The sequence below is a fragment of the Saccharibacillus qingshengii genome, assembly GCF_013185195.1.
Classification (GTDB): domain Bacteria; phylum Bacillota; class Bacilli; order Paenibacillales; family Paenibacillaceae; genus Saccharibacillus; species Saccharibacillus qingshengii.
In genome coordinates, this window is the sequence record NZ_JAAZWC010000007.1 from 115,344 (window position 1) to 173,014 (window position 57,671).

The window sequence follows — 57,671 nt, forward strand, 5'->3', positions numbered from 1 at the left end:
GTGCGGATAGACGCCGCTCAGCACTTTCATCAATGTCGACTTGCCCGCTCCGTTCTCTCCGCACAGCGAATGAATCTCGCCCTGCCGCACCCGGATGTTCACATCGTCCAGCGCTTTGACACCGGGAAACGTCTTGACGATCCCGCGCATTTCCAAGATGTACTCCGACATGGTTCAGCCCTCCTGTTCTGCTGCTTCGTTCGATTCGGCCGGTCTTGGCTTCCTGTTTTATTTCAGACCGATTTCTTCTTGGGTGTAATAGTCCTGGTCCACGATCTCCTGCCGTACGTTATTTTTGTCGACCGATACGGGGTCCAGCAGATAAGCCGGAACGACTTTGATGCCGTTGTCGTACGACTTCGTATCGTTCACTTCGGCTTCTTCGCCCTGGAGCACGCTTTCCACCATATTGACCGTCTGCTGCGCAAGCTTGCGGGTATCTTTGAACACGGTCTGCGTCTGCTCGCCGGCCACGATCGATTTGATCGAAGCCAGCTCGGCGTCCTGCCCGGTAATCACGGGAAGAGGCTTCGCGGACGAGCCGTAGCCGATCCCTTTGAGCGACGACAAAATCCCGATGCTGATGCCGTCGTACGGTGACAATACCGCGTCCAGATGTTCGTCGGAGTAATAGGCGCTGAGCAGATTGTCCATTCGCGACTGGGCCAGCGAGCCGTCCCAGCGCAGCGTTGCGATCTGGGCCATGGTCGTCTGTTTGCTGCGGACAACCAGCTTGCCGGAATCGATGTACGGTTGAAGAATCGACATCGCGCCGTCATAGAAGAAGTAGGCGTTGTTGTCGTCCGGAGACCCGGCGAACAGTTCGATATTGAAAGGGCCTTTGCCTTCCTTCAGACCGAGAGCCTGTTCGATGTAAGAAGCTTGAAGCACGCCTACCTTAAAGTTGTCGAAGGTCGAGTAATAGCTGATATGAGGCGTGTTGCGGATCAAACGGTCGTAGGCGATGACCCGGATTCCCTGGTCGTGCGCTTTGCCGATGACATCGGTCAGCGTGTTGCCGTCCACCGCCGCGATCACGATCACATCCACGCCTTTGGTAATCATGTTCTCGATCTGCGAAATCTGGTTCTCGACCACGTCTTCCGCATACTGCAAATCGGTCTTGTAGCCCTGCTGCTCGAACAGCCGCCGCATATTGCTTCCGTCCCCGACCCAGCGTTCCGACGATTTGGTCGGCATCGACAAGCCGATATACCCTTTCTCCGCACTTCCCGCACTGCGTTCCGCCAGGTTGCAGCCGCCGAGGACCGCCGTCAGCATCAGCACGAGCAGAAGTACCGCTATTCTTCTCATCACCGGTTTCCCTCCCGCATTCCGTTATAGATAGCGCTTCCATTTATTCGGCGCCGTCTTGTCGTTTACGTGTTCCAGCATAGCATCGCTTTTTTGGGGGGTCTTTATACGAAAGCGAACGTTTTTTATAAAAATTTAACTTTTCTGCGCCGAAACGACAAAAAAGACGTTCCGCAAAAGCGGAACGTCCAGAAGCAAAAAGTAATCTAGAATTTCAGTACGCCGATCGAGTACAAGAAGATCAGGATGATCAACAGCGGGCAGACGTAGCGGAGCAGGAACATCCAAGTGCGGTAGACACCGCCCGTGAGTCCCGCTTCCACACCCGCGCGTTTCCAGGCGTAGCCCGTGAACAGCGTGATAATCAGACCGCCGATCGGCATCAGGATATACGAGGTCGAGAAGTCGAACAGGTCGAAGATCGTTTTGCCGAAAATGACGACGTTGCTGAGCGGTCCGTTGGCGCCTTCGACGGACAATGCCGACGGTACGCCAAGCAGGAACGCCAGAGTCGCCATGATAACCGCTGTTTTTTTGCGGCTCCATTTCCACTGCTCCATCGCGTAGGCGACCGGAACTTCGAGGATAGAGACGGCGGAAGTCAGTGCGGCGATCGCCAGCAGCAGGAAGAACAAACCGCCGAACAGGAAGCCAAGCGGCATCTGCGCGAACGCGGCCGGCAGCGCGATGAATGCCAGGCCGACGCCGCTGGACGGCTCCATGCCGTAGGCGAATACCGTCGGGAAAATAACCAGACCGGCGATGAACGCGTACAGCAGGTCGCCTGCGCCGATCGCAAGCGTAGCTTTGCCGAGCGACTGGTCTTTACGCACGTAGGAACCGTATGTCAGCATGCAGCCCATACCGAGCGAGAGCGAGAAGAACGAGTGGCCCAGCGCGATCAGCACCGATTCTTCGTTCAGCTTCGAGAAGTCCGGCTTCAGGAAGAATTCCGCGCCCTCCATAGCGCCCGGCAGCGTCAACGCGCGGACCATCATGATCAGCAGGAGAATCAGGAAGCCGGGAATCAGGATCTTGTTGAACTTCTCGATTCCGCCCGAGATCCCTCTCGCAATGACGAAACCGGTAATCGCCATGACCACCGCACTCCAGAAGATCGGCATATAGCCGCCCGCAAAGCCGAGGAACGCTGCCGCATAATCCATATTGACATCCGACAGTGCGCCGGCGAACGACTGGATCATGTAATGCAGCGTCCAACCCGCCACGACGCTGTAGTACGACATGATCAGGAAAGCGGTGATGATCGAGATCAGGCCGAACCATTTCCAATGCTTCTTGTTCGTCAGATTGAACAGCGACGAGGAAGCGTTGCCGCGTCCTCCGCGTCCGATGGTCATTTCCGCCAGCAGAATCGGCAGGCCTACGACGACCAGACAGAGGATAAACAGCAGGAAGAAAGCCGCTCCTCCGTTCTCGCCCGTAATATAAGGAAATTTCCACATGTTGCCCAAGCCGACCGAGCTTCCGATCGCCGCAAGGATAAATCCGTTTTTGGAAAAGCCTGCCGTGCCCTCTCCGGGTCTTTCGACGGTCTTACCGGTTTTTTTATCCAACCCGCTCATTCCTCTACCTCTTTCCGAGTTTAATTCGTTTCCGCTGTACTGCGGTTTTGCATTTTCCTATGTTAGCGAATCCATATCGGGTTGTCCATCTTTTTGTCTGAGATCTTTGAATTTCAATGTCAAAATGAAAAATAGTTCACCTGTCGTCCTTCATTCCGCATCGATAATTTGTATTCCCTATACAATTTGTCGGTTTTGATAATCGCGGCCTGCGCATATCCCATACAGCGGTCGATCCGGTTGACCCGCCGCTCTTCGTCATATATGATAACGATTATCATTATCGAAAAGAGGTTTTGCTTGATGTCGTTTATCCGTAAGTCTGCTCTCCATAAATCCGCTTCGCTGCTGCTCTTGGGCAGCGCCCTGCTTGCCGCGGGCTGCAGCTCTTCCGGCGGAAGCACTCCCGCCGCGGGAAATGCGCCTGCCGCGCAACCCGAGACGCGCAGCGTGAAGCATCTCAACGGCGAGAGCGCGATCCCGGCCGAACCGAAGCGCATCGCTTCGCTCGATTACCGGCTGACTGATTTCCTGCTCGCACTCGGGATCAAGCCTTACGCCACGGGCCTATATCCCGGGAATGTCGCTCCTCCTTATCTGGACGAAGCCGCAATCGGCGAAGCCAAGCCGCTCGGCGACGAAGTCAACGTCGAAGCCGTACTGGAGGCCGCTCCCGATGTCATTTTGGGACGCAAAGCGCAGGCCGATCTATACGATCAGCTCCGGGCCATCGCGCCGACGATCATCGCCGATTCGCCTTCGGCCGACTGGAAGCGGGAACTTTGCGCTTACGGCGCCATGTTCGGGCGCGAAGCGCAGGCCGACGAATGGCTGAGCGCTTACGATGCCCAGACCGCCCGGGCGAAAAAAGCGATCGCGGCCGTCGTTCCGGCAGGTTCGACTTTCCTCTATGTGCGGATTCTGCCCAAAGAAGTTCGCGTGCACGGTCCGAAGCAGGCGCTGTCCGACGTTCTGTACGCCGATCTCGGCCTGACACCGGCCAAAGGCGTGGAGAAGCTGGACGACGTCATGCCGATCTCGCTGGAAGTGCTCCCGGACTATGAAGCGGATTACATCTTCGTGGAAGTCGGCGCTCCGAGTGCGGACGGCGACACCGATGCCCAGAGCAACCGGAGCCGGATCGAACAGACATCCATCTGGAAAAACCTCAAAGCGGTTCGGGCCGGCCATGTCTACGAAATGCCGCAGTGGGTTATCAGCGAAGCGCCTTTGATTAAGCAAAAATCCGTCGAAGAAGTGCAGCGGGCTTTGACCAGACATTAACGGCAGCGCAAAAAGGAGCGGAAGAAAGATCCGCTCCTTAGTCTGTCGAGAAAGTCCTATTCGTTTTAGAAGCTCGTCGGCTGCGGGAGAAATTCGTTCCGGTCGCGTGTTGAAATCGGGAAAAAGGATTGGATTTTAGCGGAATTTTCCCGATTTCAAAGGCGAACACTATCGTTCCTACACTGAATTTCTCCCTCCGCCTCCTCGCTTCACTTGGATTCAGACTTTCTCGACACGTTGAAGGAGCGGAAGAAAGATCCGCTCCTTTTTGCCGTTGTTCGGAAGAACGAAGCCTCAGCTTGTCGGCAGATCCGGGGAAGGTTCTCCCTGACCCGCGCCGCCAAGTCCCGCCCGCTCGCGCGAGCTTTCCCGGCCCGATCCGACCGGATTCAAACTCCCGGCGCGGCCCATCCCCGTCGGGGGCATATTCACGTAGATCGATTCGTAGGCGCCATTTTCGACCATATAGGTCTCATGGTAAATGCCGACAGCTTCTCCCGAACGCGCTTTGCGGTTGAAGTTTTTCCAGGCGGTGAGGTGATTGGCTTTGCCGCGGGCATAATGTTCCAGTTGGTCGTAGGAGCGCCAATACTGGACAATCGATACCCCGCGGCCCGTCATGAAGAAAGACGCGTCGAGAAAACCCAATTCTTTGTTGGTGTACAATTCCTGAAGCATGGGTCCCATGGAACGCAGTACGGGCAGCCACTTATGCACGGCGTACCATTTATTGATACGCGCTCCGATGATGAATACGACAAAGGGTCCTTCGATCTGGGCCATCTGTCTGCCCGGGATTACTTTCGCCATGCTGTTACGCCTCCTCAGCCTTTTTCCAAACGATTCAGGTGCAGTTCATAAAATCCGCGGATATCGGTCGAAGCGTACAAGCGTGCCGTCAGAAAGGCTCCATAGAACACAGTCCACAGCAGTTTGACTGCATCGTCGACCGACAAAACAGGGTCCAGCGTACCCTCGCTCCGCGCTTCGAGCATGCAGCGCCGAAACAGCTCCGCCAGATCGGGCGATACGGCAGCCGCGGCTTCCTTCCCGGGGAACAGCAGATGGATCTCCGCTTCGCTGAGCTCGGGCATCCACGGGTGCATATCCTTCTCGGCCAAAAAAGCGATCAGGCTGGGCATAACGCCCGGTACGTCTTCGCTCCACTCCACCACGCTCTCCAGCAGATGGCGCACAGCCTCGAATCCGCGCTTGTCTTTTTCGTCGATCTCCAACAAGCGTTCGGTCAACCAGACCCGCATAAAATAAACCAACAGCGCTTCCTTGTGCGGAAAACATTTAAAAAAAGTGACTTTGGACGTTTCCGACTCGCGGCAGATTTCGTCGACCATAATCTCGCTGAACTTGCGGGTGCGCATCAGAGTCAATCCGCTCTCGTACAGCTTGATCCGCGTTCGGGCCTTCTTGATTTCGCGCAGTGAAAAATGAACTTCCGGCAAACGGCTCCTCCTCTGCTTCTTTCGAATGGATTAACTTATGTAAATAAATTAACTCAAGTAAACTTAAATGGCAAGAAGTTTTTTGCTTTCTCCGCTGCGCTTCGGTTACCCGCACCCGTGTTCTTGCCTGAATGCTACAGGACGTCTAGAATAGGGAGAGTTTAGAAAAATGACTTCCCCCGAAAGAGAGGCCCCGCCCATGCCCAAAAGAACACTGGCCATCAGCGATATCCACGGCGAACGGCATCTGCTCGATCGTCTGCTGGAGCACATCGGCTACGATCCCGTTTGCGATCAGTTGGTGCTTCTCGGCGACTATGTCGATCGCGGTGCCGAATCGATGCAGACGCTCGAACGCGTCATGGAACTTTGCGCAGAAGGTGCGATCGCGCTGAAAGGCAACCATGAGGATCTGATGCTGCGTGCGCTGGATGGCGGAGGCGAAGAAGACTGGAAGCGCTGGATCGTGCGCAACGGCGGCACCGCCACTCTGGAAAGCTATGGATTTACCGATAAAGCGCTCCGGGTCGAACTGGGTGAAAACTATCGCCGCCCCGAACTGAAATCCGAGATATTGGAGCGCCATCTGGCTTTTGTCCGCGATCTGGATCTGTATTACGAGACGGATTCGTTTATCTTTGTCCATGCGGGCGTTCCTCCGGGTCTGACGGCAGCCGAAGCCGATCCGTCCGACCTGATCTGGATTCGCGAGGAGTTCCATCGGGGATACGACGGAGACAAGACGGTCATATTCGGCCATACGCCCACAAGCGGCCTGCACGGCGATCCCGATAATCACAATGTGTATTACGGAGCGAACCGCATCGTCGGCATCGATGGAGGAGCCGTCTTCGGCGGACAGCTTAATGCCATTGCGATCGAGAGCGGGGAGACGTTTTACGTCAAAAATGATAAATCGTCCTAGCATCTGCCTTTGATCGTTTTTATACGCTTCAAAAAAAAGAACCCTTCGCGGGTTCTTTTTGGATAGCTTATTCGGCAAAACGATACGTCATGTGCTCGAAGCTTAGAATTCCCTCGGCTGCATGGGCTGAACGTCCGGCGGATTGATCGGCTCGATCTCCGGCGGACTGACGGGCCGCACATCCGGCGGATCGATCGGCTGAATCTCCGGCTGCTGACCGGGCTGTACGCCCGGCGGTTCCTCGGGCTCGATCTCGGGCCGGTTGGGTCGCACGCCGGGCATATCGTCGGGATCGAATTCGGGCGGTGAACCCGGCCGTACGCCCGGGGGATCGTTCGGCACGATCTCCGGATCGGACTCGGGCTGTACGCCCGGTGGTTCCTGCGGCGTCGTTTCGGGCGGCTGCCCCGGAGCGACGCCGGGCGGTTGTTGAGGCGAGATCTCCGGATCGGAAGTGGGCTGCGTGCCGGGCGGATCTTCCGGTCTTTGCGTCTCGGATTCCGGAGCGTCGGACACGCGAACGATATAGTAGTCATGGTTTTGGCCAATATCCTGTCTCATCGTCAATCGTCTCCTTATGGATCGAAATGGCGTTTCGGCGATCGTCGGATCCTTACAGAAGTTATTACCCACTCCCGCAGCCTTTCTCACCTTTCCCGGCTTGGGTTAAGGGATCTGACGGCTGCGGAATTCTTGTACTGCTTCATAGAGATCGGATTGCGCGTAATTGACATCGTCCCATGTACGGGCTTTGTCCAATTGGCTGGCGGCTTCGTTGACCGCACGGCGCAGGGTGCCGACAGCCGAAGCCGGATATTGGCCCGAACCGCTGCTACGGGGAGAATCCAGCAGAAGCCGTGCGTCGTGCAGCTCGGTTACCAGACGGATTCCGTGCAGCAAAGCGGCGTAAGAATTGCTCATTTTTTGGTACACGTAAGCCAATTCCGCTTCGCTGCGAGCCGAATCGAGCTGGCCTCGAAGGGTCTCGATCCGCTTCTCGAATGCTTCGCGCAGATTGGAATAATCTTCATCGATGTCTTTGACCCGTTCGATCTCGGAATTCGCGTAATCTCTGGCACGCACATACAGCGATTCGTAATTGTTCCAGTAAGCTTGCATGTCCAATCCCACGTGAATCGACAGATATTCCTGGTAAGCCTGTACGTAATCCGCCGGCTTCAAGCCGACTGTAGGCAGCCTTTGTTCCAGTGCGTTCAGCTTGGCAAGCGCCGAATCGATCGCTTCCTGCGGATATTTGCTGGTTGGATTGTAGGCGGGATCCAACGTGTAATTGATCAGCCTGGATATCTCCAGTTTGATATACGCCCCATGCTGCATGTAATCGAGGAACTGCTTGTCCGCGGCCGCTTTGACTTTCTTGCGGATCGCGGCGACTTCGGAAACCGAGGAGGAAGGATCTTCGGACACTATAACGGCCTGCTCCGCGAGATCCAGTCCTTTTCGCCGCGCCGTTTCGTCGATTGAGCCGCTGAACTGCTCCAAACCCAGATTCAAAGCCAGCGCTTCCTGCAGAAGAGCCAGTTTCGCTTCGCTCTGGATCCCGTTGTCCGCGGCCGCCGCCTGCTGCTGCTCGAAGGCTGGATTCTCCGCGGCAAATGCCGGCACTGCCGTGCCGAGCATGACTCCCGCAAGCACGGAAGCCAATATACGGCGAGTCCGTTTTGATTCCCCAATGTTCAAAAAGCTGACCTCCTCTTATCCGGATATAAAACTTCGGAAAAGTACGTTCCTTTTATGAATGAACCATAAAATCCCATTCTCAATTTATAAAAAAGCCCCCTTTTCCGAATCTCGGAAAAAAGAGCTTTTTGTTTGCTTTACCGTTTGCTTTACCGCTTTTTTGCGTTACCACTCGTTCCATAATCCCGGTCCGCCGATCTTGGCGATCGACTTCTTCTGCGTACGGCCATGGTTAAAGCTCATCGTGCGCAGCTCATAACCGGGCGCGTCCAGCGGCAGCAGCTTTTTCCATTTCGATACCGGATGGGTGGGCTTGCCGGGACTTGCCATGTCGACAAGGACCAGGTCTTTGTGCAGCAGATTCAGGCATTGTCCCAACATAAGCGAAGGCGAATCGGAGACGCTGGAAGAAGATTCCGGATGTCTATTCATGAAGTTTGCTCCTTATTTCAAAATTCCGCGAGCCCGCACTTCTCTCAACCAACCCGGGAACTCGTTCAGCAGGCGATCGTACAATTCTTCGTCGCTCACCCGGTCCAGGTCGTCCAGCGCGAAGAAATCGGCATTGTCGACGATACGCCCGCGCAGGTCGTCCAACTGTTCGAGTACGCCGAAATTGGCTCTGCCGAGACCGACAAACTGCCAGAAAATCGGCTTGTCCGCATGCTTGATCAGCAGCTTGGAAATTTTCTTGGTCTCATAGATTCCGCCATCGCTGAAGAAAATAATATAGGTCGGCGTCTTGTCGTCCGGCTCTTCTTGCGTGTACTTGCGGACGATGTCTTCCATAACGACGGGCTCATTGTTGCCGAAGCCCAGCTTGCTCTTCATGCTTGGCCCCGGATAGGTCTTCTGCACGTAATTCTCATACTGGTGCTCGGTCACGCTCGGCGCACGCATCATCTTGCTGGCAAAAAACCATACGTCCATGATGCCGTCGTCGTCCATTTGGGCCGAGACCGCGAGAATCCGTTCGAATGCGCGCTGGACCGTGCCTTTTTTGTACAGCTGCGTCATGGAACCCGAAGCGTCGAAGATGACGGCTACGCGGGCTTTTTCATGCGCGATATTTTTCTTCTCCAGCGAAATGCCGACTTTGCGTTTGAGCAGATCGATCTTGCCGAGCGGACGCGGCGGCTGGGCGGATTCCGGGGCGGCAGGCTGCGCGGGAGCGGCCGCCGTTGAGCCCGATGCCTTACTCGAATCCGCGGCAGGCGTGTTCGCGGGCGGCTGAGGTACATTCGGCGGCACCGGCGTTTCTTCGTCTTCGATCTCGACGCCATACGCTTCGGCCAGCGGTTTGAGCCCGCCGTTGAAGCCGCGGCCGACAGCCCGCAGCTTCAATCCCGACGCATGCCGGTACAGTTCCATGAAGACGAGCGAACGCTCCTGCGTCGCTTCCGTGATCTCGTACAGAATCTCGCCGCTGCCCGTTTCCGCCACGATCCGGCAGCCCGTCACGTCGGCAAACGTCCCGGTCCCGTCAAGCGTCGCGGAGAATACGCATTTGGCGATCAGGCCGGGGTCCAGCTCGTTCGTGCGGATGACGAACGCGACCTTGCTGCTTCCTGTCCGTTCATAACGCACATGTCCCGCCGGACTTGTATCCTGGTTATAGAAGATAAAATAATCGTCCGACGGCACTCTGCCGTTCTCTCCGACCATGAAGCAGCTGACGTCGAGATCGGCCGGTGCGGCGTCCCATTCGATCCGTACGCGAAGTTCGTCCGTTTGCCCGATCGGCGCGTTTGCGCCTGTCGTCAGAATCGTTTGCGGTGTTCCCATTGAATCCCCTCCCGAAAATAGTCTATCCCGTTATTCGCCAATTTGGCTCTTTTGTATGCGCATATGCCGAATTATACCATTGGGCAGCCGTCATTGCGAAAAAGCCCCGGCGTTTGCCGAAGCCGCCGACCGGTTAATGAACGAGCAGGAGCGCTTGCATACGAAACTTTCAACATAGCGCGCAGAAAGAAACGAGAGGAGAAATAAGCATGTGGAGCGCATTGTTATGGGGCGGCATTTCCGCGTCGGCCGTCGTGCTCGGCGCGTTGGCGGCGTTATTTTTGCGGATCAAAAAACGGTATATCGGCTGGATTATGGCTTTTGGCGTCGGCACGCTGATCGGCGCGGCCGCGTTCGAACTGCTCGGCGACGCCCTGGAGGACGGCGGGGTGCTTGCGACGGGGATCGGATTCACGGCGGGCGCGCTCGTCTATACGGTGTTTGACCTGATCGTCTCCCGGCGCGGCGGCTCGAACCGCAAACGTTCGGGCAAAGACGATTCCGGTTCAAAAGCGGCCGGCGGCGAAGCCGATCAGAGCGGACTCGGCATCTTCGCCGGTACCGTGATGGACGCCATTCCGGAATCGATTATGCTCGGCGCCAGTCTGATCGCAGGCAACGGTATCAGCGTTGTGCTGGTCGTCTCGATCTTCGTCAGCAATATCCCGGAAGGCTTGTCGAGTACCGTGGGCCTGCAAAAAAACGGCTATTCGCGCAAAAAAATATTTCTCATGTGGGGTTCGGTCCTGCTGGTCTCGGCACTGGCCGCCATGGGCGGCTATCTGTTCTTCGAGCAGCTCTCCGGTGAAATGAAAGCCGCGATCGGCGCGTTCGCCGGCGGCGGCATCATCGCCATGCTGTGCTCGACCATGATGCCGGAAGCTTTCGAAGAAGGCGGTCCGGCCGTCGGTTTTATCGCCTCGATGGGCCTGCTGACCGCGATCCTGCTTGATACGTTCTCGTAACCTGTCGGATGAGAGCGGTTCCCTTGAATCCTTCCCCCATTTAAGCGGGGAAGCTCGGCCCGTTAACGGATCGTTTATCCGTGACGGGCTTTTTTCTATTTGCGGGATCGATTTCCGTTTACACCGCTTGCGAACGATGCTATATTATCTTCATGATCTGGATTCCAGATCTATCTATTTCCAGAATGATCTAAGTCCAGATCAATAGAAATCCGGATTGATCCGACTCCAACAAGGGGGAGATTGTGTTGACGGACAAACCCATGACGCCAAACGGCTCGCTGATTATCGATGCCAACCAGAACAAGCTGCTGCAAAACGCTCTGCGCATCAAGATCATGCACGCGCTGTCGCGCGAGCCGATGACCTCGAAGCAGGTCGCCGATCGGCTGCGCAAAACGCCGGGCAATGTTCACTATCATATTCAACGGCTGTACGAAGGAGGCCTGCTCGAATTGGCGGATACGCGCAGCGTCTCGGGAATCGTGGAGAAGTATTATTCCGCTCCGGCGTCGCAGTTTCATTTTCCCGGATCGGCCGAAGGCGAAGCCTGGCAGCAAGACGACGACGCCTGGACCGGGGCCGGCCCTTTCTCGGAATACCATGCGACGCGGCTCGATCTGTCGGACGAAGAAGCCGCACGGTTCTCCGATGAACTCAAAGCGCTGCTGGAAAAGTGGGAGCTGCACACCGAAGGCGGGCGGGAATACGGCGTCAGTATTCGGATCGGACGGATCGACGAGAGAGGGGACGCCTGAGCATGCTGACCGATCTCGACAAAAACACCGCGGAAAACGAAGACTCCAACGCTTCCCGGCTGGCCCTGTTCCTGTCTCCGATTCGCAAATCCAAAGCTTTTACCTATCTGTGGCTCGGTCAATGGATCGCCATGCTCGGCAGTTCCGTGTCCGTCCTCATTCTGCCGCTCGTCGTCTATTCGCTGACCGATTCGTCGACGTCGCTGGGACTTGCCATGACCTGCTACATGCTGCCGAACATTATCGCGCTGCCTTTTGCCGGATGGATCGTGGACAAGACGGATCGGCTGCGGCTGGTCATGCTGAGCAACGCGGCGCGGCTGTGTATCATGCTGCTCGCGGCGATCTCGATTTTTAACGGCAGCCTGACGCTGGAGCGGCTGTATATCGGGCTCGTTTGCTACGGTATCATGGAAGGCGTGTTCAGCCCCGCTTACTCCGCCCTGCGCGCCGAAGTGTTCACGCCGGATATTCGCAACGCCGCCAACGCCCTGAGCCAGATCAGCATCCAGGGCGTTCGGCTGCTCGGCCCCGCGCTCGGCGGCATGCTGGTTACCGCGGCGTCGCCGGGAGCCGGATTCGCGCTCGATTCGGTTACGTATCTGATCTCGCTGCTGTGCTTCCTGATGCTCAGACGGGTGCTGGCGCAGCAAAAAGGCCGCCCCGTCAGCGGATGGCCCGCCCGATCGGTCAAGAACGGCGGTCACGCCGGCACGCCGGCTGCAAAAGAACCCGCGGCGCTTCGCACGGGCGAACCTGCCGACGCCGGCGTGTCCGCGCACGGAAATGCGACAGCCGGAGAAAGCCTATCGGCTGACGCGGTGGTCCCTCTACGCGAAGGTCTATTGCCCGAAGCGGCTGCGGCTGCGGCGCAGCCCGCGTCCGTGCTCTCCGGCTTCGGCGCGGAGTTTATGGAAGGCGTTCATGTGCTGCGCAAACTGCCGTGGCTGTGGATTACGATTCTTGCTTTTTCGCTGCTGAATATTTGTTATACCGGCATTGTGGCCGTGCTTGTACCCTGGCTGTTCAAAGTCCATCACGGACTGCCGCCTTCCCTATACGGGATCGCGATGGCCGGCACCGCCGTGGGCGCGATTCTCGCCGCCGTGCTGTTCGGGTCCAAACGGGACTGGAAACGCCGCGGACTGGTCGCCTACGGCGGTGCGCTGCTGGGCGGTGTCGCCCTGCTGCTGCTCTCCGTTATCACATGGGTACCGGGACTCGTCATGGCGATGGTCCTCGAAGGCTTCGGCATGATGATGTTTATGATTATCTGGGAGATCAGCCTGCAGGAACTCGTTCCCGCCGAAAGCTTCGGACGCGTCGCCAGTCTCGATATGCTCGGTTCATTCGCGCTTCTTCCCGTCGGTTACTTGGTGGTCGGGCATCTGGCCGATACGATCGGAGGCATTCCGACCATCGCGATCTTCGCCTCCGTCGGTATCGTGATTCTGCTGACCGCCCTCTGCTCGCCGCATATCCGTCGGTTTAATTGATTTTTGCAGAGTGAACGGCGGGGGCGGGCAGCGAAAAAAGAACCCTCCTGCACCGCCTGCCCGTTTATGTGCCGTATGCTGATATTTACACGCGAATCAAAAAGTGATCATAAGGATCACTTGAGTAGGCGTTGGTCTGTCCGATGGCGTGCAGTACTGTTGAAGCTCCTTCCACACCTACCAACCTAAACCTGTACCTATCCACCTAAACCTGCAAACTCAAAAAACGTTCCGACCGGCATTGCCGGCAGGAACGTTTTTTGATTGGTTTGTACAAGCTTCATACACCCATCTTTGCTTCGCACCGATCGGCCGCGGTCCGCTTCGCTGCCCGACGCTTCGCCCAAGCGGCGAAGCCCGGCGATCCCAACCTGCTTCTTCGCAATCTCTACGGGTCAGACTTCTTTCCCGTCGAATACCAGCAGCTGCGCCGCCGTGAGAATCGCTCCCCAACCGAGCAGAATGCCGGCCCCAAGACCCAACTGCACATAAGCGATCTGCGAGCCGATGATCGTCTTGTACAGCGTCATGTAATCCGCGGCCAGCAGCGGAGCGGCCGCGGGGAACAGCAGTCCGGCGCCGATCATGACGGCGATCAGGGCGACGCCCAGCATGAAACCGGATGTGGCGCTGCGGGCAAGCGTCGAAGCCAGCGCCGCCAAGGCCGTCATCACCGCCGCCGGCAGCAGCGTCAGCGCATAAGCGCCCAGAATCCCCGGCAGATTCAGCTCGCCGATTCCGGCGCCCGACAAGACTGCCGCCGCCAGTGACAGAACCAGCAGAATCCCCAGCATTCCGGCCTGGTAGAGAACGATCGCCCCGATCTTGCCGACCGCAAGCGCCATGCGGCTGACCGGCCGGGTGAGCGGGATCTTCAATTCGCCGCGCTCCCGTTCTCCGGCGAACAGGTCGGCCGCCAACATGCACGCGGCCAGAGGAAGCAGGATATACGCAGCCAGCGACAGCAGCGTGAACGGCAGATTCTCGGCAGAGAAGCGCACGATGCCGCCTTCCATCCGGTTCAGCAGCAGCAAGGCCAGCGGAGCCAGCGCGATCAGCACCGGCAGCGCGCGATATTTGAACTGGGCAAGGATCTTGCGCAGTTCGACTTCGATCGAACGGCCGATCATGGCGCTTGGCGCAGGCCCTTTTGCTCCGGTACGGGCGGCTGCCGATCCGGCAGAAGAAAGCTCCGGCAGTCCCGTTTTACCCGAAAGTATCCCTTCACGGTTCGAAATCGAATTTTCCGCCCGCCCGGCTTCCGCTTCTTTTATCCGCGTACTCATATCACATTCCTCCCGTTCGCCTGGGTCATGCTCAGATAATATCGCTCCAGGCCGCCGTAACGTCCCAGCACTTCGGATACCGAAGCTCGGTCGACCAGCACCCCTTCCTGCAGCACGGCCACATGGGTGCAGAGCTGCTCCATCTCATGCGCCAGATGACTGGACAATACGGCGGCGCAGCCGCGTTCGCGTTCCTGCAGCAGCAGTTCGCGGAACATCGCGGTACCTTCGATGTCCATGCCGTTCGTCGGCTCGTCGAGCACGAGCAGATCGGGCTTCGGCAGCAGGGCGCAGGCCAGTGCCAGGCGCTGCTTCATGCCGACGGAGAACCGCCGGACTTTCTCCCGGCGGTACGGCAGCAGACCGACCCGGTCCAGCAGCGAGTCGACCGTGTCCGTATCGAAACCGGGATAGAAGCGGCCGGTCAGCTGCAGATTCTGCCGGGCCGTCAGGTACGGATACAGGCCGGGCGTTTCGATCATGCAGCCGGTCCGTTCCAGAATGGCGGGCAGCTGCTGCGCAGGATCCATCCCCAGCAGGGCGATCTCGCCCGAATCGGGCTGCAGCAGTCCGGTCATGGCTTTCATGGCTGTTGTTTTGCCGCTTCCGTTGGGGCCGAGCAGACCGAGCACCTGCCCCGCTTCGACTTCGAACGACAGCCGGTCCACGCCGCGGCGGTTGGCATACTTCTTCGTCAGATTCTCGATACGAACGACGGTCATGTTCATTCCTCCTTATTCGGAACGGTCCGGACCGAAAGGTCCGTGACCGAAGCGGCCGTGCTCGGCGCCTTCAGGCAGCTCAAGCGGTTCGACCTTCTTTCCTGTCACATCGATATCCTGCGGTACGGTACTGCCGATCTTGTCGAACGTGCTGTCGATCGTCGCCTGCAGCTGGACTTTTTGACCGTTCTCGTCCAGACCCGATACGCCGAGCGTCGCTTTCATCGTCGCAATCGCGCCGTCTTTGAGCACTGCGTCCAGACGCACGCTCTCCACCCGGCCGTCCGAAGTGATCGGGAAGAGCGATGCCGGGTCGAAACCGGCCCATTCCGACTGCCACTTCGTTTCTTCGCCGAGAGCTTTCTGGCCGTGCTGCGCGCTCACTTCCAGCATCGCGTTCATTGCCAGGTTCGCGAGTTCCGGAATTTGCGCGTCCGTCAGATTGAGCGTGACGGTATCGCCGCTTTCCGTGAAGCTTTTCTTGATATCGCCCAGCACCAGATCGCTCGCCGCTTCCATCAGCCGCTCCGCGCTTGGCGAAGATTCGAACGAAGGATTTTCCGAATGCCCAGGCTCCGCGTCGAGCGAGTAATACTGATCGCCTTTGCGCAGGATCACTTTTCCGTCTTCGGTGGATTGTTCGACTTCAAGCGTGCTGCCGCCGATCTTGAACTGCCCCAACGAGTAGCTTTCTTCTCCCGCCGACTGTACCTGCAGCTGCCCGCTTGCCGTTACGGCTCCGTTTTGACGAATCTCGATCTTGGAGGTCATTGTCGAATTGTCGTTCTCCGCCGTCTTGAGCGCCGCGTCCCTGAAGGTATTGTAGGCATTGCCGTTGGCATATGCCGCTGCTCCGAGACTTGCCGTCAAGACCATGCCCGCCGCCATGACACCGATCGTTTTGTTGCGCATACTTTTTTTCATGTTCATCTCTCCCCGTGTTCGATTTGGATGCCGTGTGGATCGCCTTGCAGGTGGTTCTTTGTCGCACCCTTATCGTAACGCGAAGAAATAAACGGCTTCCGCGAACTTTCTAAACAAAACTTAAACGGTTCTTAAATAGTTATCGCCATAAAAAAAGCCCGGCAGGGCTGTGGGCCTCCGGGCTCTTGCTGCGTATCGAAAAGCGGTTTGATGCGTGGATACGGCGGCTTATTTTATCGGTCTCTTGCAAAAGGAACTACGCCTTGAAGCGGTAGCCCGCCCCCCAGACCGTCTGGATCACTTTGGGATCGCCCGGATTGTCTTCGATCTTTTCCCGCAGGCGATTGATATGGACGGCCACCGTCGCGCTGTCGCCGATCGCGTCGTAACCCCAGATTTTCTCGTACAGCGTCTCTTTGCTCAGCACCATGTCGGCGTGTTCGAGCATGAACAGCAGCAGCTCGTACTCTTTGTTTTTGAGCGTCAGTTCTTCGCCCCGTACATAAACGCGCCGCGACTGCGGACGAATGGCGATCTGGCCTACCTTGAGTTCGCCGTCGGCAGGCCTGTCGCTGCGGCTGCGCAGACGTTCGTACTGGGCGAGATTGGACTTGACGCGCGCCACCAGCTCCCCCGGCGAGAAAGGCTTCACGATATAATCGTCCGCCCCGAGGCCAAGCCCCCGGATCTTGTCGATATCTTCCTGCCGCGCCGTCACCATCAGAATCGGAATATCGACCGTCTCGCGCAGCTTGCGGCAGACCGCGAATCCGTCCGCCCCCGGCAGCATCACATCCAGCAGAATCAGATGAAACTCCCCGCTGCTCCCGCGCCCGATCCCGTCCGTGCCGTTATCGACGATCTCCACACCGAATCCGTCAATCTCCAGATAATCCCGCTCGATCTCCGCGATCGCGCTGTCGTCTTCGACGATCAGGATCTTTTTGCCGTTGTTCATCTGTCGTTACGCCTCCTTCGCTTGAGTGACCGGCAGTTCGATAACGATTCGCAGCCCGCCGCCGTCCGCATGTTCCGCTTTGATCGTGCCGTGCATAAACGTAATCGCTTTTTCCGAGATCGCAAGGCCCAGCCCGCTGCCCCGGTTCGGACTGCTGCGGGAAGCGTCGCTGCGGTAGAAGACGTCGAACAGCTTCGGCAGCGCTTCGTCCGTCACGCCCGGCCCGTCGTCGGATACCGTGATCGCAAGCGTGCTGCCGGCCCGGTACATCTCGACGGACACGGTCACTTCGGGACGTTCTTTGTACTTTAGGCTGTTCTCCACGATGTTCGACAGCACGCGGCGGAACTGCACGGGATCGACATGAATAAGCAGTCCTTCCTCCATCGCACCGAGCGCCACCTTCAGACCCTGATGGGCATATTCGTCATCCGCCGCACGGAAGAAACTTTGCAGCTCTTCGCGCGGATCGAGGTCTTCGGGATAATTCGGATAATCGCCCAGGTCCATTTTGGAAAAAAGGAACAGCCGCGACACCATGTGATCGATATCGCCCGCTTTGGTCTTGATCATGCCCGTGTAGCGGCGCCGCGCTTCTTCCGTTGCCGCGACCCCGTCGAGCAGCCCTTCGGCGTACGCCTTGATCGAAGTGAGCGGCGAGCGCAGATCGTGCGAGATGCCGGCGAGCAGTTCTTTGCGGTTCATCTCCTGCTTCTGCACGGCCCAGACCGACTCTTTGAGCCGGCCGGCCATCTCGTTGAATGCTTCGCACACCGGCCGGAATTCGTCTTTGCGTGTGTAGTTGATCCGATAGTCCAGATTGCCGTCGCGGATCTCGTTGACCCCGCCGGCCAGAATCTCGAGCGGCTGACGGATCTTCTGGAACACGAACCGGGTCAGGAAGCGGCTGGTCAAGACGACAACGGCGATCATGCCCAGCAGAATCGCTATAGGGAACCAGATACCGCCGCTTCCGCCGGGATGACCGGGTGGAGTCGGCTCTGCCGCTTTGCGTGTGCTGTACAGCTCGATCCGGTAGCTTCCCTCGGCGCCGTCCGCCTCCGATACATACAGCTCGCGTCCTTCCGTGCCGACCAGCCCGGTCCCGCCAAGCGTATCCAGCGCTTTCGTCAACTGCGGATCGGCAAAAGGCTCGCCCCCCAGCGAATACGTCAGCGTGCCGGTTCCGAGCTCCGCGGATGCGCCGGATGTCTCGTAAATGCGCAGCGCCATATGGTTGTTCGTCAGCATGCGATCGACCCGGCTGACCATGAAGTCCAGCTTCTGGACGTTGGTGTCGGGATTCTCCAGCAGCTCGCGGGAAGCTTCCATGACGGAGTCCCGCGCCCCGTAATAGTCTTCGCTGTTGTCGAACTGAAAATCGAACTCCTGCCACAGCAGCAGGACAAGCAGTGCCGACAGCATGAGCGCCAGTACGATCGGAATCACGATCATGAGAATATTGGATATAAAAAGCCTGCGTTTAATCGTCATGGCTGGATCTCCCGTCCGGTTGGATATGGCTTGGTTGATGTTTCTTCCTATGATAGCACGGCGCGTTAACCCTCGGTTAAACGGAAGATTAACAAAGGTTAAACCGGAAAGGGCCTGCGGAAAAAGCCTGACCACCGGTTCGGCGAATGCATGAGAGCAAACGGCAGAACCGGTAGGAAAAGGACCGCCACTCCTCAAGCGTGCGGCGTAGCCGTCTCCTGTGCTATACTTCTCGCAGCGATATACGATCGAGCGACGAAGAACGTCCTCCCGGCCCAAACGGCGGAGAGGACGTTTTTTTCGTCGAATGCTATTTTTGGAGGAGGAATTTAATTGTCGCAGCGTAAAAAGACTACAACTCCCGAACAACCGTCCGTTCTCCGTCCGGCAAATGCGCCCGCTTCGCTTGAATTCGAACACGCCCACTCGATTTTTGTGCGACGGCATCTGGATGCGCGCTCGGGCGAACGCCGCGGCCGGCTGGAACGGGGACACCAATATGCGGAGAAACTGTTCCTCGAACAGGTCTGGTGGCCGCTGATCGGCAGCTTCGACGGTCTGCATCCGGAGTACGAGATTCACGACTGGAACCGCCGCTCGCAGTTTCTCGACTTCGCTTTTCTGCCGGAAGGCGGCGGGCGGATCGGCATTGAGTGCGACGGTTTCCAGAGCCATATCAAAGACATGGACCGCGAGAAGTTCAGCTATGCGCTGAACCGCGATACGTTCCTCACCGGAATGGGCTGGAAAATGCTGCACTTCGCTTTCGACGATATCCAGCGCCGCCCCGACGTCTGCCGGATGCTGCTGCAGTTGAGTGTGGGGCCTTTGCTGTTTGACAGCCGCCGAATCAAGCAAACCCTCACGCCGGAGGAGAAAGAAGTGCTGCGCTTGGCCTGGCGTCTGGGGCGTGCGATTCGCCCCAAAGACCTCAAGGACCTATACGGCTTCGGCCATCGAAAAGCAAATGTGCTCCTGAAGAGTCTGGTCGACCGGCAGCTGCTGCGTTCCGTTTCCGAAGGAACGTATGCATGCCGGTACGAAACAGTCGGCCGTTTTCCGGAGCAGCTGCTTTGAGCGTTTGCCTGTGAGTTGACTGGTTGGCATCCCGAGAACACTCCCTTACGAGACAAAAGCTTGAGTAAAGTGTTCAAAATGATCACTTTTCGCCCTCTTTTTTCAATTTGCGATAAGAATGTGATCAAAATGACCACTTTTTAATGCTAATTATCAGAAAACAGCCGTAATAAGCAAAAAATGTTGTTGTCATGATCACATTTTTCTCCCAACTGCTTTTTTACGGAGAAAATGTGTTCAAAACAACAACATTTTTATTCGGAACGTGCGGTATCCTCTGTTGAAAAGCTATCCCGGCCTTAGCCGAACCGCCAACCCAAAAGACTGGAGGCTAGGCAAGGCCCGGGAATCAGGCTTCCCTAGGCTCCGTCCGCTCGCCTTCGCCGCGCGGATGCCTGCGTCCCAGCAGGCGCCAACCGGTCAGCAGGGCCCCGACGACGCAGATGCAGGCCGAGACGGTAAACACCACATGCATGCCGTCCAGGAAAATATCCGGGCGGTCCGGAATCAGCCCGGTGACGCGGTAACCCGCCCGGCCGCTCATGACGCCGAACAGCGTGGTGGTCGCGACGGCGATCCCCGTTACCATGCCCAGGTTGCGGATCAGCGAGTTGACGCTGCCAGCGATGCCAAGCTGCGGACGCGGTACGGTGGACATGACGAGCGAGTTGTTCGGCGACTGGAACAGTCCTCCGCCCAGGCCGAGCAGCGCGATGCAGCCGCCGACCACGGCAAGCGAACTGCCTTCATGCAGCGAAGCCAGGCCCGCCTGCGCGCCGACCATGAGCAGGAGACCGATAAAGGTCAGCCATTCCGAACCGAAACGGTCCGACATCGCTCCGCTCAGCGGAGCGACCACGACCATGACGAGTGGATAGATCATCATCGTCCAGCCCGCGCTGCTCGGCGACAAGCCGAGGATCGACTGCAGGTAGAACGGCGCGATAATGTTGTAGCAGAACATACTGACGAAGACGAGGAAGCCGCACAAAATACTGAGCGAGAAGTTCGGATTGCGGAACAGTCCCAGATTCAGCATCGGCTCATCGATCCGAGATTCCCTCCACAGGAACAGCGCGAACGCCGCCGAAGCGACAGCAAAAAGTCCGAGGATCCTCCAATCTCCATAGCCGATCTCCTGCCCGAGCAGAATCGCGGCGACCAGCGATACGACAAAACCCGCGAACAGCAGACTGCCCCCGCCGTCGACCGAACGTTTGACCGTGCGAAGGTCCGAAGGCAGCAGCTTGGCGCCGAGCAGGATCGCGATAAGCCCAAGCGGCACATTGATCCAGAAGATCGACTCCCAGCCGAGCGACGATACCATTAGTCCGCCGATCCCGGGACCGGCGATGCTGCCAAGCGAAACGAATGTTCCGACCAAGCCAAGCGCTTTGCCGCGTTCGTTCGAAGGGAAAATATCGGTGACGATGCCCTGGCTGTTGGCCATGGTCATCGAAGCGCCGATTGCCTGAACGATACGCGCGGCGATCAGCGTGGCGAGCGAGCCGCTCAGTCCGCACAGCAGCGAACCGACCACGAACACGATCGTACCGATGCGGAAAATACGGATTTTGCCAAAAATATCGCCCAGGCGCCCGAACAGCAGGATGAACGAACAGATCGCCATCAGGTAGATGCTGGATACCCACTGCGCGTGTCCAAGCTGAAGACCCAGGCTGCTCGAGATCGAAGGCAGCGCCACGTTGACGATACTGCCGTCGAGCGTCGCCATAAAGGTGAACAAATTGAGTATGATCAGGATCCGCCAGCGGCGCTGCTGCACCTGCGGATCATCCTGATACGAAGAAAAAGCCGGCTTCATGCCTCCACCCCTTTTTACGCTGCATATTCAGCTTTTTAACCGGCTGCGCGCGTATCCAACCGCTTGAAGCCGCAGCGGATATTCCGCGCCACCGATGTCTCGGCCGAATTCGCGTATTCAAAAAGGCCTGAAGCGTCCGCTCTCGCGAATCGTTCCGGCCTTCCGCTATCCTCGCATACCGCCGATTGGCCTCAAACCGTTCGAAGCAGCCGGCGTTTCCAACAAATCTCCTATGCCGTTCCCGTACAGCACGAGGCCGGGCGCGCTGGTTATCTGCGCGGTCCGAGCGGGATGCCTGCACGAATCGCGACAGCACGCATTCCGGCGATCGCGGCGGCGATCACAACCGCAATCCAGATGTAGAGGAACACCGGCCCGATCCCCTGCGATTCCAGAACCCGTCCGCCGAACCCGATCAGCACGAACGAGAAGGCGACGGCCGCCGCAAAAGCCAGCAGCATCGCCGTTTTCTGGCCGGGTGTGGAACGCCGCAGCATATTCGTGATCGAATGCCGATGGCGAAGAGCCAGCAGCAGCACATAAACTAGCAGCAGCGGCGTGGTATAGGCATTGCCGAGAATAAACAAACTTACGGCCATCAAGGCCAGTAACATCCAGGTGATCGTCTGAAAATAACGGTCAAATACACGCAAAGAAAACCCCCCTTTCATCGATAAGACGATCCGATTCCGGTTCCTTCACTTGTACCCGGACGTTGGCATGAGGCTGCGGCGGAAGCTATTCGCGAACCGGACGCAGACGGCTCTCCGGCATTCCGGCCTGCGGATCGCAATCCGCTTCGTAGTCCACGCCGTCGGTTTCGAAACCGAACAGCTGGAAGAACTCTTGACGGTATCCGGCCAGATCGCTCAGTTCGTCGATGTTGTCCGACGAGATTCGCTCCCAGATCTCCGCCACTTCCCGCTGTACGTCTTCCCGCATTTCCCAATCGTCGATCCGGATCCGGCCCTGCTCGTCGACCGGCACTTCGCCGCCGCCGTAGAGCCGATCCGCGAACAACCGATAGGTCTGCTCGATACAGCCTTCATGCAGTCCTTTTTCCTTCATAATCTTGTACAGGACAGACACGTACAAAGGCACGACCGGAATCGCCGAACTCGACTGCGTCACCAGCGCTTTGCTGACGGATACGAACGAACGGCCGCCGCCGGATGCCAACTGCCCGCCGATCCGCAGCGCGGTATCTTCCAGATGGTCTTTGGCCCGTCCGATCGAACCTTCCCGGTAGATCGGCTGCGTCAGATCGGGGCCGATATACGAATAGGCGATCGTCGTCGCGCCTTCGGCCAATACGCCGCCAGCCTGCAGGGCGTCGATCCACAGCTGCCAGTCTTCGCCGCCCATGACTTCCACGGTCGCCGCCACTTCTTCTTCCGTTGCCGGATCAAGCGTTACTTCGCTCACTTCGCCGGTATGGAAATTGACCGTCTTGTTCGTATACGAATCGCCAATCGGCTTAAGCACGGAATTAACCGCTTCGCCCGTCTTCGGATTGACCCGGCGCGCGGAAGCGACGCTGTAGACGACCAGATCGACCTGGCCGAGTTCTTCGCGAATCACTTCGACCGTCTTGGCTTTGGTCTCGTCCGAGAAAGCGTCGCCCGTAACGCTGAACGAACGAAGCCCCGCTTCGGCGGCTTTGCGCTCGAACGCAGCCGAATTGTACCAGCCCGCGGATGCGGTGCGGGTCTCGCTGCTCTTGCTTGGGCGGTATACACCGACCGTCGCCGCTCCGGCTCCGAAAGCGGCCGCAATACGGGCCGACAGGCCGTAGCCGGTCGAGGCGCCGATGACCAGCACTTTCTTCGGTCCTTCCAGGCGCGGTTTGGCCGCGATATAGTCGATCTGCTGCTGAACCTGCGCGGCGCAGCCGTCCGGATGGGCGGTGGTGCAGATAAATCCGCGCGTTCTCGGTTTGATGATCATGGTTGTTGTCCCTCGCTTTTTCAGTTCTTGGAGACGGTTCGTTAGTCCTGCTTGAACCGTCTATCTCTGTTAGTGTAACAATTTTTTCGCATTTAGGCACTTTTCGTGTTCGTTATGCCCTTGCGTCGATTGGAATCAAACAGCAAAAAGCGAAGCTTCATAGAGAAGCTTCGCTCCAGGTTGTCGAGAAAGTCCTATTCGTAGGAGAAGCGGGTCGGCTGCGGGAGAAATTCGTTCCGGTCGCGTGTTGAAATCGAGAAAAAGATTAAATTTCAGCAGAATTTTCTCGATTTCAAAGGCGAACACTATCGTTCCTTCACTGAATTTCTCCCTCCGCCTCCTCACTTTGTTTGGAATACGACTTTCTCGACACGTTGAAGCGAAGCTTCATAGAGAAGCTTCGCTTAAATAGTGGGCCGTCCGCGCGGCCGTTATCCATCCCGTTCAGCGTGCCCCCACGGCTGCCGCCAAAACGTTCGGGATCAGGCCGTCCGCGGAGTTTGCGGTTGGCGCGGCGTTTTCGGTTCGAACGTACCCGGCAGCGAACCGCCTGCCGGCTGACGAACGGGCAGAACCGAAGCGGCGGCTTCTACCGATTCGTTCACGAACCGGAATTGGCCCGAGAGTTCTTCCAGACGCTGCGAACTCTCGCCCGTCCGGCGGGCCTGAACGGCCACTTCGTCGGAAGCTTCAAGCACATCCGAAGCCTGCGCGAAGATCATCTGCGTTCCTTCGGCCGCCTGGCTGTTCGCTGCCGCAATCTCGCTGACCGCTTTGGTCAAATTTTGCACGGAAGCACTGAGCTGTTCGCTTGTGGCGCTGAATTCGGCGACCATGTTCTCGATGTACAGCGCATCCTGGAGATAAGAGTCGGCATTGGCCTGCATCATCTGGTAATCGGCCGCAATTTCCGTCGTCATCAGGTTCAACAGGCGGCCCGAGTGGCGCTGCAGATTATCGACGGAACCCATTACTTTCTCGGTTACCCCATGAATTTGTTCGACCGACTTCTTCGAAGCATCGGCCAGCTTGCGGATCTCGTCGGCCACGACCGCAAAGCCTTTGCCCGCTTCTCCGGCCCGGGCCGCTTCGATCGAAGCGTTCAGCGCCAGCAGATTGGTCTGCTGCGCAATCTGGAGGATGGAATCGGCCAACGTGCGAATCATGTTGACGGAATGCGATTCGGCGAGCGCCGTATCCAGTTCCTGCTTGACTTCCGCATAGATTTTGCTCGTATTTTCTACGGCCTGGGTCAGATTCTCCTGAATTTCCATGGCGCGCGCACTGACCTGACCGGCTTCTTCCGCGCCTTCTTCGGCACGTTTGGCAATCGATCCGACGGCCCGGCCGAACTCCTGGGTCGAAGCGTCGATCTCTTCAGCCGACGCGGCCGTCTGCTGCATCCCCGCCGACATCGTCTCCGTAGTAGCCGTCACCTGGCGCAGACCGTTTTCCATCCCGATAAACTTGCTCTCCGCGATTTGGGTCGCTGCCTGGAGCTCATCCGCTTCCTGCGATACCGCCGAGAGCATCCGGACAGACGAAGCTTGCATCCGATCGACCGCACGGGTCAGGATACCGGTTTCGTCGCTGCGTTTCAGATGTTTGTCGTCCATGCGTTCGGTAAAATCGCCATCCGCCATCCGATTCAGCTGCGACGCCGCCGCTTGAATTGGACGCACAATCCCTTTTAAAATGAAGAACAGCAGAATGAACGAGACGGCAAAGCCGACAATCGAGATCACAAACGGTCCGGCATGCCTGACATTCGCCCGTTGGACGAAATCGCTCATAAGCACAACGTTCAACAACGCAGGTAGAAGCATACCCAGTACGGCTGCGGCCAATACACGCGTAAACAGACTTCCGGACAGCTTTTTCAGACCATTCTTCATCGTTTTGCACCTCTTTTGTGAGTTTGGGAGTAAAAAGGACTTTCGGCCTAGTCTTGCTGAAATAAAGGTCTTTAGGTCTGGTTCTTACTATCTAACAGTTATTATATACAAGTTAGCGAACATTGAAACCCCTTGGACCAAATTTTTTGAAATTTTATTTAATGCAATTGAATGGCCAGATTCCTCTATCTTTATAAAAAGAAAGGACAACACAATGGAACTGCGTATCACGCAACAAAAATTCCAAGAGTGGATGGACGAATGGTCTTCCCTTATCTCTACATTGTCGGCTTATGAAACGGGAACAGGCGGCAGCGGAATAGTGACAAACTTGATTAATGATCCTGAAGAACTTATTCAAAATGCGGAGCTTCAGCTCGGCATCCTACTTCCCCGAGATCTGAAAGATCTAGTACCCTTTCAACTCTTAATCCGAGGTTTACGTTTTCCTGAAACGCACACGCTTTAGGTGCGATTCAGGGGAGCGTAACCTTACCTTTAGTGTTGACAAGGTACTAGCCCGTTTCGGTGCTTCCCAGGCAGACGTCTGCTGGAGCCTTCCGTCCACGGCTTTTGTGCCATTCGATATGTTCGAAGGCGATCTGGGTTGGAATCTGTCGGAGCTTGAGTTCCCGCTGTTCTTCGATGCAGACGGCGAAGAAACGGAGCAGCGTCGCTATCTGGCTTTTCATATGGCCGGCAACGGCGACCTGCTGCTGTTCGACCTGGAATCTTCCGGCTCGTCGGCCGTTGTATCCTGGTCGCACGAAGAAGATGAATTCCGGCTGCTCGCTCCAACGCTTCCGGAATTTATCGAACGGATTACCCGGCTCGGGCTGATCGGCGCCTGCGCCGATGCCTACGAACCTTTTCTCAGACCGGACGGATTGGAGCCCGATGGAGCCCACGGACGCAGATGGCGGGCCTGGCTGAGCGACTACGCGGAATTGAAATGGGAAAAGGTTCGGGACGATCTGCCGGCCGCGCTCGCTTTTGTCGAGATGCATGCTTCCGATGTGCAGTCTATGGCAGGATCCGGATCTCTTCTTACGGATCTTCATAACTCGGACCAGATCATTCGGGAATGGCTGCTTCGCAGCCGGGAGCCGCAGCCGGACAGCCATCATCGCAGAAGGCTGCTGCTGATCGGCGCTATGCTGCGCAGTGCAGCCGCGGATTGGGTGCGCTCGATTTGGACCGCGGCCAGAAAAAAGATCAATGATGCTGAACGTCCGTTGGACGCCAGCCAACCGAATGTCCTGCCCCCGGGCCTCGACGATCAGGTGCTTCACCGACTGGCGGCACTGTGTCTGCCGGAGAGCGAAGGTCTGCCGCTCGTACTGCGCGATCTCGAGGCGAAGGCGGCAGCTTCGGAGCGGCGCATGCAGCCGCCGACCTATTCGCTGACGCCGTTCCGCAGCCGCCGGGTCATCCGGTGGATGGAACCTCATGTCGCGTTTCCATTCAGCGGCTGGGATGAGCTTCTCGCCGCCTCCCGGCCGCAGGCGGAAGACCTGATCCGCTGGCTGCAGGGCGCCGACGCGCAGCGTATGGCGGCCATCTCCGCGATCAGCCGCCTGCCCGAAGGGGAACTGCCGGCTCTGCTCGCCAGGCCGAACAGCGAACCGGAGCGCGCGGAGCTGCTCCGGCTGCTGAACACCCTGCACGCCGGCGCCGTGCTGCGCAAAGAAAAAGCGGCGATCCTCGAAGCGATCGCCGCGGTTTCAAACACCTGATCTTCAGCCGCTGAAAAGGGCCGCCACAACGGCGGCCCTCAGGCTGTCGAGAAAGTCCTATTCGTTTAGTAAGCTCGTCGGCTGCGGGAGAAATTCGTTCCGGTCGCGTGTTGAAATCGGGAAAAAGGATTGGATTTTAGCGGAATTTTCCCGATTTCAAAGGCGAACACTATCGTTCCTTCACTGAATTTCTCCCTCCGCCTCTTCGCTTCTCTCGGAATCATACTTTCTCGACACGTTGAGGGCCGCCACAACGGCGGCCCTTTTTTACACCTTGAACCGTGAGACCAGCGTCTGCAGTTCTTCGGCCAGGCGATTCAGCGAAGAGGCGCCGTGCAGCATTTCTTCGCTCGCGGCAAGCTGCTCTTCGGTGGCCGCCGCGATCTCCTGCGTGCCTCCGGAAATTTCGCTGGTGCCTTCGCTGACCCGCTGCATCGAATGCGAGACTTCCGCGAAGCCCGCGTGGATCCGCTCGGTCGAAGCCGCCATCGCGCCGGTGCGGCCCGAGACTTCTCCGATTGACTCGAGAATGCCCACGAACTGGCTGGCGCCGTGCCGCGTAGCGTCTGCGCCTTCGTGAACTTTGCGTTTCACTTCATGCATCATATCCATCGCCGCGTGCGTTTCCCGCTGAATACTGACGATCAGCTCGCGGATTTCGCGGGTCGACCCTCCGGATTGATCGGCCAGTTTCTTGACTTCTCCGGCGACGACGGCAAATCCCCGTCCCGATTCGCCGGCCCGTGCCGCTTCGATCGAAGCATTGAGGGACAGCAGATGGGTTTGCGCCGAGATCTCGTCGATCATCGAAGCGATCGAATCGATCTGCGACGCATGAACGGCCAACTGCCGGATCCGTTCGTCCGCGTCGCCGACAGCGGAATCGATTTCCGTCATTTGGTCGGCGATCCGGATCACGGCACGTTCGCCTTCATCCGCCTGGCGGCTCATTTCCTGCGAGAAAGAAGCGACTGCGGCTGTCGAAGACGCAATTTCCGTAATCTGTTCCAGCGCATCGTGCGCCGATGCCGTACTGCGACCGGTGATCTGTGCCTGTTCGCCCGAACGCTCGGCAATCTGCTGCATGGCTGCCGCAACCTGGTGCGAAGTCGATTTGGACTGCTCCGCGCTGGCGGAGAACTGCTCGGAAGCCGCGCCCAGCTGTTCGGATGCATCCCCCACCCGCTGCATCATATCGCGCAGCGAGCCGACAAAACGGTTAAAGCTGCCGGCCAGTTCGCCGAATTCGTCTTTCTGCCGAAGTTCGATCGTACGGGTCAGATCGGCATCCCCTTCGGCGATTCCGCTCATCTGACGGTTAAGCAGGGTGAGAGGTTTCATGATGGAACGCAGCAGCCAGAAACCGAGCGCCAGGCCGATAATCGCCGAAGCGATAACGCTGTAGAACAGAATGTTTTGACTGACATCCGCTTCGCGGCGGTTCTTGTCTTCAAGCGCCGCAACTTCGGCATCCAGGCGTTCGACGAAGGTATTGACGGCGGGATCGACCTGTTCTTTGCGCAGGGTGCGCTCTTCGCCGAAATGCAGCTCTTGGGCCTGCTCGATCTGCCCCTGTTCGACAAACTGGACAACCTGCTGGTTGAGTACGATCAGCTCGCTCAGCTCACTGCCGATTTTTTGCAGCGACTCAAGGTCCTGCCCGGCCAATTTTTTCGATTCATCCGCCAACAGCTTTTCCAATTCGGCCGTCTTTTCCTGGATGCCTTCGGCAAATTCCGTGTCGCCTGTCAGCAGGTAGCCGCGTTCGTCGTTGGCAAATCCGGTCATTCGATATTGAAGCTGCTTTAGGAACTTTTGCATTTCCAGCTTCTCTTCGAGAAAACCGCTGTTCGTCATCCCTTTTTCGATTGAAACCAGAGACAGTACACCGCTTCCGACCAGTACCGCGACCAGCAGCAGGATAATGGAGAATAATTTCGTTCGGACTTTCATATGACATCCCACTTTCCGGTTGATTTTGGATATTCGTTTTAAAAATGGCACGTCCTTCTCGATCTACCGTTTTATTATCGGCAGAAAAATGCGTTTTTTGATACTTTTTGTCGAAAAAAGTCGTAGATTTGACGCTTTTTTTGGAAAGTGATAGTTTGGTAGACATATCAGGGCGGTATAGTATGTTTTATCATTCGATAAGATCCGGGAGGAACCCAAGCCATGACTTTACAAACCCAAGAAACGTGGATCCGGCAGCTCGAGAACGAATACGAACAGATCGTGCAGTGGCGCCGCCATATGCATGCCCATCCGGAGCTTTCTTTCCAGGAAACGCAGACGGCCCAATTTATCGCGGATACGCTTGAAAGCTTCGGCTACCGGGTGCGTACCGGCGTAGGCGGCAACGGCATCCTGGCGGATCTTGCAGGAGCGAATCCAGGACCTTCGATCGCTTTCCGCGCGGACTTCGACGCCCTTCCGATCGAAGAAGAAAACGACGTCCCCTACAAATCGAATAACCCCGGCGTGATGCATGCCTGCGGACACGACGGACATACCTCGACACTGCTCGGAGTCGCCAAAGTGCTGGCCGGACGCCGGAGCGAACTCCATGGAAGCCTGCGCTTTATTTTCCAGCATGCCGAAGAAAAACTGCCGGGGGGCGCCATCGCCATGATCGAAGACGGAGCGCTCGAAGGCATCGATGAAGTCTACGGGGCACATCTGGCAAGCTATATGCCGCTCGGCAAACTGTCCGTTTCTTCCGGACCGTCGATGGCGGCAGTCGATTCGTTCGACATTACGGTGCAGGGTAAAGGCGGTCACGGTGCCAAGCCGCACCAGACGGTCGATGCGATCGTCGTCGGCAGCCAGCTCGTCACCTCGCTTCAGCATATCGTCGCCCGGCATATCAATCCGCTGCATCCCGCGGTCGTCACTGTAGGCGTGTTCCGGGCCGGTTCGGCATTCAACGTGATCGCCGACAAAGCCAAGATCGAAGGCACCGTGCGCAGCTTCGATCCCGAAGTGCGCAGGCAGCTCGAACGCGATATCCGCGATATGGTGCACGGCATCACGCTGGCCGAACATGCCACTTACGAGCTGGATTACGTCAACGGCTATCCGGCGCTCGTCAATCCGCCGGAGCAGGCGGAGCAGGTGCGCGATATCTTCGTACGGACATTCGGCGAAGAAGCGCTGTATGGCCTCGACGCTTCGATGGGTGCGGAAGACTTCGCCTATTATCTCCAGCATCGCCCGGGCCATTTCTTCAACGTCGGTTCGCAGAACGACAGCGAAGACACCGCGTTCCCGCATCATCACCCCCGCTTCGATATCGACGAGCGCGCTCTGCTGGTCGCGGGTCAAGCGTTTCTTGCCATCGCGGCGGACAAGCTGCTGGGCAAGTCATAATTCCCCACGCCTTCGCAGCATCCGTACCGATTCCTGCGCGGAGAGCGCGAAGCAAATACGCCGATCAAAAAGAGAGCAGGAGAACCGCCATGTCACCGGCGGCTTCCCTGCTCTCTTTTTCGGCTGCGGTTTAGACGCCGGTACGGCGCAGAATGTCCTGCACAAACGCCGACTTCCCTTCCACATAAGCGTCGATATCCGTTCGGTGCGCCTGGGCCAGCTTGCGCTTGATCCGGGCGTATTCGTCCCGCGCTTCGTCATGTCCCCGCAGGTAATCGCGCAGCGCGATATGTTCCAGGTATCCCCGGCCCTCCGGCGGACAGACATACAGATGATAGTTCATGAAGCCGAAATCCCGCGTCGGACGAAAAGCTTCCCTTCCTGCGATGCCCAGATTCCCTTGATGTTCGAACCCCTGGGCTGCCAGACGTTCGATCGCTTCCGGCAGCCTGTCGGCACTTGTCAGGACGGCATCCAGGTCGAGGATCGGTTTGGCCGCCAATCCTTCGACCGAAGTGCTGCCCACATGCTCGATGCCGATCAGCAGATCCCCCATCCATTGCTTTACCGCCGCGGCAATTCTGGCAAACTCCTGCGGCCAGGCCGGATCGTACGAAGCGACTTGTATGAAGGGTGTACGTTCAGCCATGTCGGTTCCTCCCCAACTTTTTTGGTGTTCGGCTATTTTTTTCTTTTCCTCTATAGTAACCTATATTTTAGCAGGATCGAAAACGCTTTAATCTTTTTCATTTTACGACACCGGAGGAAGTATCGCATGGCAAGAACGTTTTTCCCGAAGCTCCGCGGCAACAGTCGGGGCTGTCTGGCTTTCGAGCCTTTTTTCCTGATTCCGTACAGTATGGTAGCCACCTATGCGACGCTCTACATGTACGAGCTGGGCGTGACCGAGACGAACATCGGCTGGATTACGACGCTCGGACTGCTGGTTCAGGTGATGGCGGCGTTTATGAGCGGGTATCTGACCGACAGACTGGGCCGCAAACGCGCGATTCTGATCTTCGACGTGCTCAGTTGGAGCGTGGCGATGCTGATCTTCGCTTTTTCGCAGAATGTCTGGTTCTTCGTGATCGCGACCTTCATCAACGGCCTGCAGCGGGTGCCGCATGTCGCTTTCTACTGTCTGATCGTGGAAGATACGCCGCCCAAAGACCGCACTTACGTGTTCACGCTGCTGCAGATCATCGGGGTCGTAGGCGGTCTGTTCGCTCCGCTCGGCGGTCTGCTGGTCAAGCATTACGGATTGGTCGACGGTACGCGGATCATGTACGTGATGTGTTCCGTGCTGATGACGTTCCAGTTTATCGGACGCCATCTGACGACGAAGGAAACGGAAATGGGCTATCGCAAGATGAAAGAAACGAAAGAACTCGGACTCAAGGCCAGTCTGATCGACTACAGCAGCGCGATCCGCGATCTGTTCGCCAGCCGCAGCCTGATGCTGATCTTCGTCGTCTACATTCTGTTCAACTTCCAGATGACGCTCAAGACCACCTATTTGTCGCTGTATCTGGCCGACTATCTGCATGTGGACAGCGGATTGATCTCGCTCGTTCCGGCCGTGTCTTCGATCATCATGCTGCTTGCGCTCTGGTTTATCATGCCGAAGATCCGGGCGGAAAAAGAAACCCTCTCGATGATGGCCGGTTTCGCACTGTCCGTCCTGTCGAATGTAATGCTCGTGCTGTGGCCGACCTCAAGCCTGCTCTGGATCGGCCTCAGTACCGTACTTGCCGCCGTCGGCTTGATGATCAGCTCGCCGTATCTCGAAGCGGCCGTCCAGAATGCGATCGACGACGAGAAGCGCGCCAAAGTCTTCTCCATGCTGTCGGTCGTTATTCTGCTCTTGACCTCGCCGGCCGGCATCGTCGGCGGCTGGGCCTATACGCTTGACCCCCGCATTCCGATCTGGATCATTACGGCATCGTTTGCGGCGGCATTCGTATTCCTGATGATTTATCTGAACCGCACCCGAAAAAGCGGTTTGGCGCTCTAAACGCAAAAGGAGGAGACCCCGGGGTCTCCTCCTTTTTTTATTCATAACGCAGAGCGTCGATCGGATTCAACCGCGCCGCTTTGTTCGCCGGATAGTAGCCGAAGAAAATACCGATAAACATCGAGAACATCACCGTACCCAGGATCACGTAAACCGGCAGTTCAAACGGCGCGCCTACAAGAGCGGAACCGGCAAATCCCAATCCCAGTCCGAGCACGATTCCGATCAGCCCGCCCATAACCGAGAGCATGACCGCTTCCGCCACGAACTGCAGCCGAATATGCGAATCCTGCGCGCCCAGCGCTTTGCGGACCCCGATCTCGTGCGTTCGCTCCGTTACGGATACCAGCATAATGTTCATGACGCCGATTCCTCCGACCAGCAGCGCAATGCCCGCAATGGCGGCAATCGCAAGCGACAGGCTGTTCATGACCGAATTGGTGGATTCCAGCTCGCTCTTCATATTATAGGCGTAGCCTTCCCATTCTTTGTTGTTCGCATACAGCTCGCCCAGATAGGCACTCAGCTTCTCCGTAAAAAGAGTAAGGTCGGTGCCTGCACGGGGAATCACGGTAAGCGACATGAAATTTTTGTAGGGCATATCCTTTTTGGCACGGCTGACCGGGATATAAGCGCCGGTCTCAAGCTCGGAACCCGGGGCCGTGACGCCCTGCACACCGGACTGCACATACTGATACACGCCGATGACCGTGAATTCTTTGATCGCTTTCTCGGTATAGATGACGATACGGCTGCCGATCGCCGAATCGATCGAGCCGTATATCGCTTCGGCGGTCCGATCCGAGACGACAACGACGCTGCGTGCCGCTTCGATATCCGCCTCGCGGATATACCGCCCCCGGACCAGATTGACTTTGTTCGCTTGGGCGTAACCGAAGTTGACTCCGGTCAACGATACGCTGCTGGTTTTGCGGCCCAGGCGAGCTTTGCCGCGTCCCGCTTCGTCGGACAAGGAAAGCGTCTCGATCTCGGGAAACTTCTGCATCAGCGTCTCGATCTGCGCCGTGGAAAGCCTATCGGAATCTTTGGGTACTTTGACCGAATTCGGATCGTAAGAAGCCGCTCCGTCCGAGCGCGCCTGAATACCCAGCGTTACATTATTGATGCCCAATTCGGCGAATTGGCTGGTGACCGAAGCCGTCAGGGCATTGCCGACCGAAATGATGGCAATCACCGAAGAAATCCCGATAATGATCCCCAGCATAGTGAGAAAAGAACGCATTTTGTTGGCACGCAGACTTTCCAGCGAAAGCAGCAGGTTCTCAACCATCGGCGGAACCTCCCGCACGGCTGCCGGCTTCGTCGGAGACGATCCGTCCATCCTTGATCGTAATGACGCGCGGGCACAGTTCCGCCAGTTCGGCGGAGTGCGTAATAAAGACGATGGTCTTCTTCTCTTCCCGGTGGATTCTCAGAAAAATGTCCATGACCCGATGGCCGGTCTTCGAATCCAAGGCTCCCGTAGGTTCGTCCGCCAGCAGAATATCGGGGTCGTTCGCCAGTGCGCGGGCAATCGCAACCCGCTGCTTCTGGCCGCCGGACAGCTCGTTGGGATAATGGTTCATCCGCTCGCCCATGTCCATCATATCCAGCAGTTTCTTGGCCCGGAGACTGCGCGGCGATTTTTTGATTCCGGCGTATACCATCGGCAGTTCCACATTTTTCAGGGCGCTGCTGCGCGGAATCAGATTGAACGATTGAAAAATAAAACCGATTTTGTGATTGCGAACCGAAGCGAGCTGACTGCGGTTCAGATGCTGGATCGGAGTCCCGTCCAGTTCGTATTCCCCGCCGCTCGGCTGGTCGAGCGCTCCGATGATATTCATCAAGGTCGACTTACCGGAACCGGACTGGCCGACGATGGCAACAAATTCTCCCGCCTTAATGCTCAGATCGATCCCGCCCAGCACCGTAATTTCATTGGGCGTACCCGTGAAATAACGTTTGGTCAGATTGCGCATCTCAATCATCGAACATCACGCCCCCCTGCGATCCGGGCGAAACCGCCGTCGGCGGGGCCGCTTCGCTGGCGTCTGCGACCACCGCCATTCCCGGCGACAGCGCGGGCGATTGAATCTCTGTCAGGATATCGTTCTGCAGTCCGGTCCGGACAGGGATTTCCTGCAGCGTATCGCCGGCTGCCACATAGACGCTCTCCTCGCCGCCTTCTGTCTTCACCGCTTCCAGAGGGACCGTAAATACCTCTTTCCTGCTGTCCACGACAATATTGATCCGGGCGTTCATCCCGATCCGGATTCGGGGATCGGCTTCAAGGATCTCAAGGTTGGCCGCGAATTGTACCGTCGTATTGGCCGGCGCTTCTTCCGTACTGTTCTTGACCGCGGAAGCTCCGACGTCTATCACGCGGGCTTTGAATTCTTGTTCGCCGGTTCCTTCCGTCTTGATCAGGGCCTGCTGGCCGGCTTTGAGGGAACCGATATCCGACTCGCCGATCGAAGCCGAGATCTGGAGGCGGGATGTATCTTCGATCGTAAACATCAATCCGGCTGCAAATTGATCCACGGCCGCATGCTGGAAAGTGACCGTACCGGCGATCGGAGCTTTGATTACGGTATCTTGCAGCTGTTTTTGCAGCTTATCCAGCGCAACCTGCTGCAGTTCGATCCCGAGCTTTGCCGCTTCGTCCGTTTTGGAGCCGGCAATCTGAAGATTCAATTCCGCGGCGGCGTACCCGTTCTCGGCCCGTTTGAGAGCGGCGGCGGCCGAAGCGAAGGCATCGCTTTGATTCTTGAGCGAACTTTCGTAGCCGATCTCCGATTTCGCGAGCGTCTCCCGGGCGGCGGCCAGCGTATCTTTGGCTCCGTTTGCGACGCTTGCGTACGTTTGCTTGGCTTTGTCCCGCACATCCTGCGCGGCGATCAAGGCGTCCTTGGTTGTGCCAACCGCAGCTTTATAAGCTTGTTTGGCTTTATCCAGCGTATCCCCGGCCGCCGTGAACGATTCCTGCGTGCCGCCAAGGGCATTCTCGTAAGCCTGTTTGCTTTTTTCCAGCGTATCCCCGGCATTGACCCGCGCTTCCCGGGCCGTCTCGAGCGCCTGTTCATAGGCTTGTCCGGCTTTCTCCCAGGCGTCTTTGGCGTTGATGGCGGCTTCCGCCGTGCCTTTGACGGCCGTATCGTAGCCCAGGCGAGCGCGTTCGACGGCAAGCCGGGCCTGCTCAAGCGATTCCGCCGAACCCTCCACAGACTGCTGGTAGTCGAGATTGGCCTGTTTGACCGCATCTTGGGCCGCCTTGACCGTCTCGGCCTGTGTCTGGTTCGCCGCCGATACGCCCGCCTGCTTCTCGCTTAAGGCCGAGACCGCTTGATCCACCCGGTCTTGGAGAGCCGGATCGCCGTCGGGATTCTCCGCGGTCCGGCTTGCTTCATACCGCGCCAGGGCGGAGCGGTAATCCCGCTCTGCGTTCTGCACGTCGACCAAAGCCTGGTTCACCCGGGAACCCGATCCGTTTTGCGTCTGATTCAGCGTTTCGACCGCGCTGTTGTAGCGGCTTAACGCCGCCTGTTCGCTTAACGGCTTGCCTGCTTGCAGCTGTGCGTACTTTTGGGACGCGGCATCCAGTTCCAATTTTGCCGTTTGAACCGCCGGCGTCTGCTGGGGCTGCGCCTGGATCTCGCTGTACAGACGTTCCGCCACCGCAAACTCTTTTTGCGCCGCGCGTACGGCCGCCGTCGAATCTCCCTGGGCGGTCAGTTGGTCGTACGTCCGCTGGGCGATCTCCATTTCTTTGCGGGCGGACAGAATCCCGTTTCCGGATAAGCCTTCGGTTTGATTTTTCAACAGATCGTACTGGCGCTGCGCCATATCCAATTCCTTCTGCGCGGAGACGACCGCCTGATCCGCCCCCTGATCCACTTTGGCTTTGAGCGTATCGTACTGGCGCTGCGCAATGTCCAGATCCTGCTTCGCCGACAGAACGGCGGTGCCAGACTTCCCGTCCAGCTGCTGCTGACCGAGCTGCAGCTGTCTGCGCGCGGTCTCAAGGTCGGCCAGAGCCGACAATACGGCGGGACCCGGCTTTTGCTCGGCCTGCGCTTTGGTGTCCCGGTAGAGCAGACGCGCCGTTTCCACTTCAATCCCGGCCGTTTTCAGGCTTCCTTCGGCTTCGGCAATCGCATTTTTTTGATCTTTGCCGGTGCCGCTTCGCATCTCTTTGGCGTTTGCCAGATTCAGTTCGGCCGATTTGATATCCTGGACCAGTTCGTCGGAGGCCAGCGCCGCCAGTTTTTGCCCGGCTTTGACCACATCGCCTTCCGCGACCTTGACTTCCGTCAGTTTTAACGAAGAAGGCGCGTAGACATTCCGGCTGTTTTGGCTTCGGACGACGCCCGAGACCAACAGCGGACGGACAATTTCTCCTTTCGCCAGCGATACCGTCTGCATCGTCTGCACAGACCCTTCTTCGGAACCCTTATCGTTCAACAGGAAGGCCCATCCCCCCCATACACCCAAACCGATGGCAAGCAGCAGAACGATGATCCATTTTCGTGCGCCTTTTTTTCTAAGCAGATTCATTTCGATGCTGTCCCTTCTTGTTCATGATCGAATCCATACCTTTCCGAAATTACTTGAATATTCTTAAGAACCGCTTAGCTCAATTCTTAAAAATTCTTAAGCGGACGCCGAAAAGGCAGGTTGAGGAGGAACGGGAGTGAGTCCTGCGCTATAAAAAAGCCCGGATTTCATGTAACATAAGTTGTAGAATTGTCAAAAGAAAACAGCTCTGCTGATGGAGGAAGTCCGGTGAACGATTCCAAAACCATTTTGATCGCCGACGACAACAGCGAAATCCGCGAGATTGTCCGGGTTCTGCTGGAAAGCGAAAATTACGAGGTGCTTGAAGCGGTAGACGGCGAAGATGCGGTAAACCAGGTGGATGAGCATATCGATCTGATTATCCTCGACATCATGATGCCCAAGAAGTCCGGTTTCAAAGCCTGCATAGAGATCCGGCAAAAAACGAGCGCTCCTATTTTGTTTTTGACGGCCAAAACGCAGGATTCGGATAAATACATGGCTTTCTCCGCAGGGAGCGACGATTATTTGTCCAAGCCTTTCTCCTATACGGAACTGGTGTACCGGGTGAAAGCCCTGCTCAGACGCTATTACGTGTATCAGGGCAAAGAAAAAACGGAAGAACCCGCGGAGCGGATCCATATTCAAGACTTGACGATCAATCCGGAGTCCCGCGAAGTCTTTATCCGGGAACAAGAAATTCAGCTGACCGAGATCGAATACCAGCTGCTTCTCTTGATGGCCCGGAATCGAAGAAAGATTTTCTCGGCGCAGAATCTGTACGAAAGCGTCTGGGAAGAACCTTACTTTTACAGCTGCACCAATACCGTCATGGTTCATATCCGCAATTTGAGAAAAAAGACGGAAGCCGACCCGCAGACGCCCAAGCTGATCCAAACCGTCTGGGGAAAGGGGTACCGGATTGAATAAATTCTCGTTTGGCCTGAAGCTGAAAGTCCAGCTGATTGCCGCCTTGCTATTGGCCACCGTGATGTCCGTGCTGTTCTATGCAGCGACCCAGTATGCCGGAGACGAGCTGCTCAACCGGTATTTCACCGAATCTTCGTTCGAGAGCAGCCAGAACCGGAAAACGGCTGCCCAGCTGTCGGCCTATGTCGCGGAAAATCACTTGAGGATTCAGGACGCGGAGCGGATCTCCGAGTGGGTCGACGACAAGAAATATGTCCGGGTGTACATCTACCGCGCCCAGAACCTTATCTACTCTTCCGACGGTTACGATCCGGGAGAGGACGGGCGGTTCGCCGCTCCGCTTATGCCGGAGGACTCCCTTTTCGATGTTTCTTTTTTGGACGGAGAAACGCGGGTGTTTGTGGAATCGTTTTTCGAATACCGGTACTACAATATCGTGACTTTTTCTTGTTTGGCTCTTTCGTTCGCTTTGTTCCTGCTGTTCATGGTGCTGGTGATCCACCGCAAAACTTCCTATATCGAAGTACTCGAGAACGAGATCCAAATTCTTGAAGGCGGCAATTTGGAGTATCCCATTACGATCAGAGGCCAGGACGAATTGTCTTCCCTCGCTCGAAGCGTCAATGAAATGCGGAAATCTTTTATCGAACGGCTCGCCAACGAAGAAGAAGCCAAAAACGCCAACAACGAGCTGGTAACCGCGATGTCGCACGACCTGCGCACCCCGCTTACGGCGCTAATCGGCTATCTGGATATTCTCAAACACCGCAAATACAAAACCGAAGAACAGTTCACCCGATACCTTGCCAACAGCAAGGATAACGCTTATCAGATCAAGCATCTGTCCGATCAGTTATTCGAATATTTTACTTTTGCCCATCATCCGAACGAACTTCCCGAACGGCAAACGTATAACGGGATCCAGCTGATCGATCAGTCGATCGGGATTCATTCCCCTCTGCTGGTGAACGAAGGATTTCAAATCGTGTTCACCCCCTGCCCGATTCCGTTTGCGCTGAATATTCATGTCCTGTCTATTCAGAGAGTATTCGGCAATTTGTTCACCAATATTATCAAATACGCCGACAAGTCCGAACCGGTCAAGATTCAATGCTCGCTGCGCGAGGAAAAACTGCAGATCGAGATCGAAAATGCGATTGATCCCGATGCCGATACCACCTGCAGTACCGGGATCGGCATCAAAGTTTGCGAGAAAATCATTCAAAACCACGGAGGAAGCTTCGAAGTCGCCCGTACGGAGCGAACGTACCGGGTACGCTTTTCTCTCGACGCTCTCTTGGAAGACTGACCTTTACGCTACATAAGGACTGGAGGATTCCCTGTGCACCCGATTCTCGATCATCCCTGGAACCTGAACGAAGCAGAAGCCGTCCGGCTGCAGCTCGAACTGGCGTCCCAAGTCTCTCTGCGCGATCCCGATCCGTTCAACGTGCGTTATGCCGCAGGCGTCGATGTCGCTTACGACAAAGACGATGACCGGCTGGCTGCGGCGGTAGTCGTGCTGGACGCCGATACGCTGGAAGTTGTCGAGACGGCTTCGGCTTCCGGTTCTCCCGCTTTTCCTTATATCCCCGGCTTGTTCTCGTTCCGGGAACTGCCTCCCGTACTGGAGGCATTCGCGCGCCTACAGCGGCGGCCCGATCTGATCGTCTGCGACGGTCAGGGCATCGCGCATCCCCGGCGATTCGGACTGGCCAGCCATCTGGGTCTGCTGCTTGGCACGCCGTCAATCGGCTGCGGCAAAACCCGGCTGGTCGGCGAATACGAGGAACCGCAGGCCGAGCGCACTTCCGCTTCGCCGCTGCTGGACGGCGGCGAGCTTGTCGGTTATGCTCTGCGTACGCAGACCGGCGTCAAACCGGTATTCGTCTCGCCCGGCCATCTCCTCTCGCCGGAGACGGCCTGCCAATGGATCTTGAAGCTTGCCCCGCGTTACCGTCTGCCGGAGACGACCCGGCAGGCGGATCAGCTTGTACGCAGAGAATTGGCGGCCGATCCGGCCGCCGCCCACCCAACCCTGCCGGCCAAAGGAGCGACGAAATGACCTTTATCGACCCCGGTTACAAGAAACGCACAGCCCTCTACAAAAAGCTCTATGCCTACAATAACGGCACGTACGACCCCAAGCTTGGCACGACTCATTTTGACGAGTCCGTGTTGTCCGCCGAAGAAAAAGCGTTCATGCAGGAGATCGGCTGGAAAGCCAACGAGATGATCGTATTGGAACACAACGAGATGATCGCGCGAATCACCGAGTTGGGCCAGGACGAACGGTTGTCGGACGCGCGTCTGACCGGCGAATTTGTCGCCGCCGTCGGCGGCAGCTATCGGCGCGGAGCGAACGGACCGGTCGCGCTGCGTTTCGCCAGGCTGATTCCGCCGCACGACTACCGACCGGCGCGCAGGATTCTCTCCTGCGGCGTCTGCGGCCATGGCGAACATTCGCTGAACCGGTCCATCGCGCTGTCGCGGATCCGCGAATCGCTCTGGCTCGGCTACCGCTGGCATTCGCCCGAAGGGGTCTATGCCGACTTGAGCGAGCGCGTCGAACTGCCGCAGGTCGATCCGACCGAGGAAGATGCAGCCGCGCTTAAGCGTCTGCTCGAAGCGCTGTCGCGCGCCGAGCCGGACGAAACGCCGGGCAAACTGGAGAAACGGCTCAGTGCGGAAAAGGTACTGCGCGGCAACGGCGGCACGCGGCGCAGCCTGCTCGACGTCCTATCGGAACTCGGCGTAATCCCGAATATGGGGCTGCGGATCGAGCCGGAGCACTGGATCGACTACGAAGATATGGTCGAAGCCGGCATGGAACTCGACACGACGCAGGGCCGCTCCGATCTGGAGATGCCTTGGGCCGGTTGGCGCGGGCATCTCGGCGTGGATTGGGACCGGGCGAGAGTCTGTTTCGGCGAGTATCTGTGAAAATTTATGCACGCAAAAAACCTGCCGCGACTTCGATCGCCGGCAGGCTTTTTCCGTTGTGTATAGAGGGGAAAAGGTTACGATTTCTTGAATTTGAATATCGACCAGACGATCAGCAGCACCAGCACGCCGATACATACTCCGATGCTGAGGCGGTTCTGCGGGTCGAACAGGAATCCGGCCGCGATAACGGCAAGAATGACCGCTGTCGCTCCCGTGATATACGGGTAACCCCAGATACGGAATGTCGGCGCTTTGGGATAGCTCGGACGCAGCTTGAGCTGGGCCAGACAGATCGAACCCCAGACGACCAGCACGACAAAGCCCGGCACGGCCAGCAGGAACGAGAACAGGCTGTTGCCCATGAAGAAAGCCGCAAGCGCGCCCAGGACCAGCACCGCCGCACACAAACGCAGGCTGCCGACCGGAACCCCCTGAGGCGTCGTCGTTCCGAGACTTTTAGGCGCTTCGCCGGCTGCCGCCATCGAATGCAGCATCCGCGTCGCTCCGTAGATACTGGAATTCGCCGCAGACAGCACCGCCGTTACCAGAATAAAGTTGATGATATGCGCGGCGCCGCTCAAGCCTGTCGCTTCCAGCACCTGTACGAACGGACTGTTCTGCCCCGCCAGCTGGTTCCACGGAATCAATCCGCAAATGACCAGGATCGGCAGCGTATAGAACAGCACGACGCGCACGATAAAGCTCTTGACCACACGCGGCATGACTTTCTCCGCGTCTTTGGCTTCGGTCAATGTCAGACCGATCAGTTCGGAACCGCCGTACGAGAACATGACGACCAGCAGGGCGGAGAACACCGACAGCCAGCCGTTCGGCAGAAACCCTCCGTGCGCCGTATAATTCGTCAATCCCGGAGCTTCGTCGCTTGCACCCGGAATCAGACCGAACAGCAGCCCCGCACCGAGGATGACAAACACCACGATCATGGCGATCTTGATCCCCGCCAACCAGAATTCCGTTTCCCCGAACGTCTCGACGCTCATCCGGTTGATGCCGAGAATCACTGCGGCGCTGGCGAGACTGAGCACCCACAGCGGCACGCCGGGCATCCAGTACTGCAAAAACGAGCCGGCTGCCGTCACTTCGATCACGCAGACGGTCAGCATCAGGAACGCGTACAGCCAGCCTACGATAAATGCCGGCCGGGGACCGAATGCCTGCCGGACAAAATCTTTCATATTGCGGTTCGGGTAGACGCTCGCAAGTTCCGCGATCGCGCCCATGACGACCAGCAGCAGCAGGCCGCCGAACAGATACGTCAAGACAACGCCCGGCCCCGCCAGGCCAATCGTCTCGGCGCTTCCTTTGAAGATTCCCGTTCCGATGACGCCGCCCATCGCCATAAAGCTGATATGCCGGGGCAGCAGTTTTTTCTGAAGCTTGTCGCCTTCCGGCTTGTTGACAGATTCCACGTGATGTTCCTCCGATTCTCTGATGCAGTGATGCAGACCCGCGTTCGCGAGACGCACACTCTATCCTACAATAAAAAACGCGAATCCGCATCGGATCGCGCAAAAAATCACCGAACGGACGCAAACCGTCCGTCGGTGAAGGATTCTCTTCCCGAACAAACCATCAGTCGATATCGTAAATGAACCCTGTCCCTTTTTCTCGTCTGGTGTGAGCTGCATAAAGGCCGCTATTTTACTATGTACCTCCGAGTACTCAGCGCTGCAGGCGTTCTTCCACTTCCTGCCGCCAGAACGTCCCCTGCGCGAACGCCGCCGGATCGATCCGGCCGAATTCCCGCACGACCCATTTCAGCGTGTCCGGAGGGATCTCGTTTTCCAGAAAAGCGTCCGGTCCGTTCTCGCGAATCGTTCGCTGCACCAGCTCCGCGTAGACCAGCAGAAATTCCGCGAACTGCGGCACCGACGAGTTGATGAACCATTCGGTGCCGCCTTGTTCCATCCGGATACAGACCACCTGCGAGCTGCCGGCCTTGAGGCAGACCGGATCGCCGTATCCCGTCGTTCCGAGCAGCCAGTAGGCCGAATATTCTTTCGGCATGCCGAAAGCCGTCTTCAGGTCGGACAATGTGCCTTCACCGGAACGGAATTCCAGATACGGAGCAGAGTCGCCGGGCAGTCCGGCCTCGATCAGGAATCGCCGGGCTTCTTCGGTCAGCGGTACCGCTTCCAGCGCCTCGGCATCGAACCGCAGCAGCGGCCCGTCGAGTTCCGTATTCCAAACCGCGTTAAATTGTTCCGGTTCCATCGTCACGTCCGCCACCTCCATCCTTCCGCTTTCCGTCACTCTCTAATGCCGCGTACAGACGCGATTTCCGCCAATCTCTTCCCCGCGCATCAGCACTTCTGTGAAGAGATCCACTTTTTCCGTGTACAGTTCCGGCTGCGCCCGTTTGATCTCCAGCACCGTATTCGCCGCCCGGCGCACGATCCTGGCGGGAATGCCGCGCAGCGCCGTACCATAATATTCGATATACGGAGCATCGGGCCGATCCGAATCGAGCAGCATCCGGTGCAGCCGGATCGCCCAGCCTTCGGCGCGGGGGAACAGACCCGGGATCCCCAGCGCCAGATAATGCATACTTTCTTCGATCCCGCATCGTTCCGAAATATAAAAAATCGTCTCGAGCAGATCCCCCGCCGCGCTCGGTTCGATCACGTCGTCTTCCAGCATCCGGCACAAATCCGCAATCACATCCGCCGAAGCTTTCTCGCACAGTTCGTTCAATATATCCGTAAACCGTTCCAGATCGTCGTCGTTTCCGTTCAGATCCCGCATCCGGTACAGCTCTTCAAGCAATTTTCGGTCCGGCAAGTCGATCGCCTCCGCTTCTGTCTGAATTTCTCCGCGCATGTATAACATACCCCATCCGGCGGCAAGCAAAAACCGTGCCTGGTGGCACGGCTTGTTTCAAATCGGGTCCGGCGAACGAAACGCACACCGGGCTGCGGCTTTCGACGATCGACGGATAAGCGGATGTTCAGTCGGCAAGCGTCGAGATCGAAGCGTAGACAAGCGGTCCGAACGTCTCGGATTCCGTACCCGAAGGCATGTGGATTTCGACTTGGTACCCTTTGTTTTGCGTTTCCCAAAGTCCGAATTGGCCGGTGCCGTTATCGCCTTCCGCCGACATGAACAAGCGCGAAGCCGACAAGGCGGCCGGGATATTCGCTCCTTTGAGCTCGGCGGCTTTGCCGTAGTCTTTGAGCGCGGTCTGTCCTTCTTTACGCAGGCCCGCCAGTCCGTAGCCCTTGGCGAGCGGCGTGATCGTCGCGTAGTAATCCGGGTTGTCCGCCATCGTCAGCAGATTCTTCTCGGCATCGAACTTCAGGCCTTTCATCGCGTAAAAAGCGTACCCGTACCCTTCCTGCAGGCTGCCCGTTACGGAATCCGTCGAAGAAGCTCCGGCCACTTCGAACGATTCGGTTTTGGGACGGTCCGCTCCCGCGCCTTTTTTGCCCTGTTTGGCTTTGTCGGCCGGTTTGATGTCCGCAGCCGCCGCTCCGGCATCGCTTGACGCGCCGCCTTTGGAATCGGTGTTCTTGGAGTCGGCAGAGCCGGGAGCTGCCGCTTCCGGCTTCTTGTCGTCCGCGGAATCGCCTGCAGCCGTTTTGCCGTCGGCTGCCGTGTCAGCGGACGCTTTGTCGCCCGAAGCCGCTTCTTCCTTCGTGTCCGCAGCAGCGGTCTTGTCGCCTTCCTTGTCGTCTGCCGCCGCTTCGTCGGCCGGCGCTGTCGCCGGTTCCTCGATACCTTCTTGGCCCGAAGTCGCGGCCGTTCCGGCCGGTTCGGTCTGAGCGGCGGGTTCGGATTCGCTGCCGCAGGCCGCCAGAGCACCGCTCAGCAGCAGTACACCGAGCAGGCTCGCCGCACGAGTGTAAGTTTTCATGCTTCATGCACCTCCTGTTGAAAATAGACGCGGACTTCTGCCGAAAAGTTCCAACAAAAAATCCCCTGCGTCGCACTTTCTCCAATTAACCCTTACATGGCGGCGTGACTCAGAAAGCAGGCAAAACGACGGCTCTCCATATAGGCACAGCACGGACGGAGCGCCTTTTCCCGCATTAATCCGCATTAACCCGCATTAAAAAGACGCGTTTTCCGGATGGGAAAACGCGTCAGAATCTGTATGAAGTCGGTTTTGGCGGAAGACGGCTGCGATCCGCAAAGTCCGAAAGTCTTGAGGAATCCGCCGATGCCCGGAAGGCTGCCCGCCTGTTTGCGTACCTACTCCCCGATTTCGATCTCCACTTCGTGCGGCCGGTAGACTGCCGTAACCGCGCCCGAAGCGTCCACCGCGAACAGCACGGAACGTTCGCTCTCGAGCATGAAATCGTACACTTTGCCGCTCGCGCGGTCACGCACCTTGATCTCGGTGTCCCAGGCGTATTCGGATACGAATACGTACAGGCTGCCGGCCGCAAAGTTCAGCTTGCGGCCGTACACGCCGGCGAGTTCCCCGCCGGCCAGCCAGTCCAGGTCGTCGACGACGCCGGCCTGCTTCGCGGCGTAGCGGTACAGTTCGGCGATCGGCTCGTCGCCCGATCCGAGCTCGAGCGGCAGCGGGCTCCAGATCAAGCGCCCTTTGCCGTTCGGCACGTCGAGTACCGCGTCCGCCCGGCCTTCGGCGTCGGCCGGCACTTCCTTGAGCGTCTCCGCGATGCGGCGTCCGCCGAACGAGACCGGCAGGCGTCTGCCGTCAAGCTCCAGCATCTCTTCTCGCCGCACGTTCGACAGCGTGCGGATGCCGAGCAGTTTGTCCGCGCGGTCGGACTCGTGCCAGTAGGCGTCGAGTCCGGCCGGGCCGGTAATGACAAGCGTCGCCTGCGTCGACTTGGCGATGCGCAGCAGCTTCTTCATCGAATCCTCGTCCATGTTGTGCGGACTCGGCAGCAGGATCAGCTTGGCCGGATGGGACTTGAGGCTGTCGAGCCGGTATTCGGACACGGCCCGGAAAGGCAGCTTGAGTCCGTACGTCAGCACCCGCGTCAGCCGGTTCGTGCTCTCGACCGCGAACGAGCGGTTCGAGAAATCGTTCGAATACGGGAACACGGCGGCTACTTCTTCCAGGCGGCGTCCCTGGAACAGGTCGCGGACCTGCGCCATGAAGCTTCCGAAATCGTACGAGACGTCGGCTTCGGGCTTCTCCGTACCGTCGGCGCGCAGCGCGCCGATATGCGATTCGTTGGCATTATCCATATAGAAATTGGTATTCCAGATCCACTGGATGGCACCCGCGCCGCCTGTCGAGAAGGCGTACGCGTATTTGCGTTCCAGGAAATTGCGCAGCTCGGCTTCGCTGCGCTTCGCCCGGCCGTCCGGCGTCTCCACGTACATGATGCCGGTCTCCTGGATCACGTTCGGCTTGTCCGGCGTCTTGGTGAACACGCCGTCCCAGACGAGGCTGTCGTTCAGCCACCACGAATGAACCGTCGTGTAATCGACGGCATCTTCGTAGAACAGCGGCGACGGACGCTGCGCGCCGAGCGCTTCGTCCTGCCCGACGGTCACGAGATGGCCCGGGACCAACTGCTTGATCGACGACGTCAGCTCGGCCGCCCAGGCGCTGTGCATCTCGACCGAGAACAGCGAATAATCGAGCCAGCGCGTGCCTTTTTTGCCTTTGTGCATATCCTGCACGTCGAAATTGATGTCGGCGAACTCCGGCACGGCCGCCGCTTCGAACGAAGGCAGCTCGGCCGGCGTCATGTTCCAGTGTTCGCGCAGCTCGTGAATCGAACCGTGACGGTTCTTGAGCCAGGTCACGAAAGCAGCCCGCTCGTATTCGTCATGCAGCGAACGCGGTCCGTTCGAGAAGATCTGCAGCGGATCGAACATCGAAGGTTCGTTGATCAGATCCCAATCGACATGCGTCGTCCGCGTATGGCGGCTGACGATCGAGCGGATAAAGCGCTTCTGCGCTTCGACGCTCTGCGGGTCCAGATACGGATTCGTGCCTTCCCACGTCTCCGGGGTGAACGAGAAGAACGTGAACGTCACGTGCAGCTTATGCTTCGCCGCCGTCAGCAGGAACGCGTCGATCGCGCGCAGCACTTCTTCGGACGCATGTCCGTCGACCTGCATCACGTTGCGGTACGCGGTCCAGATGCCGGTCCGAATCCAGTTGATGCCGGCATTCGCCATCGCCGCCATGTCGCGGTCCCAGACGGCCGCGTTCGGCAGGAACAAGAATTTGCGCGCGACGTCCGACGTCATATACGTCATGCCGACGATCGGCAGCGGACGTCCGTCCTGAACGAAATAATCGCGGTTCGCCGAGATCGGACTGCCGGAAGAGAGCAGATCCTCGTCCTGTCCCCAGAAGCCCTGCTTCAATACGCGCACTTCGCCCGCCGGCGATTCGGCGATACATGTGACGAGGTACAGTCCCGGCTGTACGTCGAACGTCAGCGGAATATTCAGCGTGGTCCAGTCGTACGTGACCGGCGCCGCGATCTCGCGCGCGAACACTTCCGAACCGTCCGGCGCCGCGACGCTCAAACGGAATGTCCAGGTGTGGGGCGAAGCCTGCGCTCCGGTATTTTCCGCGGTGGTCTGCGCAGCGGCAGCCTGAGTTCCGTCCGTCGATACCGTCCCTTCTCCGCCCGCGCCGGATTTAGCAATCCGCTCGACTTTGCCGCCGGTAATCAGCCGGCCGACGTCTTCCTGCCCCGCAAAAGCCGGCAGATTCGCCGGCAGCCCGGCGCGCCGGATGATCTGCGCGCGCAGCGTCAGCCGCGCTCGCTCGCCCGGCTCGTAGACCGCGCTGCGGGTCGCAAGCGACAGCTCCGCGGTCTCCCGGGCGCAGAACGCGGCCCAGCGGGCCAGCGCTTCAAGCCCCTGCCCTTCGGACAGCGACGCCGTCAGCGGACGGTTCACGAAGATCCAGCGCGAGCCGGCGAAGGCGCCGCGCACCTGCTCCCACAGCACGACCGGCGCCGCGATCGGCCGGTCCGACGCGTCGTACGCCCGCAGCAGCGGCGTGATGAACGTGCTCATCGTGCCCGCCGAGCCCATCTGCTCCGGCAGATCGGCGTCGCGGGTCGTATGCGGCACCAGATTCCAGGTGCCGACGCTTGCTCCGGGCGAGTCCGCGCCCGGTTCGGAGCCCGCAGCGGAGCCCGGCTCCGCGCCGGCTGCTCCGCCGAACAGGATCTCGTCGCCGCGCAGCAGCGGCCGCTCCGGCGAAGCTTCCAGGCGGACCGCCCGGGAAGCGTCCACCGGCAGCGCTTCATGGATATGCAGCTGCTGGTGATAGCCGGTCTGCTCCGGGCCGATCCGCCAGCGGCCGCTTTCCTGACGTACCGGACGCTTGAACGGCGCGCCGCCGACGCTCAGCAGGCCGCCGCCTTTTTGGAGAAACTTCAGGATGCTGCTCCAGGCGCTCTCCGGGAAATACGGCGCATGCAGATTGACCAATACGCCGTTTCCGTCGCCGCAGCGATCGTTCAAGGCGTCGCCGAGATCGGCCGCGCTCGTCACGACGCCGTACGCGCTTAGTTCTTTCAGTCCCGGCAGCGGGCCGGAAGCGGGAAAGCTCGGATCGCGGAAAAAGATCAATCGTCCGTTCACCGGCTCCGCCGCTTTTTTTAAATAAGTTTCACTCACAGGATGCCCTCCTTCATCGATTTGTACACAAGCTGCGAGAACAGGCTGTTCGACCAGGCGAACCATTTGCGCGTAAACACCGTCGGGTCGTCCACATGGAAGCCTTCGTGCATATAGCCGGTGTCCGCGTCCGTATTCTCCAGCATGGCGATCAACTCAAGCTTCTCCTCCTTGCTCTGCGCCGTCAAGCCCTGCATCGAAAGCGCCATATGCCAGACGTAATTCGGCGGGGTGTGCGGACTGCCGATTCCTTTTGCCGCTGTGCCTTCGTAATAGAACGGATTTTCTTTGCTCAATGCGAAACGCCGCGTATTCTGGTAGATCGGATCGTCGGCGCTCGTGTAACCCAGATAAGGAATCGACATAAGGCCCGGCGTGCCGGCGTCGTCCATCAGGCAGTGGTTGCCGAAGCCGTCTGTCTCGTACGCATAGATCGGCCCGAACTCCGGATGGCGATACACGCCGTACAGCGCGATGCCCCGGTCGATTTCCTGCTCCAATTTTTGGAGTTCGCGCACATAATCCTGATCCCGGAAAATCCATTCGAAAAACTCCTGCATCTGGCGCAGCGCCACGACCGCAAACATATTGCCCGGGATGTTGTAATGGAAATCGCACGCGTCGTCGCTTGAGCGGAAGCCGGACCAGACCATCCCCGTGTAGTTGACCGGCATGCCGAGCCCTTTGTTTTGCAGCGTGTCGTGCGCAATGCCGTTATCGCGGCCGAAACGGTACGGAGACTGCTCCATATGATACTGCTCGGTGCGGAACACCTTGACGATCTCTTCCATCGCGATGCGGAAATCTTCGTCGAAAATGTCTGTCAATTCCGTTTCCTTCCAATAAAGGTAAGCCAGACGCACGACGAAGCAGAGCGAGTCGATCTCGAACTTGCGCTCCCATACCCACGGGGACATCTCGGTGCCGTCGTTTTTGTTCCAGTGCCAATCGTTGGCCGATTCGTTGAACGCGTTGGCATAAGGATCGATCCGCACGTACTGCACATGGCGCTTGATCAGCCCGCCGATGATCCGCTGGAGATCCTTGTCTTCTTTGGCAAAAGGAATATAATGCACGACCTGCTCGACCGAGTCCCGCAGCCAGCTGGCCGGAATATCGCCGGTGATGACGAACGTCGTCCCGTCGTCCATCAGCTTGGTCGTCGTCTCGAGCGTGTTCGGAAAACAGTTCTTGAACAGCTGCAGCAGCTTGGGACGGTGCGCCAGTTCTTTGTCCGCCTCGTCCAGCACGGCCTGCACCGCCTGCGGCAGTTCGAATTTGGGCATCGGGATTTTGGGAAGTCTGAATTGTTCCAAGAGAATCGCTCCTTTTTGGGAAAAGATTGAAGGTGCTCGTGCGATTTATGCGACTTGCGTGTTCGTTCGAATTGTCTGCTATTTTGCGCGAATTGCCTGCTGCTTGATTCTTAGTGCTTTCCGCTTTGCGATTCCTGCTTTCTGCTTCTTGCTTCCTGCTTCCTGCTTTGCGACTCTTCCTAGGGAATGTGGTCTTTTTGACCACATTTTCCGCTTGAAAGCTCTTTTTTTATCAAAATGTTGCTTTTATGAACACATTTTGGGCAAAAAAAGCGAAAATCGGCGAGGATGCGCTTAAAATGTTGACTTTATGATCACATTTATGCGAATCCGGCCTTTTTTCCGGCAAAATGTTGTCTTTTCGATCACATTTGCCGGATTTGAGTTTGATTTTTGCTGGCTCGATTTGATTTGGTTTGGTTCGGTATTGATTTGCCTTGATCCGATCCGATTTGATTCTATCCGGTTCAATCCGGTTTACTCTGCTCGATTCGCCGAATTCGCTGACCGATACCCGGCCGCTCCAACCCAAAACCGGCGCGCCGCAGCAACCGGCTCGGCCGTCAAAACGGCTGTCGGATTACTGCGGGGCGCCGGCGGTTGAAGAGGAAGGACCGAAACGAAAGAACCGAAGTCAACGCAAGCCGCAAGTCCGGTCCGATACGGGTCTAGCTCCGGATCAATTTGACCGTCTTGATCTCGTACGGCTTGAACGTAAGCCGCAGCGCGGCGTTCTCGATCAGGTCAAGCTCTTCGCCGTCTTCTTCCAGCGCGCCGGACAGGACCGCACGCTCGAACGCGTGACGGACATTCAGTTCGACCGTTTCCCGGCCGCCTACCGACTCGTACATCCGTACGATAAGGCCGGTTCCGTCTTCGGCCGGTTTGACCGTGTCCAGTATAACATGCTCGCCCGTGAAAAGAATGGACTCCATCGAAGACGACAGGTCGCCCGGATGTGCCGTCGTACGGACTACCGGAAGTTCCTGGTTGAGCGCTGCCGCAGCCTGAACCGTATGGGCGGACACCCAGCTGCCCGCGTGCGGATACAGCGAATACGTGAAGTCGTGTTCGCCCAGATCCGCCTGCGTATCCGGCCATTTCGGTGCCCGGAGCAGCGACAGGCGAATCGTGCTGCCCTGAATGTCATAGCCGTATTTGCAGTCGTTCAGCAGGCTGACGCCGTAGCCGCGCTCGGATACGTCGGCGAACCGGTGTCCGCACACTTCGAACTGCGCCTGTTCCCAGCTCGTATTGCGATGCGTCGGCCGCTCCAGCGAACCAAACGGGATTTCGTAGGTCGCTTTTTCCGCCAGCACGTCGACCGGGAAAGCGACCTTGAGCAGCTTGTGCGCTTCGTGCCACGACACATGGGTCTTGAAGTCGATACGGCGGTCGTATTTGTAGAAAATAACGTCCTGCTCGATGATCGATTCGCTGAGCTTCCAGCGGAAGCGCAGGATGTCGCGCACGCCGCCCGACGCAACCACCGAACGTTCCAGCAGCTCGGCTGCGCCCGCAGGCTGTTTCTCGAACCGCGGATCGATATCCCAGGCATCCCACTCCGTCGGACGGTCATGGAAGAACTGGAAGACGTTCGCCGCTTCGCCCGGCTGGATCACTTCGCGCTCCTCCTGCTTGTCGATCAGCGAAACGATCTCCCCGCGGTCATTGAAACGCACGGTGTAGAAAGGCGCTTCCCAGACATCAGGGAATCCCTCTTCTATCGACGAACTTTCCTGCAGGACGACTGCCGAAGCCTCCGGGGCCGACTCTGCGGCGACCGCCGAACCGCCTTCCGCCGCGTACTGGGAAACCGCCGCTTCTGCGCCCGTGCCCGCTTCGCGCAGCCAGATCGTGGTGTACCCGAGCGACGGAATATGCGGCACGTACACGGTCAGGCTTCCGCTGCCTTCGTCGTAGTCGGCTTCCAGGCGCTCGCCTTCCGAGTCGTAAGCTTCCTGCCCGGCCGCCTGTTCGATCGTGACGGTCGCGAAGCGATACCAGCCCAGACTGTTGAAAACAATATACGGCGTGCCTTCGCCTTCGGTGTTGATCCGATCCGCAAGTGCGTGCGTGCCGATATCCAGACTGCGTTTGCCTTCGGTAAACACCTCCGCGTATTCCGCGTCCGACGTCTCGTACGTTTCCGTGATCGCCGAACCCGGAATGATATCGTGGAACTGGTTAAGCAGGATCAGCTTCCAGCCTCGGTGCAGCGATTCCAGCGCTTCGCCGTAGCCGGCATGGACCTGGGAATCCCCCGCCGCCAGCACGTTCCACAGTTCCGCTTCGCGGTACAGCACTTCCGCTTTGCGGTTCGCCCGCTTGTTGTAGGCATGCGTCGTATACGTGCCGCGGTGCAGCTCCAGATACAGGTCGCCGCGCCAGACCGGCAGTTCCGGCTCCGCCTGGCGGATGCCGTCGAAGAACTCCGCCGCCGTGCCGTAGCGGCTCGAAGGCTGGCCGACCATCAGCTCGGCGCGGTCGATATACTCCAGCATCTCGCGCGTCACGCCGCCGCCGCCGTCGCCGTGCCCGTACAGCAGCATCTGCTCCGAATGTTTGTCTTTTTGCCGGTAGGACTGCCAGTGTTCGTGCACGTCTTTGGGATGCGTATGCTCGTTGACGCCGTGGTTGAGATAAGACAGAATCGGCGTTCCGTCGATACCGACCCAATGGAACAGATCGTACGGGAACGTGTTCGTATCGTTCCAGTTCAGCTTCGTCGTCATGAAGTATTCCACGCCGCCGTGCTTGAGAATCTGCGGCAGCGACGCGCAGTAGCCGAACGTGTCCGGCAGCCATTCGATCCGCGAGATTTTGCCGAATTCCTCCTGGTAGAAACGCTGTCCGTACAGCATCTGGCGCATCAGCGATTCGCCGCTCGGGATATTGAGATCCGGTTCGACCCACATGCCCCCGACCAGTTCCCAGCGCCCTTCGCGGATACGGGCTTTGACCCGCTCGTACAGTTCGGGATCGTTCTGCTTGAGGAAATCGAACAGGATTGGCTGGCTCTGCGTGTACAGATAATCCGGGTATTCGCACATCAGCGTGTCGACGCTCGAGAACGTGCGGCTCGTCTTGCGCACCGTCTCTCGTACCGGCCACAGCCAGGCGATATCGATATGCGACTGGCCGACCATGATCTCGCGGCCTTCGGCGTTATTGCCGCCGATCTCGAGCGTACGGGTGCGAAGCTGCTGTTCGATGTTCGAGACCGCCGCGCCTTCGCGCACGTCCGCTTCGTTCAATCCGGTAAAAGCATCCATCGCGCCGTGCAGGGCTTCCATCAGGCGTACGCGGCGGAAATCGGTGTCCGGCAGCAGCGCCGCCGAATCGCGCACAACCGTCACCGTGTACATGAGGCTGCGCACCGGTTCGTTCGGCAGCACGAGCAGACTGCGGATCGAGGTGATCGGCGGCTTGATCGTCGCCTGCCGGTTCAGCGGATCGTGCGGTTCGGGAATGATGTCGAACATTTCGATTTCGAGTTCCGGCGTCCGGCCGACGTGCTTGAGATCAAGCGTAGCGTACGTATGGTTGTCGTCGATGCCCTGATAGGAAGCGCCGTTCACCCGCAGCAGCCCTTCGCCGCCGGAATCGAAGATCAGTCCCGCGGTGTCCGCGTTCCAATCTGCCGGCAGTTCAAGCTTTGTGCGGAAGAAATAGGTCGTGCCGTTCTTGCTCGGAAAAGGATTCAGTTCTTTGCCCTGCGGATACGGCTCGACCTCGGTATATTGGCCCGGCAGGCCGTAGGTCGACCGGGTGATGTCCCAACTCTTCAGTTCTTCCTGCCGCAGCCACTGGCGCTGCGACAGCTCATGGATAAAACGGTTCAAACGCTGCATAGATTCTCAGTCCTCTCCGACGATAAAGTCGATGCTTTGGGTATCCTGCACATGGCGGCCGATCCGAATCCGGAACAGTCCCGGTTCGACGACCGATACAAGGTCGGGGCCGATATAGCGGAGCTGCTCCGCGCCGATGTCAAAATTCACTTGACGGCTCTCGCCGGGTTCCAGCCAGATCTTGCGGAAACCTTTTAGTTCATTCGCGGGACGGGTCGCGGCGCTGACCGCATCGGAGACGTAAAGCTGGACGACTTCCGCCCCGGCGCGCTCCCCGGTATTGCGGACCGTTACCGACACGGCCGCACGGCCGCCGGCTTCGATCTCGGCCGGCGCCAGCCGGCTCTGCGACAGCTCAGGGGCCGAATACTCGAACGACGTGTAGCTGAGCCCGTAGCCGAACGGATACCGCGGCTTCGAATCGTCTTCCAGATACCGTTTGCCGCGCGAGCGCTTGCCGAGGTAATGGACCGGCAGCTGCCCGACATGCTTGGGCACGGAGATCGTCAGGCGTCCCGACGGATTGACGTCGCCGAGCAGGATATCGGCGATCGCATGGCCGCCTTCCTGCCCCGGATACCACGCCTGCAGCAGCGCGGGCACATGTTCTTCCACCCACGGCTCCACGACCGGGCGCCCGCCGATATAGACCACGGCGACCGGTTTGCCGGATGCCGCCGCGCTCACTTCGCGGATCAGGTCAAGCTGCACGCCCGACAGCCCCAGCGTCATGCGGTCGATGCCTTCGCCGCAGTCCATATCGCTGACCGCCTCGCCCGTGACCATCGAAGCTCCGGTCCGCAGGTCGATCGTGCCTTCGCCGAAATCGCGGGCGCTCGATCCGCCCATGACGAGCACGACGGCGTCCGCTTCCGCCGCGCATTCCAGTGCCCGCGCGAAGCCTTCGCGCGATTCGCCGCGAATGCGGCAGCCCGGCGCGTACGAGACGCGCTCCGCTCCCAGCCGCTCGGTCAGTCCGCGCAGCACGGTCGCGACGCTCCCTTCCGGCTGCGGCGACGTGTAATCGCCGAGCTGGTTGTAGCCGCGGTCCGCATTCGGACCGATGACCGCTACGCGGCCGGTGCCGCCCGCAAGCGGCAGCACGCCTCCGTCGTTCTTGAGCAGAACGACGCTCTCGGCCGCAAGCGCCCGCGCAAGCCGCACATGCTCTTCGCTGCCGATGATCTCGGCGGCCCGCTGCGCGTCGGCGTACGGGCTCTCGAACAGCCCGAGCCGGAACTTGAACTTCAGCACGCGCAGCGCCGCGCGGTCCAGCACGTCCGCTTCCAGCCGGCCGGCTTCGAACGCCGCCAGCAGATGGCGGCCGAACATCTCGCCGGACATCTCCATGTCGATGCCGGCACGCAGCGATTGCAGCGCCGCGTCTTCGCCGTCTTCGGCCGTATCGTGGCCGGCCGCCAGCATGTCGATCGCGCCGCAGTCCGTAATGACCGGACCGTCGAAGCCCCATTCGCCGCGCAGGATGCCGCCGAGCAGACGCTCGTTCGTCGTGCACGGCACGCCGTCGATCTCGTTGTAGGCGGGCATGATCGAAGCCGCTCCCGCCCGAACCGCCCGTTCGAACGGATACAGGTCGACTTCGAGCAGCTCGCGCCAGCCCATATGTACAGGGCCCGCGTTGCGCCCTCCTTCGGAAGCGCCGTAGCCCGCAAAATGCTTCAGCGTCGCCGCGACGCTATCTCGCGCGTCCAGCCGCTGTCCCTGCAGCCCTTCCACCGAAGCGACCGCCATTTCGCCGATCAGGAACGGATCTTCCCCGAAGCATTCTTCGGTCCGGCCCCAGCGCGGATCGCGCACGACGTCGAGCACCGGCGAATACGTCGCCGCCCCGCCCTGCGCCCGCGTCTCCGCGGCGACCGCCCGGCACATGTCCCGGTACAAGTCGACGTTCCACGTGCTGCCGATCGCGAGCGGCACCGGGAACACCGTGCCCCCGATCGCCATATGCCCGTGCGAGCATTCTTCGCCGATCAAGAGCGGCACGCCGAGGCGCGAATGCTCGACGGCGTAGCGCTGGATCTCGTTGACCGCTTCGGCCCCTTCCGCCGGCGACAATCCGGTCGCAAGCGTCACGCCTGTCCACGGATCGGCGCGCAGGGTGCCGTAGAGCGAACCGATGTCGCCCGCGCGCACCTGCTCTTTGAAGCTTTCCGTCAATTCCGCTTTTCCGCTCTGCTGCGAGTAGGTCATCCAGCCGAACGGCTGAATAAGCTGTCCGACCTTCTCGCGCGCCGTCATGGCCGCAAGCAGCAGCTCCGAGCGTTCTTCCGCAGGCAGAGCCGTATTCATCCAGGGTCTCTGCGTCACCGTATCCGTTGTCCGTTCCGTCATGGGCGGTCTTCCTCCTTGGCATGCGGACGCGCAGCGCGTCCGCGTTGTTCTTTTTTAATCCACCTTTTCATCCAACTTTTCATCCAGCTTTTCATCCAATCGTCGCCTTACTCTTTCACCGCTCCGAGGGTCAAACCCTGCACGAAATAACGCTGGAAGAACGGATAAGCGAAAATGATCGGCAGCGTCGCCAGCACGACCATCGCCATGCGCGCCGTATCCTGCGGCAGCGATCCCATCGCGGCCATGCTGATATTGCTGTTGGCCGAATTCTGCTGGATAAACTGCATGCTCGACTCGATCCGCATCAGCATGGACTGGAGCGGCACCAGATTCGGATTGTCGATATACAGCAGCGCGTTGAACCAGTCGTTCCAATACCCGAGCGTGCTGAACAATCCGATCGTCGCAAGACCCGGCAGGGACAGCGGAACGATGATTTTGAAAAAGATCCGGAATTCGCCGGCGCCGTCGATTTTACCCGATTCGACGAGCGCGTCCGGTACGCTGGTCGCGTAGAACGTACGCAGGATCATGACATAGAACGCGTTCATCGCAAGCGGCAGGACAAGCGCCCAGATACTGTTCTTGAGCCCGAGCAGCTGCGCCACGATCATATAGGTCGGGATGATGCCGCCGTTGAACAGCATTGTCAAAATAGCGAAGATCGAGAAGAAGCGGCGGTAGCGGAAATTGCGGCGCGAGATCGCATAGGAGTACAGCGCGATCATGAACAGACTGAGCACCGTTCCGATAAGCGTGACCGCAATCGTCACCCCGTAAGCCCGCAGCAGCGTATCGCCGCTCTCGAAGATGTATTGATAGGCACCGAGGCTCCATTTGGACGGAATCAGCCTGTAGCCTTCGCTTGCGAGTACACTTTCGTCCGTGAAGGAGATAATGACGACGAACAGAAACGGGAATACGCACATAAAAGCAAAGATGCCGGCAATCAAATTGAAAATGACGTTCCATACCGGCGTAATCTGTTGGAAATCGCGGATCGCTTTCGGTTTGGTTTTGCGGGCCATGAAGACACCTTCCTTTCTTATCATCCTTTTAGAACAGCGAGCTGTCCTTGTCGATCCGGCGTACCGCGTAGTTGGCCAGAATGACGAGCGTGAAGCCGACGACCGATTGATACAGGCCCGCCGCCGCGCTCATGCCGATCTCGCCTGTCGTCATGAGTCCGCGATAGACATACGTATCGATCACGTTCGTGACGGCGTACAAGGTACCCGAGTCTCTCGGCACCTGATAGAACAGCCCGAAGTCGGCGTAGAAGATCCGGCCCACGGCCAGCAGCGTCATGATCGTAATGATCGGCTTCAGCATCGGAATGGTGATCCGGCGGATCTGCTGCCATTTGTTCGCTCCGTCGATCATCGCCGCTTCGTACAGCGAACGGTCGATCCCGAGGATCGCCGCCAGATAGACGACGCTGTTGTAACCGACCATTTTCCACAAATTGACGAAGACGAGGATATACGGCCAATACTTCGGATCCGAGTACCATTGAACCGGCTCCATGCCGAACCAGCCCAGCATCTGGTTCAGCAGCCCGCGGTCCATGCTCAGGAAGCTGAACACGAAGTAGCCGAC

The 57,671-nt window shown here is 58.2% G+C and carries 48 protein-coding genes (2 of these 48 cut by a window edge); 15 read left to right on the forward strand and 33 right to left on the reverse strand.

What is annotated here, in order from left to right:
- The 3 genes from mmsA to HRQ60_RS08375 all read right to left on the reverse strand — a co-directional run.
- A protein-coding gene (mmsA, locus tag HRQ60_RS08365) for a multiple monosaccharide ABC transporter ATP-binding protein (RefSeq protein ID WP_172195288.1) crosses the window boundary here: on the reverse strand, positions 1 to 171 show its beginning. It extends 1,389 nt beyond the left edge of the window; the window shows 171 of its 1,560 coding nt (coding positions 1-171); the start codon lies at positions 169 to 171; its stop codon lies beyond the left edge, outside the window.
- A 57-nt stretch (positions 172 to 228) separates the two neighbouring features.
- Positions 229 to 1,314: a multiple monosaccharide ABC transporter substrate-binding protein gene (chvE, locus tag HRQ60_RS08370; RefSeq protein ID WP_172195421.1), complete on the reverse strand. Its 1,086-nt coding sequence runs from the start codon at positions 1,312 to 1,314 to the stop codon at positions 229 to 231.
- A gap of 206 nt (positions 1,315 to 1,520) precedes the next feature.
- On the reverse strand, positions 1,521 to 2,900 hold the full coding sequence (locus HRQ60_RS08375; RefSeq protein WP_172195290.1) for a sodium-dependent transporter: 1,380 nt from the start codon (positions 2,898 to 2,900) through the stop codon (positions 1,521 to 1,523).
- Positions 2,901 to 3,203: 303 nt separating this feature from the next.
- Here HRQ60_RS08375 and HRQ60_RS08380 point away from each other — a divergent pair, with 303 nt between their 5' ends.
- Entirely contained in the window at positions 3,204 to 4,184 is a 981-nt protein-coding gene (locus tag HRQ60_RS08380) for an ABC transporter substrate-binding protein (protein ID WP_172195292.1), read from the forward strand.
- A gap of 294 nt (positions 4,185 to 4,478) precedes the next feature.
- On the opposite strand, the gene HRQ60_RS08385 is transcribed toward HRQ60_RS08380, so the two are convergent.
- Positions 4,479 to 4,994, reverse strand: coding sequence for a DUF4188 domain-containing protein (locus HRQ60_RS08385; protein WP_172195294.1), 516 nt, complete (start codon positions 4,992 to 4,994; stop codon positions 4,479 to 4,481).
- Positions 4,995 to 5,008: 14 nt separating this feature from the next.
- Entirely contained in the window at positions 5,009 to 5,644 is a 636-nt protein-coding gene (locus HRQ60_RS08390; RefSeq protein WP_172195296.1) for a TetR/AcrR family transcriptional regulator, read from the reverse strand.
- 199 nt (positions 5,645 to 5,843) lie between these two features.
- Between HRQ60_RS08390 and HRQ60_RS08395 the strand changes: the two genes are divergently transcribed.
- A complete protein-coding gene (locus tag HRQ60_RS08395) occupies positions 5,844 to 6,569 on the forward strand; it encodes a metallophosphoesterase family protein (RefSeq protein ID WP_172195298.1) in 726 nt (241 codons plus the stop codon).
- 102 nt (positions 6,570 to 6,671) lie between these two features.
- Here the strand turns inward: HRQ60_RS08395 and HRQ60_RS08400 are convergent, their stop codons facing one another.
- The 4 genes from HRQ60_RS08400 to HRQ60_RS08415 all read right to left on the reverse strand — a co-directional run bounded on the left by HRQ60_RS08400 (position 6,672) and on the right by HRQ60_RS08415 (position 10,055).
- On the reverse strand, positions 6,672 to 7,130 hold the full coding sequence (locus HRQ60_RS08400; protein ID WP_172195300.1) for a hypothetical protein: 459 nt from the start codon (positions 7,128 to 7,130) through the stop codon (positions 6,672 to 6,674).
- Positions 7,131 to 7,235: 105 nt separating this feature from the next.
- A complete protein-coding gene (locus HRQ60_RS08405) occupies positions 7,236 to 8,270 on the reverse strand; it encodes a hypothetical protein (RefSeq protein WP_172195301.1) in 1,035 nt (344 codons plus the stop codon).
- Positions 8,271 to 8,435: 165 nt separating this feature from the next.
- On the reverse strand, positions 8,436 to 8,702 hold the full coding sequence (locus tag HRQ60_RS08410; protein WP_172195303.1) for a hypothetical protein: 267 nt from the start codon (positions 8,700 to 8,702) through the stop codon (positions 8,436 to 8,438).
- 12 nt (positions 8,703 to 8,714) lie between these two features.
- Entirely contained in the window at positions 8,715 to 10,055 is a 1,341-nt protein-coding gene (locus tag HRQ60_RS08415; protein ID WP_172195305.1) for a VWA domain-containing protein, read from the reverse strand.
- 209 nt (positions 10,056 to 10,264) lie between these two features.
- On the opposite strand from HRQ60_RS08415, the gene HRQ60_RS08420 reads away from it, so the two are divergent.
- From HRQ60_RS08420 to HRQ60_RS08430, 3 genes are all read left to right on the forward strand, one after another.
- On the forward strand, positions 10,265 to 11,020 hold the full coding sequence (locus HRQ60_RS08420) for a ZIP family metal transporter (protein WP_172195307.1): 756 nt from the start codon (positions 10,265 to 10,267) through the stop codon (positions 11,018 to 11,020).
- Between the two features lie 248 nt (positions 11,021 to 11,268).
- Positions 11,269 to 11,778, forward strand: a complete 510-nt coding sequence (locus HRQ60_RS08425; protein ID WP_246281229.1) for an ArsR/SmtB family transcription factor — start codon at positions 11,269 to 11,271, stop codon at positions 11,776 to 11,778.
- A gap of 2 nt (positions 11,779 to 11,780) precedes the next feature.
- Positions 11,781 to 13,274 (forward strand): MFS transporter, encoded by a 1,494-nt coding sequence (locus HRQ60_RS08430; protein WP_172195308.1) that lies wholly within the window; start codon positions 11,781 to 11,783, stop codon positions 13,272 to 13,274.
- A gap of 395 nt (positions 13,275 to 13,669) precedes the next feature.
- Here HRQ60_RS08430 and HRQ60_RS08435 read toward each other — a convergent pair whose 3' ends face one another.
- The 5 genes from HRQ60_RS08435 to HRQ60_RS08455 form a co-directional block, all read right to left on the reverse strand.
- Complete coding sequence (locus tag HRQ60_RS08435) at positions 13,670 to 14,560, reverse strand: ABC transporter permease (protein WP_172195310.1); 891 nt, start codon at positions 14,558 to 14,560, stop codon at positions 13,670 to 13,672.
- Positions 14,557 to 15,282, reverse strand: a complete 726-nt coding sequence (locus HRQ60_RS08440) for an ABC transporter ATP-binding protein (RefSeq protein ID WP_172195312.1) — start codon at positions 15,280 to 15,282, stop codon at positions 14,557 to 14,559. The genes HRQ60_RS08435 and HRQ60_RS08440 overlap by 4 nt, the downstream gene beginning before the upstream one ends.
- 12 nt (positions 15,283 to 15,294) lie before the next feature.
- The gene (locus HRQ60_RS08445; RefSeq protein WP_172195314.1) at positions 15,295 to 16,206 is read right to left on the reverse strand and encodes a hypothetical protein; all 912 of its coding nucleotides are present in this window, start codon (positions 16,204 to 16,206) and stop codon (positions 15,295 to 15,297) included.
- Positions 16,207 to 16,462: 256 nt separating this feature from the next.
- Positions 16,463 to 17,164, reverse strand: a complete 702-nt coding sequence (locus HRQ60_RS08450) for a response regulator transcription factor (RefSeq protein ID WP_172195316.1) — start codon at positions 17,162 to 17,164, stop codon at positions 16,463 to 16,465.
- 6 nt (positions 17,165 to 17,170) lie between these two features.
- Complete coding sequence (locus tag HRQ60_RS08455; RefSeq protein WP_172195318.1) at positions 17,171 to 18,658, reverse strand: sensor histidine kinase; 1,488 nt, start codon at positions 18,656 to 18,658, stop codon at positions 17,171 to 17,173.
- A 333-nt stretch (positions 18,659 to 18,991) separates the two neighbouring features.
- Here HRQ60_RS08455 and HRQ60_RS08460 point away from each other — a divergent pair, with 333 nt between their 5' ends.
- The gene (locus tag HRQ60_RS08460; RefSeq protein ID WP_425501633.1) at positions 18,992 to 19,735 is read left to right on the forward strand and encodes a hypothetical protein; all 744 of its coding nucleotides are present in this window, start codon (positions 18,992 to 18,994) and stop codon (positions 19,733 to 19,735) included.
- A gap of 349 nt (positions 19,736 to 20,084) precedes the next feature.
- Here the strand turns inward: HRQ60_RS08460 and HRQ60_RS08465 are convergent, their stop codons facing one another.
- The 4 genes from HRQ60_RS08465 to HRQ60_RS08480 all read right to left on the reverse strand — a co-directional run bounded on the left by HRQ60_RS08465 (position 20,085) and on the right by HRQ60_RS08480 (position 25,402).
- Positions 20,085 to 21,560 (reverse strand): MFS transporter, encoded by a 1,476-nt coding sequence (locus HRQ60_RS08465; RefSeq protein WP_172195320.1) that lies wholly within the window; start codon positions 21,558 to 21,560, stop codon positions 20,085 to 20,087.
- Positions 21,561 to 21,829: 269 nt separating this feature from the next.
- On the reverse strand, positions 21,830 to 22,213 hold the full coding sequence (locus HRQ60_RS08470; protein ID WP_172195322.1) for a hypothetical protein: 384 nt from the start codon (positions 22,211 to 22,213) through the stop codon (positions 21,830 to 21,832).
- A gap of 85 nt (positions 22,214 to 22,298) precedes the next feature.
- Complete coding sequence (fabV, locus tag HRQ60_RS08475; protein WP_172195324.1) at positions 22,299 to 23,507, reverse strand: enoyl-ACP reductase FabV; 1,209 nt, start codon at positions 23,505 to 23,507, stop codon at positions 22,299 to 22,301.
- A 482-nt stretch (positions 23,508 to 23,989) separates the two neighbouring features.
- On the reverse strand, positions 23,990 to 25,402 hold the full coding sequence (locus HRQ60_RS08480; protein WP_172195326.1) for a methyl-accepting chemotaxis protein: 1,413 nt from the start codon (positions 25,400 to 25,402) through the stop codon (positions 23,990 to 23,992).
- 214 nt (positions 25,403 to 25,616) lie between these two features.
- Here HRQ60_RS08480 and HRQ60_RS08485 point away from each other — a divergent pair, with 214 nt between their 5' ends.
- Positions 25,617 to 25,871, forward strand: a complete 255-nt coding sequence (locus HRQ60_RS08485) for a hypothetical protein (RefSeq protein WP_172195328.1) — start codon at positions 25,617 to 25,619, stop codon at positions 25,869 to 25,871.
- Positions 25,872 to 25,989: 118 nt separating this feature from the next.
- Positions 25,990 to 27,138, forward strand: a complete 1,149-nt coding sequence (locus tag HRQ60_RS08490) for an SMI1/KNR4 family protein (RefSeq protein ID WP_172195330.1) — start codon at positions 25,990 to 25,992, stop codon at positions 27,136 to 27,138.
- Between the two features lie 267 nt (positions 27,139 to 27,405).
- Here the strand turns inward: HRQ60_RS08490 and HRQ60_RS08495 are convergent, their stop codons facing one another.
- A complete protein-coding gene (locus HRQ60_RS08495) occupies positions 27,406 to 29,091 on the reverse strand; it encodes a methyl-accepting chemotaxis protein (RefSeq protein WP_172195332.1) in 1,686 nt (561 codons plus the stop codon).
- 222 nt (positions 29,092 to 29,313) lie between these two features.
- Here HRQ60_RS08495 and HRQ60_RS08500 point away from each other — a divergent pair, with 222 nt between their 5' ends.
- Positions 29,314 to 30,507 (forward strand): M20 metallopeptidase family protein, encoded by a 1,194-nt coding sequence (locus tag HRQ60_RS08500; protein WP_172195334.1) that lies wholly within the window; start codon positions 29,314 to 29,316, stop codon positions 30,505 to 30,507.
- 130 nt (positions 30,508 to 30,637) lie between these two features.
- Here HRQ60_RS08500 and HRQ60_RS08505 read toward each other — a convergent pair whose 3' ends face one another.
- On the reverse strand, positions 30,638 to 31,156 hold the full coding sequence (locus HRQ60_RS08505; RefSeq protein WP_172195336.1) for a GrpB family protein: 519 nt from the start codon (positions 31,154 to 31,156) through the stop codon (positions 30,638 to 30,640).
- 126 nt (positions 31,157 to 31,282) lie between these two features.
- Between HRQ60_RS08505 and HRQ60_RS08510 the strand changes: the two genes are divergently transcribed.
- Positions 31,283 to 32,521 carry an MFS transporter gene (locus HRQ60_RS08510; protein WP_172195338.1) on the forward strand — a complete coding sequence of 413 codons (1,239 nt, stop codon included), beginning with the start codon at positions 31,283 to 31,285 and terminating at the stop codon, positions 32,519 to 32,521.
- A 37-nt stretch (positions 32,522 to 32,558) separates the two neighbouring features.
- Here HRQ60_RS08510 and HRQ60_RS08515 read toward each other — a convergent pair whose 3' ends face one another.
- From HRQ60_RS08515 to HRQ60_RS08525, 3 genes are read right to left on the reverse strand one after another with little or no spacing between them, the layout of a single operon-like run.
- Positions 32,559 to 33,812 (reverse strand): ABC transporter permease, encoded by a 1,254-nt coding sequence (locus HRQ60_RS08515; RefSeq protein ID WP_172195340.1) that lies wholly within the window; start codon positions 33,810 to 33,812, stop codon positions 32,559 to 32,561.
- A complete protein-coding gene (locus tag HRQ60_RS08520) occupies positions 33,805 to 34,512 on the reverse strand; it encodes an ABC transporter ATP-binding protein (protein WP_172195342.1) in 708 nt (235 codons plus the stop codon). Before HRQ60_RS08520 ends, HRQ60_RS08515 begins: the two co-directional genes overlap by 8 nt.
- The gene (locus tag HRQ60_RS08525; RefSeq protein ID WP_172195344.1) at positions 34,505 to 37,078 is read right to left on the reverse strand and encodes an HlyD family efflux transporter periplasmic adaptor subunit; all 2,574 of its coding nucleotides are present in this window, start codon (positions 37,076 to 37,078) and stop codon (positions 34,505 to 34,507) included. Before HRQ60_RS08525 ends, HRQ60_RS08520 begins: the two co-directional genes overlap by 8 nt.
- 228 nt (positions 37,079 to 37,306) lie before the next feature.
- Between HRQ60_RS08525 and HRQ60_RS08530 the strand changes: the two genes are divergently transcribed.
- From HRQ60_RS08530 to HRQ60_RS08545, 4 genes are read left to right on the forward strand one after another with little or no spacing between them, the layout of a single operon-like run.
- Positions 37,307 to 38,008 (forward strand): response regulator, encoded by a 702-nt coding sequence (locus tag HRQ60_RS08530; RefSeq protein WP_172195346.1) that lies wholly within the window; start codon positions 37,307 to 37,309, stop codon positions 38,006 to 38,008.
- A complete protein-coding gene (locus HRQ60_RS08535) occupies positions 38,001 to 39,317 on the forward strand; it encodes a sensor histidine kinase (protein ID WP_172195348.1) in 1,317 nt (438 codons plus the stop codon). The genes HRQ60_RS08530 and HRQ60_RS08535 overlap by 8 nt, the downstream gene beginning before the upstream one ends.
- 33 nt (positions 39,318 to 39,350) lie before the next feature.
- The gene (gene nfi / locus HRQ60_RS08540; protein WP_172195350.1) at positions 39,351 to 40,073 is read left to right on the forward strand and encodes a deoxyribonuclease V; all 723 of its coding nucleotides are present in this window, start codon (positions 39,351 to 39,353) and stop codon (positions 40,071 to 40,073) included.
- Positions 40,070 to 40,951, forward strand: a complete 882-nt coding sequence (locus HRQ60_RS08545) for a hypothetical protein (RefSeq protein ID WP_172195352.1) — start codon at positions 40,070 to 40,072, stop codon at positions 40,949 to 40,951. Before nfi ends, HRQ60_RS08545 begins: the two co-directional genes overlap by 4 nt.
- 77 nt (positions 40,952 to 41,028) lie before the next feature.
- Here HRQ60_RS08545 and HRQ60_RS08550 read toward each other — a convergent pair whose 3' ends face one another.
- The 6 genes from HRQ60_RS08550 to HRQ60_RS08575 form a co-directional block, all read right to left on the reverse strand.
- Complete coding sequence (locus HRQ60_RS08550) at positions 41,029 to 42,315, reverse strand: amino acid permease (protein WP_172195427.1); 1,287 nt, start codon at positions 42,313 to 42,315, stop codon at positions 41,029 to 41,031.
- A gap of 322 nt (positions 42,316 to 42,637) precedes the next feature.
- Positions 42,638 to 43,189, reverse strand: coding sequence for an SUKH-4 family immunity protein (locus HRQ60_RS08555; protein WP_246281239.1), 552 nt, complete (start codon positions 43,187 to 43,189; stop codon positions 42,638 to 42,640).
- Between the two features lie 42 nt (positions 43,190 to 43,231).
- Positions 43,232 to 43,756, reverse strand: a complete 525-nt coding sequence (locus HRQ60_RS08560; protein WP_172195356.1) for a hypothetical protein — start codon at positions 43,754 to 43,756, stop codon at positions 43,232 to 43,234.
- A 166-nt stretch (positions 43,757 to 43,922) separates the two neighbouring features.
- Positions 43,923 to 44,828: a hypothetical protein gene (locus HRQ60_RS08565; protein WP_172195358.1), complete on the reverse strand. Its 906-nt coding sequence runs from the start codon at positions 44,826 to 44,828 to the stop codon at positions 43,923 to 43,925.
- Positions 44,829 to 45,166: 338 nt separating this feature from the next.
- A complete protein-coding gene (locus tag HRQ60_RS08570) occupies positions 45,167 to 48,547 on the reverse strand; it encodes a beta-galactosidase (protein WP_172195360.1) in 3,381 nt (1,126 codons plus the stop codon).
- Positions 48,544 to 49,863 (reverse strand): glycoside hydrolase family 125 protein, encoded by a 1,320-nt coding sequence (locus tag HRQ60_RS08575; RefSeq protein ID WP_172195362.1) that lies wholly within the window; start codon positions 49,861 to 49,863, stop codon positions 48,544 to 48,546. Before HRQ60_RS08575 ends, HRQ60_RS08570 begins: the two co-directional genes overlap by 4 nt.
- A 310-nt stretch (positions 49,864 to 50,173) precedes the next feature.
- Here HRQ60_RS08575 and HRQ60_RS08580 point away from each other — a divergent pair, with 310 nt between their 5' ends.
- Positions 50,174 to 50,467 (forward strand): hypothetical protein, encoded by a 294-nt coding sequence (locus HRQ60_RS08580; RefSeq protein ID WP_172195364.1) that lies wholly within the window; start codon positions 50,174 to 50,176, stop codon positions 50,465 to 50,467.
- Positions 50,468 to 50,531: 64 nt separating this feature from the next.
- Here the strand turns inward: HRQ60_RS08580 and HRQ60_RS08585 are convergent, their stop codons facing one another.
- The 4 genes from HRQ60_RS08585 to HRQ60_RS08600 form a co-directional block, all read right to left on the reverse strand.
- Positions 50,532 to 53,717, reverse strand: coding sequence for an alpha-mannosidase (locus tag HRQ60_RS08585; protein ID WP_172195366.1), 3,186 nt, complete (start codon positions 53,715 to 53,717; stop codon positions 50,532 to 50,534).
- 6 nt (positions 53,718 to 53,723) lie between these two features.
- Positions 53,724 to 56,069, reverse strand: coding sequence for a glycoside hydrolase family 3 N-terminal domain-containing protein (locus HRQ60_RS08590; protein ID WP_172195368.1), 2,346 nt, complete (start codon positions 56,067 to 56,069; stop codon positions 53,724 to 53,726).
- A 107-nt stretch (positions 56,070 to 56,176) separates the two neighbouring features.
- Positions 56,177 to 57,100 carry a carbohydrate ABC transporter permease gene (locus HRQ60_RS08595; RefSeq protein ID WP_172195370.1) on the reverse strand — a complete coding sequence of 308 codons (924 nt, stop codon included), beginning with the start codon at positions 57,098 to 57,100 and terminating at the stop codon, positions 56,177 to 56,179.
- Positions 57,101 to 57,128: 28 nt separating this feature from the next.
- Positions 57,129 to 57,671: the 3' portion of an ABC transporter permease gene (locus HRQ60_RS08600; protein ID WP_172195372.1), read on the reverse strand. 387 nt of this gene lie beyond the right edge of the window; only the last 543 of its 930 coding nucleotides appear in the window; the start codon falls outside the window, past its right edge; the stop codon is at positions 57,129 to 57,131.

Bases quoted from the DNA above. Each gene is read 5' to 3' on its own strand.
- chvE (WP_172195421.1), bottom strand. From the start codon at position 1,314: ATGAGAAGAATAGCGGTACTTCTGCTCGTGCTGATGCTGACGGCGGTC.
- HRQ60_RS08375 (WP_172195290.1), bottom strand. From the start codon at position 2,900: ATGAGCGGGTTGGATAAAAAAACCGGTAAGACCGTCGAAAGACCCGGA.
- HRQ60_RS08380 (WP_172195292.1), top strand. From the start codon at position 3,204: ATGTCGTTTATCCGTAAGTCTGCTCTCCATAAATCCGCTTCGCTGCTG.
- HRQ60_RS08385 (WP_172195294.1), bottom strand. From the start codon at position 4,994: ATGGCGAAAGTAATCCCGGGCAGACAGATGGCCCAGATCGAAGGACCC.
- HRQ60_RS08395 (WP_172195298.1), top strand. From the start codon at position 5,844: ATGCCCAAAAGAACACTGGCCATCAGCGATATCCACGGCGAACGGCAT.
- HRQ60_RS08400 (WP_172195300.1), bottom strand. From the start codon at position 7,130: ATGAGACAGGATATTGGCCAAAACCATGACTACTATATCGTTCGCGTG.
- HRQ60_RS08410 (WP_172195303.1), bottom strand. From the start codon at position 8,702: ATGAATAGACATCCGGAATCTTCTTCCAGCGTCTCCGATTCGCCTTCG.
- HRQ60_RS08415 (WP_172195305.1), bottom strand. From the start codon at position 10,055: ATGGGAACACCGCAAACGATTCTGACGACAGGCGCAAACGCGCCGATC.
- HRQ60_RS08420 (WP_172195307.1), top strand. From the start codon at position 10,265: ATGTGGAGCGCATTGTTATGGGGCGGCATTTCCGCGTCGGCCGTCGTG.
- HRQ60_RS08430 (WP_172195308.1), top strand. From the start codon at position 11,781: ATGCTGACCGATCTCGACAAAAACACCGCGGAAAACGAAGACTCCAAC.
- HRQ60_RS08435 (WP_172195310.1), bottom strand. From the start codon at position 14,560: ATGAGTACGCGGATAAAAGAAGCGGAAGCCGGGCGGGCGGAAAATTCG.
- HRQ60_RS08440 (WP_172195312.1), bottom strand. From the start codon at position 15,282: ATGACCGTCGTTCGTATCGAGAATCTGACGAAGAAGTATGCCAACCGC.
- HRQ60_RS08445 (WP_172195314.1), bottom strand. From the start codon at position 16,206: ATGAAAAAAAGTATGCGCAACAAAACGATCGGTGTCATGGCGGCGGGC.
- HRQ60_RS08450 (WP_172195316.1), bottom strand. From the start codon at position 17,164: ATGAACAACGGCAAAAAGATCCTGATCGTCGAAGACGACAGCGCGATC.
- HRQ60_RS08455 (WP_172195318.1), bottom strand. From the start codon at position 18,658: ATGACGATTAAACGCAGGCTTTTTATATCCAATATTCTCATGATCGTG.
- HRQ60_RS08465 (WP_172195320.1), bottom strand. From the start codon at position 21,560: ATGAAGCCGGCTTTTTCTTCGTATCAGGATGATCCGCAGGTGCAGCAG.
- fabV (WP_172195324.1), bottom strand. From the start codon at position 23,507: ATGATCATCAAACCGAGAACGCGCGGATTTATCTGCACCACCGCCCAT.
- HRQ60_RS08480 (WP_172195326.1), bottom strand. From the start codon at position 25,402: ATGAAGAATGGTCTGAAAAAGCTGTCCGGAAGTCTGTTTACGCGTGTA.
- HRQ60_RS08485 (WP_172195328.1), top strand. From the start codon at position 25,617: ATGGAACTGCGTATCACGCAACAAAAATTCCAAGAGTGGATGGACGAA.
- HRQ60_RS08490 (WP_172195330.1), top strand. From the start codon at position 25,990: ATGTTCGAAGGCGATCTGGGTTGGAATCTGTCGGAGCTTGAGTTCCCG.
- HRQ60_RS08495 (WP_172195332.1), bottom strand. From the start codon at position 29,091: ATGAAAGTCCGAACGAAATTATTCTCCATTATCCTGCTGCTGGTCGCG.
- HRQ60_RS08500 (WP_172195334.1), top strand. From the start codon at position 29,314: ATGACTTTACAAACCCAAGAAACGTGGATCCGGCAGCTCGAGAACGAA.
- HRQ60_RS08505 (WP_172195336.1), bottom strand. From the start codon at position 31,156: ATGGCTGAACGTACACCCTTCATACAAGTCGCTTCGTACGATCCGGCC.
- HRQ60_RS08510 (WP_172195338.1), top strand. From the start codon at position 31,283: ATGGCAAGAACGTTTTTCCCGAAGCTCCGCGGCAACAGTCGGGGCTGT.
- HRQ60_RS08515 (WP_172195340.1), bottom strand. From the start codon at position 33,812: ATGGTTGAGAACCTGCTGCTTTCGCTGGAAAGTCTGCGTGCCAACAAA.
- HRQ60_RS08520 (WP_172195342.1), bottom strand. From the start codon at position 34,512: ATGATTGAGATGCGCAATCTGACCAAACGTTATTTCACGGGTACGCCC.
- HRQ60_RS08525 (WP_172195344.1), bottom strand. From the start codon at position 37,078: ATGAATCTGCTTAGAAAAAAAGGCGCACGAAAATGGATCATCGTTCTG.
- HRQ60_RS08545 (WP_172195352.1), top strand. From the start codon at position 40,070: ATGACCTTTATCGACCCCGGTTACAAGAAACGCACAGCCCTCTACAAA.
- HRQ60_RS08550 (WP_172195427.1), bottom strand. From the start codon at position 42,315: ATGGCGATGGGCGGCGTCATCGGAACGGGAATCTTCAAAGGAAGCGCC.
- HRQ60_RS08555 (WP_246281239.1), bottom strand. From the start codon at position 43,189: ATGGAACCGGAACAATTTAACGCGGTTTGGAATACGGAACTCGACGGG.
- HRQ60_RS08565 (WP_172195358.1), bottom strand. From the start codon at position 44,828: ATGAAAACTTACACTCGTGCGGCGAGCCTGCTCGGTGTACTGCTGCTG.
- HRQ60_RS08580 (WP_172195364.1), top strand. From the start codon at position 50,174: ATGATCACATTTATGCGAATCCGGCCTTTTTTCCGGCAAAATGTTGTC.
- HRQ60_RS08585 (WP_172195366.1), bottom strand. From the start codon at position 53,717: ATGCAGCGTTTGAACCGTTTTATCCATGAGCTGTCGCAGCGCCAGTGG.
- HRQ60_RS08590 (WP_172195368.1), bottom strand. From the start codon at position 56,069: ATGACGGAACGGACAACGGATACGGTGACGCAGAGACCCTGGATGAAT.
- HRQ60_RS08595 (WP_172195370.1), bottom strand. From the start codon at position 57,100: ATGGCCCGCAAAACCAAACCGAAAGCGATCCGCGATTTCCAACAGATT.